The following is a 54,053-nucleotide window of genomic DNA, read 5'->3' as shown; positions in this document are numbered from 1 at the left end:
AACCTGAAACCTGAAACCTGAAACCTGAAACCTGAAACCTGAAACCTGAAACCTGAAACCTGAAACCTGAAACCTGAAACCTGAAACCTGAAACCTGAAACCTGAAACCTGAAACCTGAAACCCGTTCATCCTCTATTATTTTCCTTTCCTGTACTTTTATTTGTTCAATCTCTAATAGAGAAATACCTTTACTACAGCACCAACAACTTTTATATTGAAAACAATTATAAGAATATCGACCTATTGGCAAATTCAGTTTATAGGATGGGTTACTGCTTCTCTCTATTGGGGATTATCTGCTTTTTTTAGTGGTAATTTTATCTGGAAAATAGGGATAGCAGATTTAATACTGGACGTTACTATTGGTATTGCGCTGACACATCTTTATCGAAATTTTGCGTTAAAAAGAGGATGGACTAAATTGAACCTAAAACAGTTAGTGCCAAAAATGCTGTTTGGTATTTTGGTACTTGCTACGGTATATATGTTTTTAATTGTGGGCAAGCTTTATTTAGTACGCTTGTTTATTTTGAAAAGCAATCCGCTTTCATTTATGGTTTTTTTTCAATCGGTACAATTGCAAATTTTTATCACAGGTACCAGACTAATGTCTATTTGGATATTGGCGTATCATCTTTATCATTATTCGCGACTTGAATTACAAACAGTGAAGGAAAATGCCCGATTATCAGTGATCATAAAAGAGGCACAACTCAATAATCTGAGTGCACAGCTTAATCCGCATTTCTTTTTTAATGCATTGAATAATATAAAATTCCTCGTATTGGAGAATCCAAATTCGGCCAGAAGAGCTATTGACCTTTTGTCAGAACTGCTAAGAAATTCTTTAAACAGTAATATTGGAAGATTAGTACCATTAAATGATGAAATTAATCTGGTAAGAGATTACCTGGAATTAGAAAAAATACGATTTGAAGAACGTTTGGAGATAAAAATTGAAATAACTGCAGATGTTTCAAAACATTTAATCCTCCCCTTTAGTATTCAGTCACTGGTTGAGAATGCTATCAAACATGGAATTGAAAAAAGAAAAATTGGTGGATGTATTACTGTAAAAGTAGAAGAGGAGTACAATGTTATGAAAATCAGTGTGCAAAATTCGGGTAAGCTAAGTAACGAGATTAAAGGCTCAGGTATTGGGTTAAATAATCTTAAAGAAAGACTATTATTGCAATATAATGGAAATGCCTCTTTTGAAATCAAAGAGATAGATAATGAAACGGTTGTGGCAACTCTTTTACTACCATCAAGATGAAAAAGATAAAAGTTATAATAGTGGATGATGAGCGTTTATCAAGAGAAGAACTGAAAATGGCATTAAAATCATACGAAGACTTTGTTGTTATAGGTGAGGCTGAAAATGCCGATGATGCTAAAGATTTGATTGAGACGAAAATGCCTGATTTGATTTTTTTAGATATCCAGATGCCTGAAAAATCCGGTTTCGATTTATTAGAATCTTTAAATCTTTTACCGGCGGTACTCTTTATTACAGCTTATGATCAATATGCCGTGCAGGCATTTGAAGTAAATGCTTTAGATTATCTTATGAAACCCATAAGAGAAGAACGGTTTTCGAAAGCCATTGAAAAAATAAGAACTACGTTTGAATCTAAATCTTCTTTAAATAATGCTCCGGCACAAGACCGAAAGATTTTCATTAAAGATGGGGAGAAACGATTTTTTATTCAATTAGATGAAATTTATTTAATCGAATCACTTGAAAATTACACCAGACTTTTTTTTCAGGACAAAAAAGCATTACAACGAAGATCTCTCCGCCAATGGGAAGAAATGCTGGACGGGAATGTTTTTTTTAGAATAAACAGAACCGAAATTATAAATATAAAATACATCCGGGAAGTAAACACAACAGTTAGCGGTAGATTAGAAGTAAAACTAAAAACCGGAGAACTACTAGAAGTATCAAACCGTCAATCAGTTAAGTTCAAAAACAGGAACGGGATTTAATTCATCAATTCAATATTATTTTTATTGCATACAGCTAATTCTATTAGTTGCAGACCGGTATGCTTGATATTTAATGAAACATGCTTATTATCAACAACAAAGCTTTAAATAAAGCTTCTTATAAAACTATTCAATGAAAACCATTTTAAATTTTGTATTTCTTATCTCAATGATATCAAATACATTTTCTCAGCAAACACGTATAGCAAAATCAGAAGACTTAAAAAGTGCTTATGATATTCAGGATAGTGTAATGATTAAAACACGGGATGGTGCTTTTATATCGGCAATGGTGGTGCGAAAAAAAGGAATCTCGATTCTAAAACCGGTCATATTACAATATACTATTTATGTGAGAGATAAAGGAAGAGATATCAAATCCTTAAAAGAAGCAGCGGATCAAGATTATATTGGTGTCATAGCCTATTCGCGAGGCAAACGATTTAGTACAGATGAAATATTTCCTTATGAAAATGAAGCCAGTGATGCTTACGATGTCATTGACTGGGTCAGTAAACAAGAATGGTGTAACGGAAGTGTAGCGATGTATGGCGGCAGTTATAATGGATTTACACAATGGGCAGCCTGCAAAAAAATGCATCCGGCACTTAAAACGATTGTTCCTTATGTAGCCAACAGGCCCGGAATGGGCTTGCCAATGGAAAATAACGTTTTTGTAAATCCCAATTATGAATGGTCGTTTTATGTTGGAAATAATAAATACCTGGATACAGTTTCCGGAAATGACAGGCAACGATTTAGAAAAATGCAATTTAAATGGTGGGAAACCGGAGTAGCCTATAAGAAAATGGACAGCATTGATGGCAGCCCGAACAGACTTTTTCAAAGATGGATCAGGCATCCTGCATTTGATGAGTATTGGCAGAAAATGGCGCCATACAAAAAAGAGTTTACTAAGATAAAGATCCCTGTATTAGCTTTTGACGGCTATTATAACGATTCTCAAAATTCAGGTTTGTATTATGTAAGAGAAATGCAAAAATACAATCCACAAACTCCGGTATATGTTATTATTGGTCCGTACGGACATTTTGGAACTCAGGTGGGCGGCGAACTTAATTTGTATGACTATAAAGTTGATTCAACTGCCATAATCAATATTAAAAAAATAACGTATCAATGGTTTGATTATGTCCTAAAAAACGGACAGAAACCAGCAATGCTAAAAGATAAAATTAATTACGAGGTAATGGGAGCCAATGAGTGGAGAAGTGCGCCATCTATTGATAAAATGAATAACGGTTTTCTAAAGTTTTATCTAACAGATAAAAAATCAGGAAAATATTATTCCTTAAATCCTAAAAAGCCAATTAAAAAAAGCTATCTGTCACAAGATATCGATTTTGTTAACAGACAATTGCAAAATAACGATTACTATCCTGATCCTATTATCAGAAAAGAAATTGATACAACGAATGGCTATGTTTTTATAAGTGATCCGCTGAAAGAGCCGATATTGGTTAACGGATCATTTTTAGGTGAAATAAAAGCAGGCATCAATAAAAAAGATTTGGATATAGGCATTACTTTATATGAAGTAATGCCCAATGGAGAATACTTTCATCTGTCTTATTTTGTAGGCCGTGCGAGTTATGCCAAAGACATTACAAAAAGAAATCTACTGAAACCTAATCAAATAGAATCGATTCCTTTTTCGAATACACATTTGGTCAGTAAACAATTAAGTAAAGGAAGCCGATTAGTTGTTGTAATAAATGTAAATAAAAATCCTTTTTCAGAACTGAATTACGGAACGGGAAAAGAAGTCATCGAAGAAACGATCAAAGATGCCAAAGAACCATTAAAAGTAAAATGGTACAATGACAGTTTTATAAAAATTCCAATTTGGAAATAAAACGACAATAAAAAAGCCGAATCTTAATGAAAAGATTCGGCTTTTTGTATTGATATAGTTTCTAACCTGAAACAGTATTATCCTAAAAACGGATATCTGTAATCTTCCGGAGTTACAAAAGTTTCTTTAATCGTTCTCGGAGAAGCCCAACGTAATAAGTTCAATGCAGAACCTGCTTTATCGTTGGTTCCTGAAGCTCTTGCCCCACCAAAAGGCTGCATTCCTACAACGGCCCCTGTTGGTTTATCGTTGATGTAGAAGTTACCGGCAGCATTTTGTAATTTCGTAGTTGCTACTTCAATAGCATAACGATCCTGGCTAAATACAGCACCTGTCAAAGCATATTCAGAAGTAGTATCTACTAATTCTAAAGTCTCTTCCCATTTTGCGTCTTCGTACACATAAATAGTGATTACCGGTCCGAATAATTCGGTTTCCATGGTAGTATATTTAGGGTTTGTAGTTACGATAATTGTTGGCTCAATAAAATATCCAACAGATTTATCGTAGTTTCCACCTGCTATAATTTCAGCGTCAGCATCTTTTTTCGCCTGATCAATAAAACCAGCCAATTTATCAAATGAACCTTCGTGGATAACTGCCGTAATAAAGTTTCCAAAATCTTCCGGAGAACCCATTTTCATCGATTTTACATCAGCAATTAATTGTTCTTTTACAGCTGGCCATAAACTTTGCGGAACATAAGCTCTTGAAGCTGCAGAACATTTTTGACCCTGGAATTCAAATGCACCACGGGTAATTCCTGTAGCCACTTGTTTTACATTAGCGCTTGGGTGTGCAATGATAAAATCTTTACCACCAGTTTCTCCAACGATTCTTGGGTAAGTTTTGTAGTGGTGGATGTTTGCACCAATTTTAGCCCAGATATCTTTAAATACATGAGTTGATCCTGTAAAGTGAACTCCTGCGAAATCGCGGCTTGCCAAAACAGTATCTGTAATCATTAAAGCATCTCCAAAAACAACGTTAATAACGCCATCAGGAACACCTGCTTCTTTGAAAACATCGATAATGATTTTTGCAGAGAAAACCTGGCTGTCGCTTGGTTTCCAAACCACAACATTCCCCATCATAGCAGCACTTGCAGGAAGATTGGCAGCAATAGCAGTAAAGTTAAAAGGAGTGATCGCATAAATAAAACCTTCAAGAGGCCTGTACTCTAAACGATTCCATGTTGTAGAATCAGACTTTGGCTGATCTCCGTAAATTTGAGTCATAAATTCTACGTTGTAGCGTAAAAAGTCGATTAATTCACAAGAAGCATCAATTTCTGCCTGATGAATATTTTTAGATTGTCCAATCATAGTAGCAGCGTTGATACGTGCTCTGTATGGTCCGGCAATTAATTCAGCAGCTTTTAAGAAAATAGCAGCACGTTGTTCCCATGCCATATTAGCCCATGCTTTTCTTGATTCAAGAGCATTGGCAATTGCCTTTTCGATATGTTGTTTTTCAGCTAAATGATACTTTCCAACGATGTGTTTGTGATCGTGCGGAGCTGATATTGTTTTGGTGTTTCCAGTTCTGATTTCTTCGCTTCCAATATATAACGGAACGTCAATTTGAGAATTCCACAATGTGGTATACGCTGCCTGAACAGCTGCTTTTTCTGGCGAGTTCGGTGCGTAGCTTTTTACAGGCTCGTTTACCGCTTTTGGTACATGAAAGAATCCTTTTAACATGGGATAAAATATTTTAAAATTACGAATTGTTTAATTTTATACAAAAGTACAAATGATAATTTGATTAAATCACAATACATTATTAAAAAGTTGTAATTTAATAAACTAATCCTGTCAGGTTGTAAAATAACTATCGGTGTAAATATTTAAATTTGAGGTTATTCTGAAAAGAAGGGTTTAAATGTAATATTATGAAAATACCACTCTTAGCTTTTAATGATAAAGGAATTTACTGCCGGCAGGCCGATGTATATCTCGATCCCTGGAAGCCGGTAAAGAATGCGATTATTACCCACGGCCACGCCGATCATTCGCGCTGGGGACATCAAAATTATATTACACATTTTACCAATATTCCAATCATCAGACATCGGTTAGGAGAAATAAATGTGACCGGAAAAGAGTGGGGAGAAACCTTTGTGATCAACAATGTAAAATTTTCACTGCATCCCGCCGGACATATTATCGGAAGCTCGCAAATCAGGGTAGAACATAAAGGAGAAGTCTGGGTTTTTACAGGAGATTATAAAACCGAAGATGACGGAATTTCAACCCCGTATGAAGTAGTAAAATGCAACACTTTTATAACCGAATGTACTTTTGGATTGCCAGCTTTTAACTGGACACCACAAGCCGAAGTCATTTCTGAAATCAACAATTGGTGGGCAGAAAACAAAGCCGAAGGCAGAACTTCAATTCTTTTTGGCTATTCGTTAGGAAAAGCACAACGGCTTTTAAAATATCTGGATACTGATATTGGTAAAATTTACACCCACGGTGCAATCGAAAACATGACGAATGTTTTACGGCCCATGGTGTATTTTCCTCCAACAGAATTAATTACAAGAGAAACAAAAAGAGAAGCACTTTTAGGCAATATAGTTCTTGCACCGCCCAGCGCACACGGAAGTATTTGGATCAGAAAAATGACACCATTTGTAACGGGCGCAGCGAGCGGTTGGATGGCTTTTCGGGGGGCAAGACGCAGACGGGCCATCGATAAAGGATTTGTTTTAAGCGATCATTGCGACTGGCATTCTTTATTAGAAAGCGTTAAAGCCACAGGGGCCGAAAGAATAATCTGTACACACGGCTATACGGATATTTTTGCCAAGTACTTAAGAGAATTAGGTTACGATGCCAGAACCGAAAAAACACAATACGAAGGCGAAACTGCCGAAATGGAGAAAGAAGAAAAAGAAACCGAAGCGGATCAAAATGAAACTTCGATTGTTGCTGAAAATTAAGCCATTTGGAAAATCAGCAAAAAAATGTGTAACATATACAAACACCTTAATAAGAGAGATAAGCTATGTATTTGTGTGTTTGATAATTATGCCCAACGAGTTTAAAATTAGCAGATGTAGATGAAAAATTTCGCCCAACTCATAAAAACGCTTGACAGCTCTAATAAAACCAACGTAAAAGTCGATGCGCTAACGACGTATTTTAAAAATGCTTCGCCGGAAGATAAAGTGTGGACGATTGCGATTCTTTCGCACCGACGTCCGTCAAGACCTGTCAATACTACTTTACTGCGTATTTGGGCAAATGAACTGGCTAATATTCCGCTATGGCTGTTTGAAGAAAGTTATCATATTGTGGGTGATTTAGCAGAAACTATCGCCTTGATTATTCCCACTACAAAAGAACATTCTGATAAAAGCTTAACTGAGTTTCTACAGGAAATCATCGCTTTAAAAAAGAAAACCGATGCGGAGAAAAAAGAATACTTGCATGAAAACTGGGTGGCCTTAAATTATTACGAACGTTTTGTTTTTACCAAATTAATTACCGGAAGCTTTAGAATCGGCGTAAGCCAAAAATTAATGACAAGGGCTTTATCAAAGGCAGAAAATGTCGATGAAGATGCCTTAGCCTATAAATTAATGGGAAACTGGGATCCGAATACGATCACGTTTCAGGAATTGATTCTGGATGAAAAAAGCAGTGATTATTTATCAAAACCCTATCCGTTTTATCTGGCGTACCCAATTGAAGGAGAAGTAGAAGATTTAGGAAATCCCGAAGACTGGTCAATCGAACATAAATGGGACGGCATTCGCTCACAAACCATTATCCGCGATGATGAAATTTATGTCTGGTCCAGAGGCGAGGAGCTGGTGACGGATAAATATCCAGAGTTTAAATCCTTTGTTGGACTTATTCCGGACGGAACTGTTATAGATGCGGAGATTTTAGCTTTTCCCGAAAATGAAATCGGAACGTTTAATGATTTACAAGCCCGAATTGGACGCAAAACGATATCGGCAAATTTGCTGGAAAAAGTTCCTGTGATCTTAAAAGCTTACGATATTTTAGAATGGGAAGGAAAAGATATTCGGAATTTACCTTATAGTGAAAGAAGGATATTACTGGAAGCTTTATACAATCAGATTAAAGATCAAACAACTTCTTTTCAGCTTTCAGAAAGGGTTTCATTACATTCCTGGGAAGAGGTGGCAAACGAAAGAATGCGTGCCCGCGAAATGAAAAGTGAAGGCCTGATGTTAAAAAGAAATACTTCACCTTATCAGGTAGGAAGAAAAAAAGGCGATTGGTGGAAATGGAAAATAGAACCTTTGGTAATTGATGCTGTTTTAACTTATGCCATGCGCGGACACGGAAGACGCTCGAATTTATTTACCGATTATACTTTTGCGCTCTGGCAAAATAATGAAAAAGGAGAAAGAGAGCTTGTTACGTTTGCAAAAGCCTATTCCGGTTTAACGGATGCTGAATTCAGAAAAGTAGATGATTTTATAAAAAAGAATACTTTAGAACGTTTTGGTCCCGTGCGAAGCGTCACGCCGCAATTGGTTTTTGAAATTGGGTTTGAAGGAATTTCACTTTCAAAAAGACATAAAAGCGGAATTGCAACCCGATTTCCGAGAATTTTGAGATGGCGACAGGATAAAAAAATAGACGAAGCCAATTCGATTGAAGATTTAAAAAGTATGATTGTATGAGGCTGGTAATGTATAAAGGATTTATTTAATGCATAGAAAAACAGTTTGTCAGGCAGGAAATCTATACTTCTATGTGTTAGAATTAATTATCGAACATAAGTCAAAATTATAAAATGAACAGAGACGAACTATACACCATTGCAGAAAGCTGGTTTCAGGATCAGGGCTGGAAAGCTTTTCCGTTTCAGACCCAGACCTGGACGGCATTTCTGCAAGGCAAAAACGGTTTATTAAACGCCCCGACAGGAAGCGGAAAAACCTATGCTTTATGGTTTCCGATAGTTCTCGACTACATCAAAAAAAATCCGGATTATAAAACGAAACATAAACCCGGATTAAAAGCCATCTGGATCACGCCGTTACGGGCACTTTCTGTAGAAATAAAACAGGCTGCGGAGAGAATCGTCGAAGATTTAGATTTACAAATGACAGTAGGAATCCGTTCCGGAGATACTTCGCAAAGCGAAAGAACCAAGCAGAAAACCAAAATGCCAGATTTGCTGGTTACAACGCCCGAAAGTTTACAATTGCTTTTGGCATCAAAAGATTATGCCAAAACTTTTGCCAATTGTACAGCCATTGTGGTCGACGAATGGCACGAATTACTAGGGACAAAACGAGGGGTTCAAATGGAACTCGCACTTTCACGATTAAAAACAATCGCGCCAAAAATGAGAATTTGGGGCATTTCTGCGACCATAGGAAATCTCGAACTGGCACAGCAAGTATTGTTGGGATTGAATTCAGAAGCCTATCAGAATTCTGTTCTGATCAAAGCCAACATCAACAAAAAGATCAAAGTAATTTCGATATTACCCGAAAAAATGGACAGTTATCCGTGGCGCGGGCACATGGGCTTACACTTAATCGATGAGGTGGCTAAAATTATCCGAAAAAGTAAAACGACATTAATTTTTACCAATGTGCGATCAGCCTGCGAAATGTGGTATCAGGCAATTTTAGAAAAATATCCTGAATTCGCCGGAGATATGGCAATGCATCACGGAAGCATTAGCAGAGAATCCCGGCAATGGGTCGAAAATGCAATTCGGAATGAAGAATTAAAAGTCGTCGTTTGTACTTCGAGCCTGGATCTGGGCGTAGATTTTGCACCCGTTGAATCGATTGTTCAAATTGGTGGCCCAAAAGGTGTTGCGCGATTTATGCAAAGGGCAGGAAGGAGCGGTCATCAGCCCGGAAAAGAAAGTGTTATTTATTTTTTAGCAACACACGCCATAGAATTAATAGAAGCCTCGGCATTGAAAAAAGCAGTGGCGGGAACTGTTGTCGAAGACCGGATTCCGTATTTAAACAGTTGGGATGTGCTGGTACAATATTTAAATACCTTAGCCGTTTCGGATGGTTTTTTTCCGGATGAAATTTTCGAAGAAGTGAGAAAAACATTCTGTTACCAAAACATTACCAAAGAAAACTGGAACTGGATTTTAAATTTCATCACAAACGGAAGCCAGAGCTTGCAAGCCTATGACGAATTTAAGAAAGTAGAAGTAGAAGAAGACGGACTTTTTAAGATCAACAGTCGCTTTATTGCCATGCACCACAGAATGCAAATAGGAACTATCGTGGGCGATGCGGCACTTAATGTTAAATTTTTAAGCGGAGGTTATATAGGGACAATCGAAGAATGGTTTGCCTCAAAACTGCAACCCGGCGATGTATTTACATTTGCCGGAAAAAGACTCGAGCTTTTTCGTGTAAAAAATATGCAGGTATTAGTGCGAAAAGCCGATCCTAAAAAAGCTTCCCGGACCGTAAGCTGGATGGGAGGACGTATGGCGCTGTCTGTACAAATGAGCGAATTACTGAGAGAAGAATTATATGCCGCAAATACCGATCATTTAACGCCCGAATTAAAAGCTTTGCGTCCTATTTTTGAAAGACAGCGAAAAGAAAGTATTGTGCCTGACACCAACGAGTTTTTAATTGAAACCTTTAAAACAAGAGAAGGTTTTCATGCTGTTTTTTATCCGTTCGAAGGACGATTTGTACATGAAGCTTTGGCAAGTATGCTTTCGTATCGAATCAGTTTATTGTCTCCCATCACTTTTTCACTGGCTTATAATGATTACGGATTCGAATTGCTTTCGGATCAGGAAATTGACATGGAAGCTGTTTTTGATAACGATTTGTTTTCTACCGAATATGTGCATCACGATTTGCAAAAAAGTCTTAATTCTACAGAAATGGCAAGAAGGAAATTTAGGGATATTGCCGTAATTGCCGGTTTAGTTTTTACCGGTATGCCCGGACGACCGGTTAAAACCAAACATTTGCAAAGTGGTTCGCAATTGCTTTTTGAAGTTTTTAGGGATTATGAACCGGATAATTTATTATTGCAGCAGGCTTTTACCGAAACATTCGAGCATCAGTTAGAAGAAGGACGTCTGATTCAGGCACTGGAAAGGATTAACAGCCAGACAATTGTTTGGAAACAATGTAAGAAACCAACCCCATTTAGCTTTCCTATAATTACCGACCGGCTTCGGGAAAAACTTTCAAGCGAAACATTGCAGGAAAGAATACGCAAAATGACCGCCAGTTATTTAAAATAATTTTGATTTTATAAAAAAGGGTTTTAGATTTAAAGATGAAAATAGTAATACACAACCAAAACTTTATATTGCATCAATCCGGTGCTGCTTTTTGGCAGGAAAAAAAGATACTTTTAATTTCGGATGTCCATTTAGGAAAAGTGGCGCATTTCAGGAAACACGGAATAGGAATTCCTAAAGATGCTATTTTTGAAAACTTTATTAGATTAGATACGGTGTTGGATGTATTCACACCGGAAACTATTGTTTTTTTGGGTGATTTGTTTCATAGTAAAATGAATAAAGAATGGGATTTTTTTGTGGAATGGAGCCAACAACATACACAGAAAATAATTTTGGTAGAAGGCAATCACGATATTATCTCCAAAGAATATTATGCAGATTTGAATGTAGAAATCTATAGCGAATTGGTAATTGATAATTTTTTATTGACACATCATCCAACAGAAGAAGAAGGTTATTTTAATTTTTGCGGACACCTTCATCCGGGAATACAATTAAGAGGAATGGGCAGGCAGTTTTTAAGTTTAGCTTGTTTCTTTCGAAAGCCAAATCAATTGATCTTTCCCGCTTTTGGAGAATTTACCGGTAACTCGTATGTAATCCCAACAGAAAATGACAAAGTATATGTGATTACAAAAGAAGAAGTAATGGAAGTTGCCGTGAATTAATTTAAAGCAAAAGGAGCACACATTCTAAAAGTAGGAACAATTACTTTGAATGTTTTGGTCGTGGTAAAATTGATCATGTTAAAATAACCTTTCATCGCACCATAAGGAGACGAAAGCAAACAGCCTGAACTGTAAGTGTGATTTTCACCGGGTTTTAAAACCGGTTTTTTACCAATTACGCCTTCTCCGTCTACAACTTCTAAATCATTTAAAGAATCAAAAATATCCCAGTGACGTGAAGTCAATTGTACAGAATCTTTGCTGTGATTTTCGATTGTAACTACATAACTAAAAGCAAAGTGGATCTTGTAGTTCTTGAAGTAAGTACCTTCAAAACTAGTCAAAACAGATATTTTTATGCCTCTTGTAATCTGAGAAACCATACTAAAGTAGTATATATGTGTGCGTTATAGCGGCAAATCTACAAAAAAAAATGATTGAATCTAAAACCTTAACAATGTTTTAATTTATGATGTTTATGGAGTTTGCATTTCCTTTTCCTATTACTCTCTGGTAACGATCCGTACTTTCTTTGTAATAAACCAGAATGGTGTATTCATTTTCAGTTTGATAAAAGTTTCCGTCAATAGCATTTTCGTAATCAATAACCCCTTTTTTATCAGCGATAGTATATTGAAAATTAGTAAAACCTTGCTTGATCATTACTGCTTTTTCAAAGACACCTTTATCCGTATTATAATCCATTTTATATTCAGGCGATAAACTATAATTGTTAAACATTCCGGTAACGTAAATGTCCTGAGAGGATGATCTGAAAGTAGGGGCAGACAAACTAAAATAAACCCAGGCATAATCAGCTTCAATTTCGTTGTTTGAAGCATTGATGTTTTTCACGACGAAATTTCCGTTTACATCCTGATTATTGGTATAAATTTGATTGGCTCTTGCCCGGTTTGTGAACAAATAGGCATTGTAAATATCATTATTTGAACCTACCCTTCCTACATTGTTGCTTGCGGCACGAATGTCTTTGTTTTCAAAATATAAGAATTCATTTCCGCCCCAAAACTGAGTTTCCTTATCGTATTTGTAAACGAGCTGGTTTCCGATTGTATATTGCGGAGGAATGTTTTTAATGGCAGTATTAAAATTACCGTTTTGCAATAAAAGCACTTTTACATTTTGTAAAGGAGTCTGAAAAGCAATGTCGTTTGAAAGGATCGAAAAATCCAGATTTTGTTTATAATCAATATTGCTGAGGTTGCGGCTGCGTTTTACCTGAGCGCCTACAGTACAATGATTTTCGTATAAAATGAATTTTCTTGAAAAAACAACTTCTTTGTCTTCATTCAGAATTTTTAGGATATAGTTTCCTGAAATCCGTAATTGAGTTGTAAACTGATTTGGAAAAGCAAGTCGGTAATGCGAGTAAACCTGAAGCGTATTAAATGAATTTACATAATCTGTAATTCTTTGATTGTCAAACCCGCGTATATAATCTGTTTTCGGAATATCAGTTGCTTTCCAGTTGTAATCACAATGCGTAATATCAAAATAATAGTTGGCTTCATTGCCAAACAAATCATCAAACTGAAATTCGAAAGTATCACCCAACTCAAATATCGGAACAACATTTCCGCCATTTTGAACAAAAGAAACGGTTTTAATATTATATGGAGGATCTGTTTCGGTTTGTACTTCCTGGGCTGTTGCCGAAGTAAAAATGAAAATCAGCAGAAGATTATAAAACAAAAATTTTGACATCATATTACATTCTAAGATTGTAAATATAACAATTTATATAATGTAACAGGATGCCTGCTTATTGGTTTTGAAAACAATTGGTTAAGAACCCAAAATGTATTCTAAATTAGTTTCGATCTCGTCGTTAATATAACTTTCTTCTAAAAGAGAGTCAGATAACAGCTTTTTGTTCTCCTGTAATTTGATTATTTTTTCTTCTACCGTATTTTTCGAAATAAACCTGATCACGTTTACTTTATTCAATTGACCAATTCGGTGTGCTCTTCCAACTCCTTGTTTTTCAGCAAAAGGATTCCACCACGGATCTAAAAACAAAACATAAGAAGCTTTGGTAATATTTAAACCAACGCCTCCTGCTTTAAGCGAAATAAAAAATAACAAAGGATGCTCTTTTTCCTGAAACTTCTTTACCTGATGTTCTCTTTTTGCGGCAGGAGTTTCACCTGTAATCTCACAGAACTCTATTTTGTTTTCTTTGCACCAGGTCGTGTAAAAACTCAAATTGGTAACAAACGAACTAAAAATGATGGTTTTTTGTTTCCCTTTTACGAGATTTTTCAGGTAATTAGTAACTGCAATATATTTTCCGGAATCTACTTCTGATTCCTGATCGACCATTTTGGGATGATTGCTCAGTTGCCTTAATTTCATCAGCGTATTGATAATGCTAATCTTGTCCGGGCTGGATCCATCTGTTTTCAGTAAAAAATTACGGGCTTTTGATTTTTCTTTTTCATATAGTTTTTCCTGTTCAGGATCCATATTGCAATAATAAATCTGTTCCGTTAATTCGGGTAAATCCTTTAATACCTGTTCTTTGGTTCTTCTTAAAATATAAGGCTGGATGAGGTTTTTTAGTTCTGCTAAACTATTCTCGTCCTGCTTTTTCTCAATTGGGATTTTAAAATTTGCTGCAAAAAAATCGTAAGTGCCCAAAATATCCGGATTTATAAATTGCATTTGCGACCATAAATCGTCCAGTGAATTTTCGATAGGTGTACCGCTCAGGGCAATTTTATGAGCGGTATTAATTTTATTAATCGCTTTAAAAATTTTAGAATTTTTGTTTTTAATGTATTGACTTTCGTCCAGAATTAAATAACGGAAATTGTATTTTTCTAAAATTGAAATATCGCGATGAATGATGCTGTAGCTGGTAAAAATCAGATCTGATGATTCTAATCTGCCTGCTAATAATTTTCGGTCGTTACCCACATATTGCATTTTTGAAAAATGCGGTGTAAATTTTACAGCTTCATTGTACCAGTTAAAAACCAATGAAGAAGGTAAAACAATCAGCGTATTTAAAGGTTCTCTTTCGACAACAGTTTCGTTTTGAAACAAATCAAAATTGGTGGTTTTAGCCGTATAGCCTAATTGTTCCTGTACCGCAACCAGGACCGCTAAGGTTTGTAAAGTCTTTCCAAGCCCCATGTCATCAGCCAGACAAGCCCCTAAATTAGAATTAAAATGACCTAAAAGCCATTTTACACCTTCAATTTGATAGGGTCTTAAAGTTGCTTTCAAGACATCAGAAGGTGTATATTCGGCCTGATGGATTACATCAATTTTGATTTCCGGAATCACATCCAAAGCAGCAAAATTACTTTTACGTAAAAGCAGATTTCCATGTTCTGTTTTGGCTAGTTTTGCCAGTGAACTATATTTACTAAGCCATTCTAAAGGGATCAGAAAGTAGTTTCCGTCAGGCAGTAAAAACAGCCTTTCTTTGCTTTTTATATTGGGGATAATTTCGCTGAAATTAATCGTATAAGTCCCAATCGAAATGATGATTTTAATGTCGAACCAATCTTCTTTTGTCTCTTCTTTGGAAGCCGCGATAGTATGGTTTTCTGTAATGATTTCTTTGCTTTCCAGTTTCAGGTTCTGAATGGCAAAGCCCAGGTTTTCAAGTTTTTCTTTATGATCAATAACCCATTGAATATTGCTGTAAGGATCAGTGATTTCGGCATCCGGATTCCATCCAAATAATTCATTTTTGATTTTTATTAAACCAATTTCGAGTAATTTATTAGTGTATAATGTTTCATCAGGACTTCGTTTAAACTGAATTATTCGGGGTTCATTGGCAATACTAAAATCAACAAACGAATGTGTTTTTTTAGTTTTACTAACATCAAAAATATATCCGTTATAATCAAAAAAAAGGTTGAGATAGTAACAGTTTTTAAAGAAATCATAAACAGGCTGAATCGTGCACGAAATAATTTGATCCCGAAGTTCAATTTCAAAACCAGTGGCATCAATATCGATTTTTTTGGCTATTTCAGGAATGAAATTCTTAAAATAATCATCCACCAATCTTGACGGTATTTCGATTGATTTTTTCTTTAAAAACGGCTGAAGTTTTTTGGCATTCAGATCTTTTAGCTGCCCTAATTTTTTGTTGGTGATAAGCCAGCCCGGTTCATCCAAAAGAATGTCTACCTTATTGTTCATGGGTAAAAAAACGGTCTCGTTTTCTTTCAGGGATAAAGTATACGTAATGCCTTCAGGATGTTTGTTAAATTGAATTTGAGGCTCAAAATAAAGTGGATTGATATCGACTCTGGAACGATAAAAGTCTTTTTCGGCTCCCATATCAATAGATAACGGAAACTGTTCCTGTACAATCAGACTGTAGAAAGCACCCAGGTTTAATTTTAAATGCTGACGAATAGCAAAATCAATTTTGGAATCTTTTTGTAAATCCGCAATTGTTTTTGCCGACTTGATTTTTGTACTAAATTTTTTAAAAATAAAGTCAGGTTTTAAAGATTCGCAAACGGTCAGTATTTTTTTGGTATTGGAATCTAAATTTTCAGTAACAATTCCAAAACTTTCCAGTACATCAGTGCTTGCTTTTTTATTTAAATATTTAATGTCGTTGGCATCTTCAACGATGTAAGCGGTTGGGATATGAACATTCAGGTTTTTTTCTAAACTGATGTCAAAACAAAATTGAAAGGATTTTGAAGGTTCCAAGAGTAGGGTTTTGGTTGGGTTGTAATTGGGAAAATGTTTTAAAATTAAAAAGTTTTCAAAATAGTACTATTCTGAAAACTTTTTAAAATGAACTTATATCACTTATAGGGTGAAAAAAAACTAATTGTTTTGGTTTTCAGGTTTAAAGCAAAGTGGAATAATTTCTCCTTTTGCCAGACAATATTTTTCTACCATTTCAGGAGCTATTTTATTGGTGTAATCTTCCTCGATTACGATAAAGCCAATGCTTCTAAGTTTGTCAAAATAATCGCGGCCATAAATACGAACGTGATCGTATTGACCAAATATTTTTGCACGTTCTTTCTGGTCTGTAATCGAATCATCAGCAAATGTAACTGCTCTTGATAAATCCTGTGGAATTTGAAGAATCGCCATTCCGCCCGGTTTTAAAACGCGAAATAATTCCTGCATGGCTTTTGTATCGTCCGGAATATGTTCTAAAACGTGATTGCATAAAATCACATCGTATTCATTGTCTTTAAAAGGCAAATTACAAATATCTGCTTTTACATCTGCCAAAGGCGAAAACAAATCTGTTGTCGTGTAGTCAAGATTCTTTTGCTTGCGGAATCTTTTGTAAAAAGCTTGTTCCGGAGCAAAGTGAAGTACTTTTTTAGGAGCTGTAAAAAAATCAGTCTGATCGTTTAGATACAACCAAAGTAAACGATGTCTTTCTAGTGAAAGTGTGCTTGGCGAAAGTACATTGTTGCGTTGTTTTCCATATCCGTAAGGCAAAAATGATTTAAAACTTCTTCCATCAATCGGATCAGTATATTTAGTTCCTTTTAATGAAAGTGCTAAAACTGGTCGGGCCACATAACTCAGGCGAATTAATAATGGACGAGGTATTGTATTAAGTACGAACTTGAATAATTTTTTCACAGGGTTTTATTCGGGATTTTTTATTTTATTATAAAACTAGCGGCACTTTTCTGAATTCATCTTCTTCATTGCTTTCGATTCCTAAAGCTTTGTAGATGTATTGAAAAGTTGATAAGATTTCTGGTTTTCCGTCTATTAATGCCACATCATGTTCAAAATGTGCACTGGCTTTTCCGTCAGCTGTTGTAATCGTCCAGCCGTCTTTGTGTTGTTTGATATTTCTTGTTCCAAGGTTAATCATAGGTTCGATTGCTACGACCATTCCTTCAATGAAAAGTTTTCCGCGACCGCGTTTTCCGTAGTTTGGCATTTCCGGTTCTTCGTGCATTTTTTGCCCTAAACCGTGGCCTACTAATTCACGAACTACTCCGTAACCGTGAGCTTCAGTGTATTTCTGAATCGCATTTCCAACATCTTCAACACGATTTCCGGCTTTAAATTCTCTGATTCCTACGTATAAAGATTCTTTCGTTACCTGTAAAAGTTTTTTAACTTCAGGAGCAACTTCTCCAATTTCAAAACTATAGGCATGATCGCCGTGATATCCATTTTTGAATGCACCACAATCTACCGAGATAACGTCACCACTTTTCAAAGGGGTATTATTCGGAATTCCGTGTACAACTTGCGAATTTGGGCTCATACAAAGTGAATTCGGAAAATCATACAGACCTAAAAAACTTGGAACTGCACCATGATCACGGATAAATTCTTCAGCTAGTTTGTCTAAATATAATGTGGTAACTCCTTCTTTTATTTCAGAAGCAATCATTCCTAATGTTTTAGATACGATCAAAGCACTTTCGCGCATTAATTCGATTTCTTCACGTGATTTTACAATAATCATAATTTCGGATTTTCAGTTCGCAAAAGTACAATTTTAATATTATTTTTTGTCTAAATTTTTTCGCTACGTATTTCATGAATTATATTTTCTTTTGCCCCAGATTAAAATGATTTTATAGATTCTTTAAAATCGGTGAGATTCTTTTTAATCGGTCGCAAAGAAAATTCAGCTTCCCAATGTAAATGCATGACGGGCTAAACCACACCGAATAACCATTGCCTTTCCCTTATTATTTAGCAGAAAAGCCGTAAATTAGTAATAGTTAAAACAAATTTATTATGGAAACGTCTATAGATCAGGAAAATATACTCAAGAAAAAAGCTTTAAATAAAATGAAAGGGAATGCTTTGGCACTTTTGGGTGTTGCGGTATTGCTTTTTATTATTGCCATTTATTTTAAAATCCCAATGTTACAGGCTTTTAGTGAAGCGGCAATGGTGGGCGGAATCGCTGACTGGTTTGCGGTAGTGGCTTTATTTCGCCATCCGATGGGAATTCCGATTTGGCATACTGCGATCATTCCGACGAAAAAAAATGAGATTGGAGAAAATCTGGGGAATTTTGTTTCCGAAGAATTTCTGAATCGTGAAAAACTGGAAATTAAACTGGAAGAATTCAATTTTGCTACAAAAGCGTCAGATTGGCTTTCGCACGAAGAAAATGCAGATAAAATAGCCAATTTAGTAGCGGTGAATATTATTCCCGGAGTTTTAAAGGCCATAAAAGATGAAGACATCAAAAGATTTATTCAGGTTCAGTTTAAAGAAAAACTCGAGGCCATAAATTTTGGAGATTGGGTGGCACTGGCTTTAGAACCTTTGCAAAAAGGAAATGTAAAAGATCAATTGCTGACGAATATTCTGGAAGTGATGAGTACAGAATTGAGTAATAATAAAGAACTGATTCGAAAAAAAGTAAAGCAATCAACACCTTTTTTGAGTTTTGGCCTTGCGGATAAAAGTATTTCAGAAGGTATTTTTAACGGTTTGCAGGAGTTTCTGGACGAAGCGAAAAAACCGCAAAGTGAAATCAGGATTAAAATAGACGAATATGTTTATGATTTTCTGGACAAAGTAAAAAACTCTGAAGAAATGAGAATTAAAATCAACAACATGATTTTAAATTTTGTGGGTAAAAAGGAAGTTCAGGATTACATTAACGGAATTTGGGACGAAATAAAATTGTCGATCACAAATGATTTGAACAAAGGAGATGAATCATCTATTAAAAATAGTATTTCGGGATTGATTCAAACATTTGGGAATGGTATTAAAGAAGATACTATTATGATTGATAAGATCAATAATTTTATTAAAAACGATTTGTTGTCGATGCTTCTGAATAATAAAAAAGTAATTGGGGATTTGATTTCTTCTACCGTAAAAAGCTGGGACGGTAAAGAGGTTTCGGAAAAATTAGAATTGGAAATCGGAAAAGATCTTCAATATATTCGAATCAACGGAACTTTAGTAGGTGGACTTATTGGCCTTGTCATCTACGCTGTTGAATGGACGTATCATTATTTTGTAATGTAGCATATAGTTTAAACCCTGTAAGTGATATAAGTCAATATAAGTTGCCGTTTTTTACGCTCTTATTTAAAGAAACTTATATCACTTAAGGGGTATTCAATCAATCAGGATTGGCCATGATTTTAAAAAGTTCTGAGTTGGAAATGTAGAATCTGTTTTCTAAAGCAATCGATGCCAGTTTAGCACTTACTAAGTTATTCTCTCGGGTGTTAATCAGGAATAAAGAACTTTCTCCAAAAGTGAACAGACGTTCTTCAGAATTTAGCATCGTGAGGTTATTGTCGACCAGATCTTTTGCCAGCTTTTTTTGTTTGATAAGCGAATTGATTTCTATTTTTTGCGCACTTATTTTATTGGTCAATTGTGTTTTTTCAAGAGCCAATGCAAACTGACTTTCCTGAAGCTTGTATTTTGCCAGCTTTAAGCTTCCGCGTTCTTTTCTCAGAAACAAAGGAAAGTAGAATTCTAAGCCTACTTTATAATCTTCAAAACGATATTTGTCAATGTAACTTGGTTCAGCCAGGTAGGAGTATCCTACATTGATTTTAGGCAATAACATGTTTTGTTTGAGGTCCTTTTCTACATTTAGAATCTCTATTTTATTTTGCAGCGCATTTAGTTTTGGATGTGTTTCTAAACTAAAATCACTTTGTAATAAATCGTTTGTTTTTAATGTTTCCTGCAATGTGGTTTCAAGCGCTGCTTCAGGTACTAATTCATCTGAAAGTTCCAGTGGGATATTGTTGTCCAGCCACATAAAATTAGATAATTCCAGTTTTGCTTTGGCCAATTTTAATTTGGAATCCTCCAGGCTCAAAGCCCTGTTTTTTACAATAATTCCGGCTTCAATACTGTCTATCGCAGGTTTATCGCCCTGCGTGATTAAAGATTTGATTCCCTCTAAACGAACTTCAGCATTTTTATTGTATGTTTCATAGAGCTTCATTTCTTCAAAGTTCTTCTTCCAGTTAAAATAAGCCAGAGAGGCGTCATACAAAATGCTGACAGCCTGAAGTTTTCTTTCGGCCTGACTTAATTTGATCTGAATTTTTGCTTTTCGAACATCCGCCATTCTCTGGTTGATGAACAAGCCCTGTCCAACAGGAACACTGATTCCAAACGAAGTTAATCCCTGATTTGGAGTGGTATTTTCAGGATTTAGGTAAACCCCTTCATTATTGTCAAATCCTGCTTTTAATTCAATTCCATACCAGGTTGGTATTTTAAAACTGCTGTTTAGAATAGAATAGTATTCTTTATCCTTAAATTTCTTCTGACTAAAATCGACTTCTATTTTTGGGTCAAAACCTCCTCTTGCCATCATCAGGTTGGCTTGCGCTTTGCTGATTTCCAGATTTGCATTTTTAACTAAGGGATGGTATTTTTTTACATATCCAAGAAACTCATTATACGTAAGTTCCTTAGAAATGGTTTGTTGGCCAAAAGCGGTACAACCCAAAAACAGAAAAGCTATAAGTATCTGTTTCATTATTTTTTCTCTTTAGTTTCTTTTTCTCCGGTTTTGTAATAATTAGGAGGAAATCCGTTTAAGGTTCTCCAGATTTCAAACCAGATTGGTACAGTATCTAGCAAAGCAATGGTTTGCGCACCGGAACCAATACTCAATTGTTTTGGCCAATGTGCTTCATTAGGGTCAGGAGCGATTAAGATTCTGTATTTTCCGTTAGTACTTATAAAATTTTCTATCGCTACAACTTTACCGCCAAAAGTTCCGTATGACATATCAGGCCAGCCTGCAAATACTATAGTTGGCCATCCGTCGAACCATACGCGTACTTCGGCTCCTTTTTTGATCAAAGGCAAATCGATTGGGTTTACATAAGTTTCTACAGCAATATCGTATTGTGATGGCATTATGGTGGCAATTGGGGTTCCTTCTTTTATGGTTTCTCCCAAACCTGCCTGCAATGCCCTGTTGATATAACCGCTTTGTGCTGCTTTAATGTAATACATACCGTTTCTTAAACTGTAATTGGTGTATTGGTTTTCTAATTTGCTAACCTGAGCTTCGGTATCAAATTTATTGCTCAGAGTTGTAAATTGGTCGCTTTTTGCTTTGGCAACTTTTTCGGAGTATTCAGCCGAAATTCGGTTAATTTCAACTTTTGCGTTGATGTATTCGTTTTTGCTGGTCAGGTATTTGTTTTCCTGCGTAATAATTTTGGCATCGACATCTTGTAGTTTTAAACGCTTTTCTTCGACATCAGTAAGTGGTTTCAGGCCTTCTTTATTTAGCTGTACCGAACGATTGTATTGTGTATTGGCAATTCGCAATTGTGTTTTTGCGGCAACCAGATCAATACTGTCACTCTTTATTTTTAAAAGCGATTGTCTTACTTTGTTTTTGGCCTGCTCCAGTTTTAACCTTTTTTCATTTTCTATCGCCTGGATCTGAGTCGAAAGTGTCTGTACTTTGTCATCATACGATTCCAGCGAGTTTTTCTTGGCGTCGACCTGATTTTTGGTATTCTGTACCAAATTAGGATCCATATAATCTTCTTTTATTTCCGAAATAAATAAAATGGTGTCGCCTTTTTTTACAAAATCCCCTTCCTGTACATACCATTTTTCAATTCGCCCAGAAATAACACTCTGAATCGATTGTGGCCTTTGGTTGGGTTTTAAGGTGGTGACAGATCCTGAACCCGAAACATTCTGTGTCCAGGGCAGGAAAAGTGCAATGATTCCTAAAATAGAAGTTGCAATTATAATTTTATTTAAAATCTTATAATGGGGTCTGTTCTCCAGGTTTTTTACCGTCTCATATTGATCAAGAGATTGTAATTTGGTTTTATTGTCAGAGATGTTTAGCATGGCGTATTGGTTTTTTGATCAAGCAGGATTTGGCCGTTTTGCATCGTTATTTTTCGTGTTGATTTGGTTTTCCAATGCGGATTTTTGGAGGAAACAATAATAGTCCAGTCGTTTTTTTCTGAAGTCAGGAAATCGATAATTTCATTCGCAACAGATTCATCCATAATATCAGTTGGATCTTCATAAAAAAGTATTTTTGGTTTGTGAATGATACTTCTTGCTAATAAAATCTTTCGGGCATTTGAAGAGGATAGTTGTCTTCCTTCCGGATAAATATGCGTGTCTAGCCCTTTTGGTAATAATTTGATGAATGAACTTAACTGAACGCCGTCAAGTGCCCATTTTAAATCTTCGGAACTTATTGAGGGATCATTAAAAGTAATGTTTTCTAAAATGGTTCCTTCAAACGGTGTTTCTTTATAAATGATGGTTCCAATCTGAGAACGATACTGTTTGATGTCTATTTTTTTGAAAGTATCGTCGTTAATGTAAAAAGCGCCCGAACTTTGTTTTAACAAACCGGATAATAACCGAATTAAAGTTGTTTTTCCGGATCCGTTTTCGCCATCAATTACGATTTTTTCTCCCTGCTCTATTTTAAGCGTTATAGCATCTAAGGCGTTGGTTGGGGAATCCGGGAATTTAAATTTTAAATTTTCAGTTTCTAAAGTGATGTTGGCATAACGATTATTGCTGTCAGAATCTATATTTTCTTCTAATTCCAGATCTGTTACCTGTCCTATTTTTTCAACCGAAGTTAAAACATCATAGAAGCTTTCCAGTCCCAAAATGATTTTTTCGACAGATGTAATGACTAGTAAGATAATGATTTCTGCGGCAACAAACTGTCCTATATTCATTTCCTGACTCAATACCAAATAACCTCCAATAGATAGTAAGCTGGCAGTGATGATAATTTTGAAAATAATCAGTTGGGCAAATTGTTTTTGAATAACAGTAAAGTGCTTTTCTCTGTAATTCAGATAATTTGTTACGATCGAATTGTTTTTTTTAAGCGCGAAGTCATAGTTTAGGGCATTTCTGAAACTAAAATTATTACGGGCCATTTCTTGTAACCAGCCGGCAACTTTGTATTTAAATTTGGATTCTTTTAAACTCGTTTCTAATCCTGATCTGTACGAGAACCTGAAAATAAAGTACAACAGCAGGAACAATAAAAGACCAAACACGATAAAGTACGGATGATATAAAGACAGCAAAATCAGTCCAAAAATAATTTGGAGTAAAGCCGCCGAAAAGTCCGTTAACAATTTTGAAGTCCCTTTTTGAATGGTTAAAGTATCAAAAAAACGATTCGTTAATTCCGGAGGATAGGTACCATACAATTCCTCCGATTTTATTTTGGGTAACCGTGCCGCAAATTCAAACGAAGCGCGAACAAAAATCTTTTGTTGCAGGTTTTCAGTAATTCGCAATTGCATCAGGGATAAAATCCCAACCAGCGCGACTCCGGCAACAACCAGTATTATTAATACAATCCAGGATGCACTAACTCTTCCGGATTGTATAAAGGCGATAATGGCCTGAATACCTAGCGGAAGTGATAAACTAATTAATCCTGCAAAAATGGCGTAGAAAAAAATTTGGTAAATATCTTTTTTATCCAGGGCAAGTAAGTTGTAAAATCGTTTTAATGGTGTCATATTGATTTTTTTATAATTAGCGTAAAACGTTTTCTGCAAGGTTCAGGTAAAACTCAGTAGTGGTGACGGTTTCATTACAATCTGTGATTGTTTTTAAATGATCCGTTAGAAAATGCTGGTGCAGGCTTCCTTCAACAATTGTTGAAACTAATGATTTGGCAAAAGGATAATCCGGGTTTACTTCGTTTACAATAGCAACAATTCGATTAATAAGCCTTTTGTAGATTAAAAAAAAGCCCTCTTTGTTTTCCTGATCTACTTCTTTCGTATGGAGTGTTTTGGTGAATTCTGCAATTATGATTTTGTTTAAAATTGCCTCGTTAATGTGATCGGTAAAAAGATCGTCTGTTACTTTTTCGGTAACAATGGTAATGGCTTTTTTTAATTTTTCTTTTTTGTCAATGATGTTTGTGGTATTAAACACCAGTTTGTATTCGATCCAACTCCAATACCATGAAGATAAATATACTAATAATTTGTGTTTGTTTTCGAAATAGCGATAAATAGAGCTTTCGTTTGACCCTATTTTTTCTCCCAGTTTTTTAAACGTGAAATTATCAAAACCAATAGCATCAATAAGAAGAATGCTTTGTTCAATTATCTTTTTTCCTAATGCAGAGGTTTCCGGATCTTTTACATAGATCTTTTCATTTACCTGCATTTTTATATTTGATAGTATAATTTCCATAAGAATTATTTTAAATGCAAATATAATAGTATTACTATCAATATTGAAATTTTAGCTTTTATTTATGCAAAAAAAAAAGCTGCTCTTATGGTTAGAGCAGCTTTTGAAGTATTATAAAGAGAGGGTTTACAACAATGAATGACAAGTCATCGCATTAGGTTGCTGAACGCCCATTAATTCTAAAATAGTAGGAGCGATATCTCCTAAAACACCATCCTGGATGTTTTTTAATTGTTTGTCAACTAAAATAATCGGCACCGGATTGGTTGTGTGTGCTGTATTTGGACTTCCGTCAGGATTAATCATCGTTTCGCAATTTCCGTGATCGGCAATTACAATTGTTGTATAATCGTTGGCAAGAGCCGCTTCGATTACTTGTTTTACACAAGCATCAACCGCTTCGCAGGCCAGTATTGCTGCACTCATGATTCCGGTATGTCCTACCATATCTCCGTTAGCAAAATTAAGGCAGACAAAATCAACTTCGCCTTTGTTTAATTCAGGAACAAGGGCTGCTGTAAGTTCGTAAGCGCTCATTTCTGGCTGCAAATCGTAAGTGGCTACTTTTGGCGAATTTCTTAAAATACGCGACTCGCCTTCAAAAGGGGTTTCTCTGCCTCCTGAAAAGAAGAAAGTTACGTGCGGATATTTCTCTGTTTCGGCAATACGAATTTGCTTTTTGCCTGCTTTTTCTAAAACCTCACCAAGCGTTTCGGTAATATTATCTTTATTGTAAACTACTTTTACGTTTTGATACGTTTCGTCGTAGTTGGTAAGCGTAACATAATACAAGTTTAATTTGTGCATGTTTTGCTCGTGAAAATCGTGTTGCGAAAGTGCTTCTGTAAGTTCACGGCCTCTGTCGGTTCTGAAATTAAAGAAGATTACCACATCACCTTCAATAATAGTAGCTAACGGTTTTTCTTGTTCGTCAACCATTACAATTGGTGCAATAAACTCATCTGTAACATCATGTGCATAACTGTCAAGAATACTGGCAACGGCATTTTTGGATGGCGTCCCGATTGCGTTTACAACTAAATCATACGCCAGTTTTACACGTTCCCAGCGTTTGTCCCGGTCCATTGCGTAATAACGGCCAATGATCGAAGCAATTTTTACGGGTGTGTTTTTAATGTGCTCTTCTAAATCATGAATGTATTTTGCTCCTGATTTAGGGTCAACATCACGGCCATCTGTAAAAGCGTGAACATAAACCTGATCTAAACCGTATTCTTGAGAAGCGTCGATTAATCCGCGTAAATGTGAGGTATGAGAGTGAACTCCCCCATCTGAAACTAAACCTAAAAAGTGTACTTTTTTATTGTTTTCTTTAGCATAAGTAAAAGCATCAACCAAAACCTGTTCTTTGGCAAGTGTTTGGTGTGCAACGGCTAAGTTTATTTTGGCTAAATCCTGATATACAATTCTTCCGGCACCAAGATTCATGTGGCCCACTTCACTGTTTCCCATCTGACCTTCGGGTAAACCAACATTTAATCCGTCAGTTCTAAGTTGTGCGCTAGGGTAATTTTTGTAAAGACTGTTTATAAAAGGAACATTTGCGTTGTCTATTGCAGAAACTTTAGGGTCAGGAGATTTTCCCCAACCATCTAAAATCATAAGTATTACTTTTTTGTTCATCATTTTTGTTTTTTACAAAGATAAGCCATTTCTAAAATAAGCAGGAAAAGCAATGTTACATTTATGTTTAATAAAATGAAGCGTATTAAAAAATATTGATTTTGTTGAAGAACACTAAAAATTTTAAAATTAATTCACGCTAGGCTCTTTTTCTAAGCTTATTTTTGACAGCATTATAGTCGATAAAATATTTTACACTTACAGAAAAGACGTGATTTAAAGCATCGTTATTAAGTAAGCCGGTTATATTGTGCTTGAAATCTTTGTTGATGATGCGTTCGAAATTTGAGGCATTGTTTCGGTACAAAGCCGAAAGCTGACTACCGGGAGCAAACCACCAGGAATACGACAAATCTGCGTTCCAGGAGTAAAAGCTGGAATTTTTATTTTTAATGTATTCCGGATATGGGGCCAAAGTACCATCCGGCTCAAGTTCCAGTATATTTTTGTTCTCGGCATAAGACCAGTATTGTCGCACCGCCAAATTAATCGTCATCGTGCTGTTGAGGGCGTATTTTCCGCTCAAAGTGTTGGAATAGGTGATGACATTTCGATTCGCAAAAACAATAGTTTTGGGAGTTGCGGTATTGTTGTCGTCATCTACACTGTCAATGTAGCCTTTATTATTGTTTTTTCTGTTAAAGCTAAAGGTGTAAGTCACTAAGAGTTTATCGCTAAAACGGTATCGTGGTCCTACATCAACACCATACGCCATTCTCCCTTCTTCATCTGTGAAAATGATAGACGGATTTAAATCTAAGGCAAATTTCTTGTTGTAATTCGTTGATATGCTTCCCCAGAGTTCCAGTTTTCTTGGGATTACAACATAGCGATTGTCAGCTCTTGGTTCGTAATAATCATGAGATTCCAACGGAAAAAGGGTAAAACCTAATCCGTAATAATTGTTTTTTATCGTAGAAAGATTAACCTCTGAACTGATTTTGTTTTCTTGTACTTTTCCGGATTCTTTGTTGAACTCGACATACATATCGTAATCAATTTTGAAAGTATTGAATAGCTTGGTGGGATTTAGGATTCTGTAATTTCCGTTTCCGTACAAATTGTAATAATTGGTATAAAAATTAATTCCCAGGTCGTTTGGGTCAAAATCCTTAGAAACAAAATCAGATCCTATGCTATAACGATAATTACCGCTTGTTTCGGCAAAACTTAAAGTGCTAAAAACACCGTTTTTATCTTTAATGTCGTTAATCATGCTGTATTTTACGTTTCCGGACAAGTTGTAGGTATTTGCCTTGGTATTTAAATCCCAGGCTAGACCTGTTACATTGGCATCCCGGTAATGACCATTTCGGATAACGTTTGTGTTGATGAAGGTTACAGATGAATTTTTACGAAAACGCTGATCTAAAACCAATACATTGTAATTCGTTAAAGGTTCTGCTATTTGCTGTCTGGTCTGACCTGAAATCGTATCTTTTATGGTAGCAAAAGTTTTTTCGGTAACAGCATTTAAAATTCCGATTCCCAATCCCTTTTTAGTTCTCCCTGAGACTTTTAAAGCATTAATAAGATTGACATTTTGCACTGTTTCAGTTACTTTTTCATGATCTTTTAAATCGGGATCGATCGAAGGGCTTCCGCCAATTCTTCTCGAATAAAACATATTTCCTTTGTTGAACAAATCGGTTCCTTCGGTAAAAAAGGCCCTGTTTTCATTGAATTGCTGCTCAAACGGACCTAAGTTTAAAATCTGATCATCATATTTTGTCTGTCCAAAATCAGGAATTAAAATAGCATCTAGTGTAAAAGCATCGTTTATGCCGTATTTAATATCCATTCCGCCTTTTATGGTAGCATACGTTTTTTGGCTATCACCTGCATTTAAATAATAGGAGGCATAAGGCATTAAAAACAATCGGGTAGGAGGTTTTATATTTTCTATTCCTTCTAAAAGACCATTTTGTTGTGTAAAAGTTCCAATTTTGGTGTCGATTAAATTCCAGGTATATTTTTTACGTTCCCGTTTTATTTCTCTGAAAAAATTAATTCCCCAGGTTTGTTTTGCATCTGCTGAAAAGCGTAACGCAGCATACGGAATCTTGATTTCTGCCATCCATCCCTTAGCTGTAAGAGAGGCTTTGCTGGTCCAGACAGCATCCCACGAATAATCTTCGCCATTGACATCTGTCATGATGCAATCACTTTGTACGTCTGATGCCGATACAAAAAACTCAAAACTTTGCTGGCCGTCATTAAAACCGTTTATAAAAACTCCAAACATATCAGCAGTTCCAAAATTATCACGTTGCGAAATTTCTTTTAAAATCTTGTTTGGCTCATCATCATACATCACGGCACCAATATAAATGGCGTCATTATTATATAGTACTTTAATTTCGGTTCTTTTGTTCTCAGGAATTGGTTTTCCGTTGTCGGGCTGGTACATTACAAAGTCAGTTGCTATGGCTGCATTTTTCCACGCAGGTTCATCCAGTTTTCCATCAATCGAAATGTTTTCGTTTGTGAATTGGGTTTGTAAAACTTTCTTCTGGCTGTAACACCAAAAAGCCGATAAAAGCAAACTTAGAAAAGCTATTTTTTTCATTTTGTTTTGTGAGAAAAAGGAAGTCTAAAATAATTTAGGGTTTAAATTAATAGACTGCTTTTTACGCTGATAGTTACACTTTTGAGGCTCAAAAGTAGTATTTATTTATATTTTTTTTAAGAAATCCTATGGAAACGTTGAGTTTTTTAGCAGAAGTAAATCTCTTACAGAAATAACAGATTTATGTTAATAATGTTAAAATTTAAGCAAAAAACGCCTGATTTTCAGCATGGTATTTTGAAGACTATCAAAATTTTATATTTTTGCCCTACCCAAATTTTATTATTAACCTAAAGAAATTCAATGATTTACAAAATTTATCCGCTGCTTGTGTTTTTGTTATTATCTTTTGGTAAAGATTCAAAAAACACCTCCGAATTAAAAAATGCAACAACAAAGACCTTTGCAAAGGTTGAAAAGACACTTACTGTTGATGCGAAAATTGAAAACATTTACAGTTCATTAAAATTGAATGCAAACAATTTTAATGTTCCTGAGCTTAGGACTTTTTCTGAAGCATTAAAAGGTTTTTATCTTTTAAAGGAAAGAGGAAAAATTCAAAAAGATATCCTGACGTTAATCGATTTTAGTCTGTCCTCAAATACCAAACGTCTTTGGGTAATTGATTTGACTACCAATACGATTTTGTTTAATTCTTTAGTGGCTCACGGAAGAAATACCGGCGAAGAATTTGCATCTGCATTTTCAAACACAAACTCATCTTTTAAAAGTAGTTTGGGTTTTTATGCAACAGGCGAAATCTATCAGGGAAAACATGGTGCTTCTTTACGTTTAGACGGTTTAGAAAGAGGTTACAATGACAACGCCCGCGAAAGAGGAGTAGTGGTGCATGGAGCCGACTATGTTTCTGAGGCTTTTATAAGAGAGCACAAGAGATTGGGCAGAAGCCAGGGGTGCCCTGCGCTGCCTGTTGAATTAACCGCTGAGATAATTCAAACTATAAAAGACAAATCATGTTTGTATATCTATCATCCATCCAGAACTTTTATTATGGAAGAGAAGCTAATTTCTTAATTTAGCATACAAATCTGCATCAAGATTATAAATATCAGCTCTGAAAAAGAGCTGATTTTTTTTGCTCCATGCCGTCCAGTACCATTGATATAAAGCATATTTTTTGGTGATTTTAATGCTGGTAGTTTTCTTTGAAGCAATGATAGTGTCTATCTTATCTTTAGACCATCTTTCAGAATCATCCAGAATATGTTCTGCCAGTTCCAGCGGATTTTCTACACGGACACATCCGGAACTTAAAGAACGATTGCTTCTCCCAAAATAATTTCGATGATTGGTATCGTGCAAATAAACACTGTGATGGTTTGGAAATAAAATTTTCATTAATCCTAAAGAGTTATTATAACCAGGACTTTGTACATATCTGTAATTTCCAGGTTTATTTTCGTTCCAGGCGTTTGGTTCTACTACATTTCCTGCAGTATCATAAATAGTAATGCTTTTATTGGCTAAATAATTTCGGTTTCGTTTCATGGCCGGAACAACATCTTCCTTTAAAATGGTTGGCGGAACAGTCCATGTTGGATTAAAGACAACGGTTTTTAATACAGATGTAATGATAGGGGTTTTTCTTTTGCTGGTTCCCACCACAATATTTCGGACTAAAGTGGTGTCCTGACTTTCGACTACATTCAGGCTGTAATCCGGAATGTTGATAATGAAATAATTTTCGGCTAAGTCAGTAGTGTACCATCTCCAACGCTCCAGGTTGGCAATAATTTGCTGTTTTCTTCTTTCTTTAGAATAATTTAAGGCACTTATAGTTCCCTGTCCAATTACGCCATCATTTGCTAAGCCGTGCCTTTCCTGGAATTTTTTAACAGACTCGAATGTTTTCTGATCATAAATATTGGTCAGGCTGTCTTTTCCTGACAGGTCTTTCCAGAATAAAAGTCTTTTTTTAATGTTGATCAGGGCAGGATTGGTATCGTGTAAAGTAATTTTATTTAATGATTCAATTTTTGTTAGTTCAGAATCATCCGGAAATTCGTTTATAATTTCTAATGCTTTTAGTAATTGTTTGTAGGTGTTCGATTTTGACTGAACATTTTCTACAATGCTGTCTAATTTATTTTTATTAAAAGCTTTAATCAGGATATTGTTAACGTCAAAAGTTTTTTCTTCCAGGTCCCAATCTGTGTATAATTTTTTAGGATCTAATTTTCCTTTGTACAGATTGTTGAGGTATTTCTCGAAATTATACGTCAGAAGTATGTCATAAGTTGCTAGCTCAGAATCGGTCAGGGTGCTGACTTTGCTTTCGAATTTTTTAAGTTTTGAGGCTTTGTAGTCTTCAGGGTTTAAGCCCAGTTCTTCTGATTTTTCTAATTGAGATAAAACATAGGTTCTCTTTTTGAGATTTCCCCAAACGGTTTTGTTTTCTGATGAATTATAAAATTGTTTTAAGGTTTCGCTTTTAAAAGTTCCCAGAAGAGCAGTGTCTATCTCTACTTTTCTTTCGTCAGTAAGTATAATTGCCGGAACGGGTTTTTTAACCACAGGTGTTATTTTAGGAGTATCCTTTTTGCAGCCAATAAAAATGCATATTACTAAAGAAAAGTAAAGTTTGTTCATTCTGTAATTTTTTAAACATTAAATAATGTTCGCCAACGTCTTTAATGTCAAATAGTTTACTCAGGGGTTGGTAATCTATTTTTTTATAAAAACCCACAGCAGTGGTTCTGGCGTTAAACCAAATCAAATCGACTTTGTTCGCATTGCAGTAGGTTTCACAATGTTTCGCTAAAGTTTGTCCGGATTCTTTTTTCTAATGCGTTTCTAAAACTGCCATCCCAAGAATCTGAGCTTGATTTTGCTCGGCAAATATAGGATTGATTTTGTTGTATAACGAAATAATTCCTGTTAAATTTTCATCATTAAATAAACCAAATGATGGGTAGTTTCTAAATTGCCTTCTTCAAAGATACAACTTTGGCCGTTTTGCCTTTTATCAAAACAGTCCCGCGAACCATATAAGTTTCTTTTGAAGGTATTTCTTTAATAATATTGACGATTTTTGAAAAATAATTGATTCTATAACATTTTAATTTTAAATAGGTTATAGATTATTGTTGATTTTAATTGATTTTTTTTGCGAAAAAGCTTGTTTTGAACTTATCTTTTTTTTTACATTTGCACCAGTAATGCGAAAGTAGCTCAGTTGGTAGAGCTCCAGCCTTCCAAGCTGGTTGTCGCGAGTTCGAGCCTCGTCTTTCGCTCTAAAAAAACCGGAACTTAATTGTTTCGGTTTTTTTAACCAAAGTTAAATAATTATTGATTTTTATTTTTTTAAACGATTTAATTATTTATATTTGCACCCTGTTAATGCGAAAGTAGCTCAGTTGGTAGAGCTCCAGCCTTCCAAGCTGGTTGTCGCGAGTTCGAGCCTCGTCTTTCGCTCTTCAAAAGCCTCAAACATTGTTTGGGGCTTTTTATTGTTTTTTTATAAGCCATATAGGTAATATAGGTTCATTAAAAAGTTTGATAGGGTAAACTTAATTTACTTATATTACTTATATTACTTATAGGTTTGAAAATTATTTTAAGTGGCTTAAGTCGCTTTCTGTTTGTAATTCTTTTGGGGTTTCATTTTGTAAAAACAAACGGGCCTGCAGATTTCCTTTTAAAGTGATTTTGTCTCCTTTAACTTCCAGCCAGCTTCCTTCTCTTAAGCCTAAAACCGGAATAGCATTAAAAGCATGAAACTCCTTGATTCTTGTTTCACGTGTTTCTCCCATGTGTTTTGATTGTGTGTCCGGGTCTAAATAATGCGGGTTTAAGTTAAACGGAATCAATCCTAAAGTTTGAAAACTCGGAGGGTAGATAATAGGCATGTCGTTAGTGGTTTGCATAGACAATCCGCAAATGTTGCTTCCGGCGCTGGTTCCTAGATACGGAGTCCCGTTTTTTACTGTTTCGGCAAGAGTTTGCATGATATTGTGTTTGTACAGCTGGGTTACCAATAAAAAAGTATTTCCTCCGCCGGTAAATATACCTTCAGCATTTTTGATGGCACTTTCGGCGTTCTCAAATTCATGAATTCCTTTTACTGCAATATTCAGCGTTAAAAAAGCGTCTGAAACTTTTTTGGTGTATTCGTCATGCGAAATGCCGCCCGGGCGTGCAAAAGGAATAAATAAAATGCTTTTGCAATTTGTAAAATGAGATTGTAAAGTAGGTAATAAATACTCTAAATAGCTGCCTTCGTGTAGCGTAGAAGTGCTGGCAATAATGATGCTTTTCATAAAAATTAAACTCAGTTTGTTTCTGTTAAAGATATTAAAAACTCTCTTTTTACCAGTAATTCGTGAGGTTTAATTAACATATTTTTACCAAGTCATTAATATCAAATTTGGAATATATTAAGATATTTTTACAGCTTTAAGGAAATCTCTAAATTTTTGTCATTTTGATTCACAAACTTATATGCGTTTTAATGGTTGTTTTGGGGCAGGTTGCATGGTCTAAGAATCAGGAAAGAACTGTTTTGAACGGTCGGGTAGTTTCTGGTGTTTCTAATTTGGAAGGTATTTATGTGATCAATGCTCAGACGGAGGCTATGACGACAACAAATGGGTCAGGTGATTTTTCAATCGCTGCGAAAGCGGGAGATGAGTTGGTTTTTTCGTCTATACAATTTAAGGAAAACCGAATTTTGCTGACTCCGGAAAATTTTACCGACATTAATTTTACAGTAAGATTAGGCATGATTGTGCATCAATTACAGGAAGTGGTAATAAAGAATTATAGCGGTATTAATGCGGTTTCTCTTGGAATTATTCCTAGTGGGCAAAAATCCTATACAGAAGCAGAAAGGAAATTACATACGGCTACTGCATTAAATCCTACAGCAAGTGCCGGTTTAATGGCTGGAGGTTCGATATCTGCAGATCCTTTATTGAATTTTTTCTCAGGACGAACAGCAATGCTAAAGAAAGAGGTTGCAGTAGAGAAGAAAGAGCTTTGTATGAAACTTTTGGAAAACATGTTTTCTCTTGATCATTTTGTTAACCGGTTAAAAATCCCCTTAGAATATGTAAAAGGGTTTGAATATTATGCAGTCGATAATGATAAATTCACAGTAATATTGAACTCTAAAAATAAAACTTCAACAGAGTTTTTGTTGGGTGAATTGGCTGTTAAATACAAAGAAATAATTGCAAGTGAGAATAAATAATATCACATATATAACCCTTTTGTTTTTGTTTGTTCAGATTAGTTTTGCGCAAAAAGCAGTTCCAAAAGAAATTTCAGGACAGATTTTTGAACAGTCTACCGCGGTCGAAGGTGTAAACATCATAAATAATACCACGCAGGTTACAGCTGTTTCAGATGAAAACGGAATGTTTTCTCTTGTAATAAAAGAAGGGGATGTTTTGGTTTTTTCGGCCGTTAATTTGGAGGCTCTTAAACGCCGCATTACGGCTGAAGATATGAATGCAACTTTGCTTCAGATTAAAATGACGGCTAAAGAAATCGAATTGAAAGAAGTTGTTGTAAATGAAAATGCAAATATTACAGCTGAAAATTTAGGCATAATTCCGTACGGGCAAAAAAAATATACGCCCGCAGAACGCAAAGTGTATACCGCCACGTCAACCTCTGTAGATAAGTTGCTTAATAAAATTTCCGGAAGAACTGCAATGCTTAAAAAAGAGGTAAATGTGGAGAAAAAAGAAATGCTTTTTGCTAAAATGGAATACCTTTTTGATGAGAATTATTATACGGAAAGATTGAAAATTCCGACACAGGATATTAAAGGATTTCAATTATATTGTGTGGATGATGCTGAATTTGCTGTATCTTTGAATACTAAAAACAAAACAATGAGTATGTTTTTAATAACTGATTTAGCCCGAAAATATCTAATAATTCTCGAAAATGAAAAATAAACTAGGAATACTCGTTGTGTGCTTAATTTGTCAGGTAGTACTGGGACAAAATTATTCAAGAAAGCCATTACATGGACAAGTTGTAAATGATTCTATTACGCTGGAAAGTGGGTATGTAATGAATTTAAACGCCAATATCAGAACTTTCATAAGTTCAAACGGATTGTTCGATATTATGGCAAAACCAAAAGACACATTGTTAATTACAAGTGCTGCTTTTCAATCTAAGAAAATTGTACTGACAGAAAAAAATTGTGCTGACAGGCTTTTTTTAGTACAAATGGATTTGGTAAGCAATCAATTGAAAGAAGTAGTCGTTCAAAAAGATCTGAAAGTAAAAGCATTTAATAAAAACAGTCAGGCAATAGTGGATACGCAATATTTTGACGATGAGAAATCTTCGCCAAAAAACAGATTTGTTTATAACGGGACCATCGAGAATGGTGTTGACTTTGTCCGAATATTTAAAGATGCAAAGAAATTATTGAAGAAGAAAGATGTTGAAGATGGAGCACAGGAACAGGAAATAAGCGATGTTGCCTTTACTATTTATGCAAAAGCCAATTTTACACCGGATTTTTACACTGATACTTTAAAGCTTAAAGCAGACGAAGTAGACATGTTTTTATTGTATTGCTCTGTTGATCCGGAATCTAAAAAGCATGTAAAGCAAGAAGAAAAATTTGAATTAATGGATTTTCTGATTACTAAAAGTAAGGAATTCAAAAAAGCGAATGTTGCCGGAAAATGAAAAATAGATTAATCTGTCCTTTACTTGGGATATTGTTTTTATCCGTTTCGGCCTTTTCATTTCATAAATTTTATATGGGTGTTTTTCAGGTCAATTATGCCGCTGAGAAAAAAATGATTCAAATTACATCCCGTATTTTTATTGATGATCTGAATAACGGAATGGAAAAAAAGTACCACCAAAAAACATTTGTTGGTACCGATAAAGAAACTGAGGCAGATGTTGAGCTGTTGAAAAAATACCTTGCTGAAAATTTTACCATAAAAATAAACGGCCAGTCCAAACCTATTACTTTTTTGTCTAAAGAGGTGGAGGCCGGCGATGTTTTAGTTTGTTATTCCCGAATAAAAGACATTGATAAATTTAAGACAATCGAAATCTCTAATACTATTTTGGTCGATTGGAATGCTGAACAGCAAAATATTACACATATTTCAGCATTTGGCACAAAAAAGAGTGTTCTCTTTACGGAATCTTCAAGGAAAGAATTGTTAAAGTACTAAATAATATATAAAATTATTATTTTAATTGCTATTTTCACACCCTGACAAAATTACCATTAAAAATTTATGAAAAAGCTTTCATTATTATTGATTTTTCCTGCAATAGTATTCGCACAGGAAAAAACAGTTACTCCAAAACAACAAGGAAAGTACGATACAAACAAATTCAGCCAGATGTATGATTTGTTGGCCACTCCTAATATGTTTCGTACTGCTTCGGGAGCTCCCGGGCCGGCATATTATCAACAACAGGCAGATTATAAAATTGATATCGAACTGGATGATAAAAATTCTAAATTAAATGGTTCTGAGGTTATTACTTATTCAAACAATTCTCCGGATAGCTTAGAATATTTATGGATTCAGTTGGATCAGAATCAGGCAAAAGCAAAAACGCAAACATCTTTAGCCGAAAGCGAAAAAATTAATCCTGTTTTAGCACTGGATGGTTTTTCAAGTAAATACCTGAAAAAAGATTTAGAGCGCGGTTTTAATATCGAGCAGGTAAAAGATGCTAAAGGAAATCCAATGTCATATACGATCAACGAAACGATGATGCGTATTAATTTGGTAACCCCGCTTAAACCAGGAGAAAAGATTTCACTGGCAATAAAATGGTGGTATAATATTAATAATTACAGAAAAGAAGGCGGACGTTCCGGTTATGAATTGTTCGAAAAAGACGGGAATAAATTGTACGTAATCGCACAGTTTTATCCAAGAATGGCAGTTTACAATGATGTAGAAGGCTGGCAAAATATGCAATTCTGGGGAAGCGGAGAGTTTGCGTTGCCATTTGGGAATTTTGATGTAAATATTACAGTTCCTGCAGATCACGTAATTGATGCGACAGGAGAATTAACCAATAGAAGTGAAGTTTTTACAGCAGAACAGGTAAAACGTTATGAGCAAGCTCAAAAATCGTTTGATAAACCAGTTGTAATTGTAACACAGTCAGAAGCAGAAGCAGCTGAAAAAGGCTTTTCTGAAAAGAAAAAAACATGGAAATTCAGTGCTAAAAACGTCCGTGATTTTGGAATTGCTTCTTCAAGAAAATTCATTTATGATGCAATGGCTGTAAAAATAGGAAACAGAGTTGTAATGGCGGAATCTGTTTATCCAAAAGAAGCAAATCCGCTTTGGGGAGAAACTTCTACAATGGTTGTAGCGCATACTTTAAAAAGTTATTCATCCCATACATTCGATTATCCTTATCCAAAAGCAGTTTCAGTTTCTGCAGAAGATCAGGGAATGGAATATCCAATGATTTGCTGGAACTTTGGCCGTCCTGACGAAAACGGGGTAACGAGCAAAGAAGTTAAAAACGGAATGATTGGCGTTGTGATTCACGAAGTAGGACATACGTTCTTTCCTATGATTGTAAACTCTGATGAACGTCAATGGACCTGGATGGATGAAGGTTTGAACTCCTTCTTAGAGTACCTGGCAGAACAGGAATTAGATCAGAATTTTCCTTCAAGACGCGGGCCTGCAAAAAATATTGTTCCGTATATGAGTGGGGATCAAAAGTTTTTAGAGCCTATTATGTCGAACTCTGAAACCATTCACCAATTTGGTAATAATGCTTATGGAAAACCGGCTACAGGGCTTAATATTTTAAGAGAAGTAGTAATGGGAAGAGAATTGTTTGATTATGCTTTTAAAACATATGCAAACAGATGGAAATTTAAACATCCAACTCCGGAAGATTTCTTTAGGACTATGGAAGATGCTTCAGCAGTAGATTTAGACTGGTTTTTCAGAGGCTGGTTTTATTCAACAGATTTCGTGGATATCGGAATCAAAGAAGTAAAACAATATTATGTTTCTGAAACTCCAACAGCTGATATTAAAGATGTGAAAGTGAGAAAAGGACGTTTTGGATTTGAGAAAGGCCCTTTTGTTTATTTAGTTGCCGGCGATAATACAGAAGTAAGTTCGTCAAGTAAAAAAGCATTAAAAGTAGAAGATGTAAAACCTTTGGCTGATTACGTAGAACAGACTTTTACACCCGAAGAAAAAGCAAGCTTAAAAGCACCTAAGTATTTCTATGAAGTTGAGTTTATTAAACCAGGCGGAATGATAATGCCAATTTTGGTTGAGATTACTTATGAAGACGGTACAAAAGATAATTATCAATATCCGGCACAGATCTGGAGAAAAAATAATGATACTGCGAAAAAAGTATATGCAACGGATAAAGCAATTAAAAGTATTCAGATCGATCCGAAATTAATGACGGCTGATATTGATGTAACAAATAATTCCTGGCCAAAAGTGCAGGAAAAATCAAAATTTGATTAATAAAAAAAATAAGAGACTCTGGAAAGAGTCTTTTTTTTTAAGTAAATTTTAAAACTGTCGGCTACAAAATTTAATATCTTTGTGGCACACAAAAATAAAAGATATGTTTGGTATAGGAGGAGGTGAATTAGTTTTTATACTGTTTATAGTACTAATGCTTTTTGGTGCAGACAAAGTGCCGGAAATTGCCCGTACAATGGGAAAAGCTATGGCGCAATTGAAAAACGCAACAAATGATATTAAAAGTGAAATTCAAAAAGGGGCGGAGGCTAATGGTCTTGACACAAAATCCCTGACAGATATAACCGGCAATATCAATGCCCAAATTAACGATGCAAAATCTAATTTGTTAGGCGATAGCACCACTGTGTCTGGTAATTTACTAGGAGATACTGCAACAGAAATAGATAAAGTAAAAGAAGATATAGAGTCAATCTCAGGACCTGTAAAACGCCAAATATAAAATATGCTTGAAAAAATACAAGAATTAGATACCCGTTTACTGGTGTATCTAAACGGTTTAGGTTCTGAAAAATATGATAATTTATGGCTTATTATTACTAATCAGTTGTATTGGACGCCATTTTTTTTATTTCTTTTTTATCTTATTTATAAAAAGCTTGGAGGTAAACAAACCTTGTATTTGCTGCTTTTTATAGCAGTTCTGATTACTTTTACAGATCAGGTTACCAACTTGTTCAAATACACTTTTCAGCGTTTGCGACCATGTAATAATCCCGATATCAATACCATTATTCGTGTCGTACAAAGTAGAAAATCATACAGTTTTTTCTCTGGTCATGCAGCCAATACAATGGCAGTAGCAACGTTTTTATATCTTATTTTAAAACGTCATTTTAAGTACTTGGGATTCTTGTTTTTATGGCCTTTAGTTTTTGCTTACAGCCGGATTTATTTAGGATTACATTATCCGGGTGATATTCTGACAGGATATTTCTTTGGGGCAATTTTTGGTTCTTTGCTGTTTTTAGTTTATCGAAAACTAAAACCACAATATTTTCCGGGATAAATTTATACAAAGGTTCTGAGTGGCTAAGAGACTAATATTCTATTTTTTTATAAAATATCTTAGTCTCTTTACAACTTGAATCTTAATTGTTTTGCAGGATAGTTTTCTCACTCCATTCTAAATCTTCCGGAAGCTCTTGCCTGCTAAACTCAATATGAATAACCCTTCTTCTTTCGTTATTCGTAGTTTTATTTGAAGCATGAAATAATAAAGGCTTCATAATCATAATGCCGCCTTTGTCTACTTCACAAATGGTTTCTTTTTCATTATCAAAATCCAGTTTTTCAATTCTTAAAATTCCTTTGGAATGTGAATTGTTGATGACTTTCAAAGCCCCATTGTCCTTTGTTGTTTTGTCAATATGAATCCTGATTGTGAAATTGCTCTCTAAAATCTCTTTTGGAGGCTGAACAGCAAACTGATTTTGTTTTACAGTCCAGTTTTCAAAATCGTCAATTTCCATTTTTTTATTGACTGAAATCGTCAGGTCCTGATGATAACTGACAAACCAATTTGATTTTTGAGGTTTGTCAAAATAAATAGATTTGGTGATAAAATAACCTTTTCCAAAAATATCCTCAATAATGTCTTTTAGGTTTTGATTAAAAATAGAATCTAAAGTTTCGGGAATTTCTTTATGGAACTGCCTAATCGCAAATAAATCTTCAGACTTTCTAAAAGTAGTATTGCCAGCTTTATTTTCGGTAACATTCTCTATAAGTGAGATTAGTTTTTCGATTTCATTTTCGTCATAAACATTGTTTATGATGGTAAAACCTTCAGAATTTATTTCGTTTCTATAACTCATTATAATGTATTTGAATAATGTCTCATTTAGCCTTAGGCTATTCCCTTTTTCTACAGTACCCTGCTAACTGTTAAGCCATCACGAATAGGTAATAAAACCGTTTCTACACGGGGATCATTTTTCAAAAGCAAATTGTATTCTAAAAGTACTTTTGTGCTAATGTCATTTGGATGAACCGGTTCCAGTATTTTTCCGCTCCATAAAACATTGTCAGACAGGATAACGCCGCCTTTGTTCATTTTCGGAACAATCATTTCCCAGTACTTAAGGTAATTTTCTTTATCTGCATCAATAAAAACCAAATCAAATTTCACATCTAATGTTGGAATAATAGTTACGGCTTCACCTAAATGCTGAAAAATTTGTTTGCCCCATGGCGAAGCATCGAAATATTTTCTTTGAAAATCAACCAGTTCTTCTTTAATATCAATAGTATGTAATTGCCCATTTTCCTGCATGCCTTCACACAGGCATAAAGCAGCATAACCTGTATAAGTGCCAATTTCCAGAATGTTTACCGGACGAATTAATTTAGAAAGCATGCTCAAAACACGACCCTGAAAATGCCCGCTTAACATTCGTGGCAAAAGTATTTTCTGGTACGTTTCTTTGTTTAGTTTTGCTAATAATTCCGGTTCGTTTTCAGAATGTTGCTCGATATAATCTTCTAAGTCTTGTGATATAAAATGCATCTTGTAGTTTGTTGTAATTTAAAGCAAAAATACAAAAAATATTGGCCAACTATTGGGCATAAAAAAACCATCCGTTTGAACGAATGGTTTTAGTTTGATAGAAAATGAAAGCTATTTTTTTAAAGCCTCATTTACCTCTTTAGCGGTTTTTACAGTTCCGTCTTTTGCAGCTTTTGCAGCATTTTCTACTTTTTGAGCGCCTTTTTTAGTGGCGTCTTTTACGTCAGTAGCTGTTTTTTTAGCTGCATTTTCAACATCATCAGCGGCTTTTTTAGTGGCATCTTTTACGTCTTGTGCCGCATTTTCGGTTGCATCTTTCGCTTTTGTAGCAGCATTTTCAGCTTTAGTAACAGCGCTGTCTTTTACTTCCTTAATATCTGTAGTGAGTGAGTCAACTTTGTTTCCAAGAGTTAATTCTTCATCCGTAGGTTTAGGTTCTTTCTTCTCGCAAGATTGAACAGCAAATGCTAATAGCGCAACAACAGCTAAGCTTAAAATTTGTTTTTTCATAATAAAATGTCTTTTTAGGTTGTAAAATTTAAAGGTTATAAAGTAGAATAATAAAAATACAAATTTTAAAATGATTGCGCGCTTTGTAAGGTTACTTTTCTTTTGAGAGCAAGACAATTCTTATGCCAAAATTTATTTTTTTTTCGATCTGATCAATAATTTTTTTTAGCAGTTTACAATTAAGCCTATAGATGCTAAAATCTGTTGTGTTTTGATCTTTTACTGTTATTAGTTTTTAAATGCCCAAAATATGAATCAGTTAGTGTTTAAAATACTATTTAATAACCAGGATGTTATCATTTTTGCTGTAATCATTTAAAGTAATGTTGAACATTAAAGTCAGTTCTTTACCAGCTCTGACAACCCCCAGAGCTGCTGTTGGAGGAGACATCCCAAAATCAGCAAAAGTGATTTGGTTAGATCCTTTTAGAATAAAAGATCCGTTACCGGCTGTTACATTTACCTGGGTTTTGTAATCTTTGCTGGTTCCTGCAATGGTATACGTTCCTATTAGATTCCAGGTAGTTTCGTTTAATTTATTTGCAGATTTTAAAACATACTTAATGTTTTTGTATGTTTTTGTGTCAAGGGTTTCATAAGCCACATCATCCATGCTTGTTTTACTGCTTTTTATGCTTTCTGCTAATAGTGTAATAGTCAGGTTATTTATATCAATTAGTTTAGCATCTGCAACGGTTAAATTCGCAGTGCAGTTTCCTTCTGTAGATTTCATTACCCAATCGTGTATATTTGAAGTTCCGGCAACTTCAAATGTTGATTTGGTCATAGTATAGTTTCTTTGTGCGTTTGTCTGTAATGACAATGTTATAAAAGTCACTGTCAATAAAATTGATTTAATTGTTTTCATCTTGATCGGTGTATTTGTTGTTTTTGGAATAAGGAAAACGATGATTCAATTGGGTTTTTATAGAATTAAAAGTCTGCCTTTGTTTCTTGGATCAAATTTATTGTGAACTCCTGACAAAGAAGATGACAAAAGTCATTGTTGAGGATTTATTAAACAACTATAATTGATTTAGATTATGCTCTGAAGAAAAAAGGTTAGGTTTTAAAATAGAAAAAAAGGAGTATTGGCGAGGTGTTAAGCTTAAGAGCATCATCAGAAGTTTTACGGAAAAAATCAGTAACTTTGCGCCATGCAAATCGAGAAAAAAGACATACGAGCCTTATCAAAAGATCAGTTGCGGGATTTTTTTGTCGCAAATAATGACAAAGCTTTTCGTGGCAATCAGGTTTATGAATGGTTGTGGAGCAAAGGAGCACACAGTTTTGAGGATATGACGAATGTTGCAAAAACAACACGTTCTATGCTGGAGAATAATTTTGTGATCAATCATATTAAAGTTGATACCATGCAACGAAGCAGCGACGGAACAGTAAAAAATGCTGTTCGGCTGCATGACGGACTAGTCGTAGAATCAGTTTTAATTCCAACAGAAACCAGAACCACTGCTTGTGTTTCCAGTCAGGTAGGGTGTAGTTTAGATTGTAATTTTTGCGCTACTGCAAGATTAAAACGAATGCGAAATCTGGAGCCCGGAGAGATCTATGATCAAATTATGGCCATTGATAAAGAAAGCCGCCTGTATCATAATCATCCTCTTTCGAATATTGTTTTTATGGGAATGGGGGAGCCTTTAATGAATTATAATAATGTTATTAAAGCAATTGATATGGTTACATCTCCTGAAGGTTTAGGAATGTCGCCAAAACGTATTATGCTTTCAACATCGGGAATTCCAAAAATGATCAGGAAAATGGCCGATGATGATGTGAAATTCAAACTGGCGGTTTCCTTGCATTCTGCAATAGATGAAATTCGCGCTAAGATTATGCCTTTCAGCAAGAATTTTCCTTTGAAAGATTTACGTGAAGCATTAGAATACTGGTACAGAAAGACCAAAAGTAAAATTTCATACGAGTATGTGGTTTGGAAAGGAATCAACGACGACAAAGCTTCGATTGACGCTTTGGTGAAGTTTTGTAAATATGTACCCTGTAAAGTAAATCTGATCGAATATAACCCAATTGATGACGGAGAATTTCAGCAGGCTTCAGAAGAATCTATTTTGGCTTATATAAAAGCTTTAGAGTCAATTGGAGTCGTATGCAAGGTTCGTCGCAGCCGCGGAAAAGATATTGATGCCGCTTGTGGACAATTAGCGAACAAAGAAGGATAGATTTTAATTTCAAAATAAATAAAAAGCATTAAAAACAAGAGCTATTCTTGTTCTTAATGCTTTTTTTGGGCAAAAAGGATTCTAACTTGTTCAGATCAATTTGCTTTCATAATAAATGATTTTACTTTTAATTGCTGAATTCAAATTATTCTTTTAAAAAGAGACAATTTGGGGTATGTTTTCTTAATTATTCTATAAATTATTGATATACTAACCTAAAATACACAACGTTTTTTTATTTAAAATAGTATATTTGGAATCGAAATGAATATTACTTCTCAAATAAAACAGCCCATCTTTAACGAGATGGAACTTTTTGAAAAAAAGTTCCATGAGTCGATGACCTCAAAGGTGGCTTTGCTGAATCGCATTACTTATTATATCGTAAACCGAAAAGGAAAACAAATGCGTCCGATGTTTGTTTTTCTGACCGCAAAAATGGTTTCAGGAGGTGCCGTAAATGAGAGAACCTATAGAGGGGCATCGGTTATTGAACTTATTCATACCGCAACTTTGGTGCATGATGATGTGGTGGATGATAGTAATCGCCGCCGTGGATTTTTCTCTATCAATGCCCTTTGGAAAAATAAAATTGCCGTTTTGGTTGGGGATTATTTATTATCAAAAGGATTGTTGCTTTCTATAGACAATGGTGATTTTGATTTACTCCGAATCATTTCTGTTGCCGTTCGTGAAATGAGTGAAGGTGAATTGCTCCAAATAGAAAAAGCCCGAAGACTTGATATTACCGAAGACGTGTATTATGAAATCATTCGCAAAAAAACAGCGACACTTATTGCGGCTTGTTGTGCGCTTGGTGCCAAATCCGTAATTGAAGATGATATTCAGGTTGAGAATATGCGAAAGTTTGGAGAGCTTATCGGAATGGCTTTTCAAATCAAAGATGACTTATTCGATTATAGTGAAGAAGCTATTGGTAAACCAACCGGAATTGATATTAAGGAACAAAAAATGACTTTGCCTTTAATTCACGTTTTAAACACCTGTACTCCGCAGGAAAAAAAGTGGCTGATCAACTCCATCAAAAACCACAACAAAGACAAAAAACGCGTCAAAGAGGTGATTGCCTTTGTGAAAAATAATAATGGTTTGGCTTACGCCGAAAACAAAATGGTAGAATTCCAGCAGGAAGCACTTTCACTATTAGAAAATTACGCCGATTCTGAGTTCAAAGCAGCCCTTACTTTAATGGTAAACTACGTTATTGAAAGAAAAAAATAATTTTAAATTGAATCCACTATTAAGATATTGGTATTAATTTCTTCTAGGTTTTTTTATTCTTATGCAATTTTCAAAAAATGAATCAGCACAAATAACAGTAGCATAATCAGGATTTCTTGAATTATAGTTTTCTTCTGCATCCTCTTTTTCTTTTTCAACAAAGAAGTTTTCTATTAATGAAATAGATTCTTCCTCGTTTTATCTGCTCCGATTTATAAAACGCTGTTGTTCTTCCCATTCTTTCTGGATTTTTATCTTTAAACTCTTAATCAAATATAATTGGTACAAGTTTATCTTGCAACTCGTATTCTCCTTAAGTTTACATCGAATAAAAAAAATAATTAAGAAAATGTCAATTATGTAATCGTCTTTATTTCTTTGATAGTAAAGGGTTTGCTGCGTTTATTTGAGGTTTTGATTTTTTTTTATTGATTTTTTTTTATTCCCATGCAACTATTTCGAAACAACAATCGTCTATGCTAATAGAAGACTGTTACTAAACCAAAAACCAAAAGCTTATAAATGAAAATTATTCATTTACATCACGAAGAAACTGAACTTATAAAGTTGGCTGTCGAAAATAATCGACAAGCACAACAGCAAATATACAGTCGGTTTTCTTCAAAAATGCTGAGTGTTTGTCGACAATATATAAAAGACATTCAACTGGCAGAAGATGTAATGATCACGGCTTTTATGAAAGTGTTTACCAACTTAAATAAATTTGAGCATAAAGGAAGTTTTGAAGGTTGGGTTCGCCGAATCATGGTTAACGAATGTATCTCTTATTTAAGGGTTCAGAAAAAAGTAAAATTTGCCGAAGATGAAATTTATACCGAAGAAAGTTTCAACGCTATCGACAGTCAGTTTTCGATAGAGCAGATTCAGTTTTTAATAGATGCTCTGCCAGATGGATATAGGATGATTTTTAATTTATATGCCATCGAGGGATACAAACATAATGAGATTGCGAAGATGCTAGGAATTAATGAAGGAACATCGAAATCGCAATTATCGCACGCGAGAAAAATGCTGCAAACACAAATTAATACTTTAAAAAAACAAGATAATGGAACCGAATAATTTTGAAAAGGATTTCCGTGAAAAGCTAAATCATCGTAAAATAGAACCTAGTGAAAAAGCCTGGGATCGATTAGATGCGATGCTGAGTGTTGCTGAAAAGAAAAAACCGAAAAAAGACAGAAAGTGGCTTTATATAGCAGCAAGTGTTGTGGGGTTTTTATTGGTTGGGACTTTCTTTTTCAATCAGAAGAAAGATATAGAAAAAGCACCAAAAAATACGGTTGTTATCGAAGAAAACACCAGGAAAGACTCTGTTGTAAAACCAACAGTAAAGAGTACAGGACCGGTTAAAACTGAAATTGCAGTATCCGAAAAAACAGCGACAGAGCATTCCATACAAAAAGAAACGAACCTTAACCCGAAATCAAATAAAACCCTTAAAAATGAATCACAACAACTAGCGGAGTCTTCAATCATCATCAAAAACAATCAGGAGAAACAATCAATCAACAATAAAACCTCAGTTGCTGAAATCTCTAAAAAAGAAACTGTGGATCAGTTATTAGAATCGGCTGAAAAAACTGTTGTGGCTGAAAATGCAGTCAAACCGAAAGCAAAACTAAAAGTCAATGCCAATGATTTACTCAATCAGGTCGATGGCGAATTAGAACTTTCGTTTAGAGAAAAAATGATTACCAAAGTCAATAAAAACTACCAGACGGTGAAAGTGGCATTGGCGAATCGAAATCAGCAGGAATAAAGAATAAAGAATAAAGAATAAAGAATAAAGAATTCACAATTAAATCATCAATCAACAATCAAATTTAAAAAAAATCAATCATGAAAAATTTTACCATTTATCTCGTCATCTTAATCTTTTTATTTGTGAGTAAAGTTCTCGGACAGGCAACATTTGAATCTAGGGCAAAACAAATTGCTAATAAAATAGAAAAGATCACTAAAGAGGAAAAAGCAACTCTGAAAGAAGAAGTTGAAGCTGTCAATGTTCAGCTATCTGAAGGGAAAATCACGCAGGAACAAGCGGACAAACGCAAGAAAGAACTGGCAGAAGCGAGAGCAGTAATCATTGAAGAAAAAGTGACCTTGGCGCAAAATGAACTTAATGATTTAGTACAGGAAAAAGTCGACGGAAAAATAAAAGAAGATTCGGTAGGCAAAAAATATAGTATTGTGTTTCATGTAAGAGATAAAGACCGGGATAAAGATTCTATCCATGGTGAAAAAAGAACAACTTCTCAATTCGTGTTTGCAATGGGATTAAATAATATGATGGTCGATGGCAAGCTTCAGGATTCAAATTACAGTTTTATAGGTTCGCATTTTTACGAGTGGGGTTTTACCTATAATTCAAGGTTAATGAAAAATGACAATTTATTACATGCTAAATACGGGCTTTCGTTAATGTATAATAACATTCGGCCAACAGAAAACAGGAATTTTGTAGTAAATGGCAATCAAACGGTTTTGCAAACAAATGCGATCAATTTAGATGAATCCCGTTTTAGGAACGTTTATATTGTAGCGCCGGTACATTTAGAATTCGATTTTTCAAGACCAAAAGTAAATAACGGAAAAACGTATTTCAGAACACATGAGAGCTTTCGTTTCGGAATTGGAGGTTATGCGGGAATCAATGTAAAATCAAAACAAATCATAAAATACGACCAGGATGATTTAGATTATAAAACAACCATAAAAGGAGATTATAATGTAAATAATTTTATTTATGGCTTAAGTTCCTATATAGGTTATAAAGCTTTTAGTTTGTATGCAAAGTATGATTTAAACCCTTTGTTTCAGGACAATTTAGTAAAAGAAAATAATATTTCATTAGGATTAAGACTTGATTTGAATTAAGAATACAGTTGAGGTTAGTTAGTAGAAAAAGCGCTTTGAAAGAAGCGCTTTTTTTATTTGAAATTGTCAAATTTCAGGATAGATTGTGTACTTTTGCAGGCTCTCAACTTTTAAAATATTTTACGTTTTGATTTCACAAAATACAATTGATACTGTTTTTGAAACTGCTCGTGTAGAGGAGGTTATTGGTGATTTTGTCAATTTAAAGCGCGCCGGAAGTAACTTTAAAGGCTTAAGCCCGTTCTCTGATGAGCGCTCTCCGTCGTTTATGGTATCCCCGGCAAAAGGCATCTGGAAAGATTTTAGTACAGGAAAAGGAGGGAATTCTGTCAAGTTCCTGATGGAGCACTCACAGTTTACCTATCCGGAAGCTATTCGCTATTTAGCCAGAAAGTACAATATTGAGATTGAGGAAACAGAACAAACAGATGCTGAAAAAGCGATGACGGATGTTCGTGAAAGTATGTATCTGGTTTCAGAATTTGCAAAAGAATATTTTCATAAAACTCTTTTACATTCAGAAGAAGGAAAAGCAATAGGGCTTTCGTATTTTAAGGAAAGAGGTTTTACCGATGAAACAATCAAAAAATTTGGTTTAGGATATTCGCCTGAAACCTGGGATGCCCTTACCAAAGAAGCTTTGGGAAAAGGCTACAAGCTGGAGTTTCTGGAAGGTACCGGTTTAACAATTGCCAGAGAAGACCGCCCTTTTGACCGTTTTAAAGGTCGTGTCATGTTTCCCATAGAAAGTATGTCCGGGCGTGTTTTGGGTTTTGGAGGACGTATTCTGACGAATGATAAAAAAGCGGCAAAATACTTAAACTCACCGGAAAGTGATATTTACCATAAAAGCAAAGTGCTTTACGGGATTTTTCAGGCCAAACAATCTATAGCCAAGCTAAATAATTGTTATCTGGTTGAAGGATATACAGATGTTATTCAGTTCAATCAGGCCGGGATTGAGAATGTTGTGGCTTCATCAGGTACTGCTTTGACGCCGGATCAGATTCGTTTGGTAAATAGATTAACGAGAAATATAACCGTACTTTTTGATGGTGATGCTGCAGGGTTACGTGCCTCTGTTCGTGGAATCGATTTGATTCTGGAAGAAGGAATGAATGTAAGGGTATGTGCTTTTCCTGACGGAGAAGATCCGGATAGTTTTGCACGAAAAAATTCTCATGACGATTTGGTTGCCTATCTGGAAGAAAACAGTAAAGATTTTATACAGTTTAAAGCATCGCTCTTAATGAAAGAGGCTAAAAACGATCCTATAAAAAAAGCCGATTTGATTCGCGATATGGTTGTTAGTATTTCGAAAATCCCGGATCGTATTCAGCGCGAAATTTATACTCAGGAATGTGCCAGAATTATGGATATTTCTGAACAGGTACTCGTGAGTACTTTGGCTCAGCTAATTCAAAAAGATATTGCAGAGGTTAATAAAAAGCAAAAGCAGGAACAAAAACCTTTTGAAGTTTTTAGGAACCAAAACCCAAAACAAACCGGATATTCAGGAGGAGATCCGGAAGATCCTAGATTTGGACCACCGGAGGATTATCCCGGAGAGCCCTCATACCCGCAAGAGCCAACAGAAAAAGTAGATATTTTAAATCGTTTAGAACGTAAAGTAATTGAAATTTTATTGCTTTATGGAGATAAAACAGAAGAATTTGAAGATGTACTTTTAAAAAATAATGATGAAGGTGAAGTTGTAATGGTCTCTGAAATGAGGGCATATAAAGTATACGAACGTATTTATTTGAGTTTGCAGGAAGATGAGGTAGAACTTTCTAATCATTTGTTCCGTGATATTTTTACAGACTTAATTGGGTTTTATAATCAAAATGAAAAGTTTAGTCTGGAGCAGTATTTAATGCGTCTACAGCCTGATTTTGCTCAGGAAGTTACGGATATTTTAATGGAAGATGAAAGATTGTCTCTTCATGATTGGGAAGGACAGAATATTTTTACAAAAGGCAAACACGAAACTATAGCGCAATATGTAACCGAAACGGTTATGTCTATGCGTTGGTTTTTAGTTGGTAAAATCATTGAGGAATTAAAAAGCTCTATACAACCTGATAATTCAGATAATACAGAGCTTTTGTCTATGGTAGTGGATTACTCAAGTTTAGTTAATTCGTTTTCGAAAAAACTAGGAAGAGTAATGTCTAGATACCATTAAATAATTTCTAAAGTCTTAGCCTTATTTACTAAGTCAACTAAATTGGTTACATTTAATTTAGTCAATAATCTTAATTTGTAAGTACTGATCGTTTTCTCGTTCAGATTTAAGATTTTAGAGATTTCATTGTTTTTCTTACCATCGCTTAAATAGCGTAAAACCTCAATTTCACGATTCGAAAGTTTTCTGTACAAACGCTCACTTTTGCTTTGTTTAGCAATAAGGGCCATGTTTTTACGTACAGTTTCGTTGATGATAATTTTTCCTTCGTGTACTTTAATAATAGAAAGACCTAAAGTTTCAAGTTTTTCTGTTTTGTGTACATACCCGGAAACCCCTGCTTTAATCGCGTTTGGAGCGTACATTTGTTCAGCGAGGTCACTAAAAATTACAATTTTTGTTTTTGGGAAATTTTTCAGGATAGATTTCACTTCGAAGATACTTGAAAGACCTTCCAGTTCTAAATCGAGAATTAGGATGTCAATCTCCTTCGTCTGAAGAATATCTCTAACCATTGAAAAATTGCCTACGTTGGCAACAATTGAAATTTGGTCGTGATCTTTAAAATAAGATTTAACGCCAAAGTGAGTCACAGGATGATTGTCTGCAAGACATACTTTAATCATAATTTTTACCTTTTTTAGAATTGTTCATGTTTTTGGAACTGTAAAATTAATAAATAAATTCTGTAATTAATTGCAGACAAATGTTAAAAAAATTATTTTAACGTTTTTGGGATCTCACAAACGGGTATTGGAGCCATTTTATGCTTGTTGTTGGTGTTTAAACGTTTATAAATTTCAAAGACAGATTTTTCTCTCCCAGTGAAGTCAGATACCGTATTTCCTGATTCCGCGGCTAACATAGCCCACTCCAGTTCGTCATAACTTGCCCCTAATTGATCTTCATCGGTGCGATTGTCTCCAAATAATCCATCTGTTGGAGCAGCTGTTAAAATTGATTCCGGAATTGTTAAAAACTGTCCCAAAGCATAAACATCTGATTTCATAAGGTCGGCAATCGGACTTAAATCGACTCCTCCGTCTCCATATTTGGTGTAAAAACCTACGCCAAAATCTTCTACTTTATTTCCTGTACCGGCAACTAATAGCCCGTGAATTCCGGCTAAATAGTATAATGACGTCATTCTCAGGCGTGCACGGGTGTTGGCTAACGATAAATTAACTTTTGTTGAATCTTTTGATGTCGGTACAGCGCTCTTAAAAGCTTCAAAAGTGCTTGTCAGATCAGTTTCTACATTCGAAACGTTAGGAAAACGTTTCTTTAATTGTTCAATATGTTCTCTTCCTCTTGAAACCTGATTTGCAGCTTGGTGAATTGGCATTTCGACACATAAAACGATCAAACCTGTTTGGGCGCATAATGTAGAAGTAACAGCAGAATCAACTCCGCCTGAAATTCCAATTACAAATCCGTTTGCTTTTGCATTGTTAGCATAATCTTTTAGCCACTCTACAATGTGGGTATTTACTTTTTCTGTCTGAATAGTACTTTTTTTAGCCATAATAGTTCAAGTTTTAAGATACAGGGATGTATATTTGCACAAATATTTTTAAGTGCATGTTTGCTTAAATTAGTGCAACACAAATCTAATTAAAATAAAATGAAAATTTATCGCTTTGCAGTGGTTCTGTGCTTGTTTTTTTTGTCTTGTGATCAAAAAACTAAAGTAGAAAAAGAAGTCGAAGAAATTCCGGTTGATGTTAAAGTTGAACGCTTTGATAAGGTGTTTTTCGAAACCAGGCCAGAAGATCTGGATAAGGTAAAAAAGCAATATCCTTTCTTTTTTCCGGCAGGAAATGATGATAATATCTGGCTGAAGAAAATGCAGGACCCGCTTTGGAGAGAGGTGTATAGTGAAGTGCAAAAAAAGTATAGTAATTTTGAACCGGTTCGTCAGGAGTTCAATACCCTTTTTCAGCACGTAAAATATTATTTTCCCAAAACCAAAACGCCTAAAGTAATTACAGTTATTGGAGAAATGGATTATAATGCTAAAGCAATTTACGCAGATAGTCTGGTAATAGTAGCATTAGAGTTGTATTTAGGAAAGGACCATAAGTTTTATGAGTTTCCAAATTACCTGAAACAGAATTTCGAAGAAAAACAGATTATGCCTGATGTGGTTTCTAGTTTTACTTATAGAAACATTCCGGTTTCTCCGGATAAAAATTTGGTTTCTCAAATGGTTTTTGCAGGGAAACAATTGTATGCAAAAGATCTCCTTATACCCGGATATACAGATGCAGAAAAAATAGGGTATACACCGGAGCAAATAAAATGGTGTGAAGAGAATGAAGCGTATATGTGGCGTTTTTTCATTGAAAATGAATTGCTGTACAATGAAGATCCTAAGCTTACTACCCGTTTTATGACACCGGCACCGTTTTCTAAATTCTATTTAGAGATCGATAATGATACGCCGGGCAGAGTTGGAGCCTGGATTGGCTGGCAGATGGTACGGGCGTACATGAAAAATAATAATGTAACTTTGCCGGAATTATTAAAAACAGATGCAAAGGAAATCTTTGAAAAATCAAAATATAAACCTAAGAAATAATGTCAGATACAATAAAATCAGAAATTAAATTCAATATAGAATTAGACGAAAATCGCGTTCCGGAAAAATTATCATGGACAGCTAAAGATGGTGGAGTAGAAGCCGAAGAAGCAAAAGCGATCATGTTGTCTATTTGGGATAGCAAAGCAAAAGAAAGCATGCGTATTGACCTGTGGACAAAAGATATGCCGGTAGACGAGATGAAAATTTTCTTTCACCAGACTTTAGTGGCAATGTCCGATACTTTTAAACGTGCTACAGATGATGAGAAAATGGCGGACACTATGAAAGATTTTTGCGATTATTTTGCAGAAAAACTAGAGCTTACTAAGCAGTAAAAAATTACAATCCCAATAAAGAGGTCTCATAAAAAATCCCAAATCCGGGTTAAAACCTGAATTTGGGATTTTTTTATTTTTGACATTTCATTCTATTGTCTAGAATTCGCTATTGTTTTTAAAAACTTCCTGATTTACTTCGTCTATATATTTTAAAACTTCGTCTTTTCCAGTCTGTTCTGTAGCTGAGGTTACGAAATAATGAGGCATTTCTTCCCAGTTATTGGCAAACATTTGTTTTTTGTATGCTGCAATATGTGAGTCAATTTTCGTTTTACTTATTTTATCTGCTTTGGTGAAGATAATGCAAAACGGGATCTCGCTTTCGCCCATATACGACATAAATTCGATGTCTATATTTTGAGCTTCATGGCGAATATCAATCAAAACAAAAGCACAAACCAGTTGTTCTCGGGTTTCAAAGTAATCTGTAATAAATTGCTGAAAAACCGATTTTGTTTTTTTTGATACTTTAGCATAACCATACCCCGGTAAATCGACTAAGAACCAATTGTTGTTAATCTTAAAATGATTAATTAATTGTGTTTTTCCCGGTCTTCCTGAAGTCTTGGCTAAGTTTTTATGATTGGTAAGCATGTTGATCAATGATGACTTGCCTACGTTTGATCTTCCGATAAAAGCATATTCAGGCAAAAAATCTTTCGGGCATTTTGCAACTTCAGAATTGCTGATAATGAATTCGGCAGTAGTAATTTTCATGTTTTTTGATTTTAAAACCTTCTTAAAAGTCGAAAGTTTAGTGCTATAAATTCTTTTTAACGAGCCATTCTTCAAGAATTACATTAAATTCCTGAGGGTGCTCCATCATAGCAGCGTGTCCACATTTGTCAATCCAATACAAGGTTGAATTAGGCAATAATTTATCAAATTCTTCAGCAA

At 34.9% G+C, this 54,053-nt stretch carries 46 protein-coding genes and 2 tRNA genes (1 of these 48 only partly in view); 26 read left to right on the top strand and 22 right to left on the bottom strand.

Annotation, left to right across the window (positions count from 1 at the left end; genetic code table 11):
- Window positions 1-215 precede the first annotated feature (215 nt).
- The 3 genes from ACHRWY_RS15105 to ACHRWY_RS15095 all read left to right on the top strand — a co-directional run bounded on the left by ACHRWY_RS15105 (window position 216) and on the right by ACHRWY_RS15095 (window position 3,869).
- The gene (locus ACHRWY_RS15105) at window positions 216-1,277 is read left to right on the top strand and encodes a sensor histidine kinase (protein WP_395355746.1); all 1,062 of its coding nucleotides are present in this window, start codon (window positions 216-218) and stop codon (window positions 1,275-1,277) included.
- Complete coding sequence (locus ACHRWY_RS15100; protein ID WP_395355744.1) at window positions 1,274-1,993, top strand: LytR/AlgR family response regulator transcription factor; 720 nt, start codon at window positions 1,274-1,276, stop codon at window positions 1,991-1,993. Before ACHRWY_RS15105 ends, ACHRWY_RS15100 begins: the two co-directional genes overlap by 4 nt.
- Window positions 1,994-2,126: 133 nt before the next feature.
- Window positions 2,127-3,869, top strand: coding sequence for a CocE/NonD family hydrolase (locus ACHRWY_RS15095; RefSeq protein ID WP_395355742.1), 1,743 nt, complete (start codon window positions 2,127-2,129; stop codon window positions 3,867-3,869).
- Between the two features lie 77 nt (window positions 3,870-3,946).
- Here the strand turns inward: ACHRWY_RS15095 and pruA are convergent, their stop codons facing one another.
- Window positions 3,947-5,572, bottom strand: coding sequence for an L-glutamate gamma-semialdehyde dehydrogenase (gene pruA / locus ACHRWY_RS15090; protein WP_395355741.1), 1,626 nt, complete (start codon window positions 5,570-5,572; stop codon window positions 3,947-3,949).
- A gap of 191 nt (window positions 5,573-5,763) precedes the next feature.
- On the opposite strand from pruA, the gene ACHRWY_RS15085 reads away from it, so the two are divergent.
- The 4 genes from ACHRWY_RS15085 to pdeM all read left to right on the top strand — a co-directional run bounded on the left by ACHRWY_RS15085 (window position 5,764) and on the right by pdeM (window position 11,785).
- Entirely contained in the window at window positions 5,764-6,819 is a 1,056-nt protein-coding gene (locus ACHRWY_RS15085) for a ligase-associated DNA damage response exonuclease (protein WP_395355740.1), read from the top strand.
- Between the two features lie 120 nt (window positions 6,820-6,939).
- Complete coding sequence (locus tag ACHRWY_RS15080) at window positions 6,940-8,541, top strand: ATP-dependent DNA ligase (RefSeq protein WP_395355739.1); 1,602 nt, start codon at window positions 6,940-6,942, stop codon at window positions 8,539-8,541.
- A gap of 113 nt (window positions 8,542-8,654) precedes the next feature.
- The gene (locus ACHRWY_RS15075; protein ID WP_395355738.1) at window positions 8,655-11,114 is read left to right on the top strand and encodes a ligase-associated DNA damage response DEXH box helicase; all 2,460 of its coding nucleotides are present in this window, start codon (window positions 8,655-8,657) and stop codon (window positions 11,112-11,114) included.
- 35 nt (window positions 11,115-11,149) lie between these two features.
- Window positions 11,150-11,785, top strand: coding sequence for a ligase-associated DNA damage response endonuclease PdeM (pdeM, locus tag ACHRWY_RS15070; RefSeq protein WP_395355737.1), 636 nt, complete (start codon window positions 11,150-11,152; stop codon window positions 11,783-11,785).
- Here the strand turns inward: pdeM and apaG are convergent.
- From apaG to map, 5 genes are all read right to left on the bottom strand, one after another.
- The gene (apaG, locus tag ACHRWY_RS15065; protein ID WP_199001751.1) at window positions 11,782-12,168 is read right to left on the bottom strand and encodes a Co2+/Mg2+ efflux protein ApaG; all 387 of its coding nucleotides are present in this window, start codon (window positions 12,166-12,168) and stop codon (window positions 11,782-11,784) included. The genes pdeM and apaG overlap by 4 nt on opposite strands.
- A 79-nt stretch (window positions 12,169-12,247) precedes the next feature.
- Window positions 12,248-13,510: a DUF5103 domain-containing protein gene (locus ACHRWY_RS15060; protein WP_395355754.1), complete on the bottom strand. Its 1,263-nt coding sequence runs from the start codon at window positions 13,508-13,510 to the stop codon at window positions 12,248-12,250.
- Between the two features lie 81 nt (window positions 13,511-13,591).
- Window positions 13,592-16,495 (bottom strand): SNF2-related protein, encoded by a 2,904-nt coding sequence (locus ACHRWY_RS15055; RefSeq protein ID WP_395355735.1) that lies wholly within the window; start codon window positions 16,493-16,495, stop codon window positions 13,592-13,594.
- A gap of 120 nt (window positions 16,496-16,615) precedes the next feature.
- Window positions 16,616-17,398 (bottom strand): class I SAM-dependent methyltransferase, encoded by a 783-nt coding sequence (locus ACHRWY_RS15050; protein WP_395355733.1) that lies wholly within the window; start codon window positions 17,396-17,398, stop codon window positions 16,616-16,618.
- Window positions 17,399-17,426: 28 nt separating this feature from the next.
- Window positions 17,427-18,245, bottom strand: coding sequence for a type I methionyl aminopeptidase (map, locus tag ACHRWY_RS15045; protein ID WP_395355731.1), 819 nt, complete (start codon window positions 18,243-18,245; stop codon window positions 17,427-17,429).
- A 278-nt stretch (window positions 18,246-18,523) separates the two neighbouring features.
- On the opposite strand from map, the gene ACHRWY_RS15040 reads away from it, so the two are divergent.
- Window positions 18,524-19,780: a DUF445 domain-containing protein gene (locus tag ACHRWY_RS15040; RefSeq protein ID WP_395355729.1), complete on the top strand. Its 1,257-nt coding sequence runs from the start codon at window positions 18,524-18,526 to the stop codon at window positions 19,778-19,780.
- Window positions 19,781-19,877: 97 nt separating this feature from the next.
- On the opposite strand, the gene ACHRWY_RS15035 is transcribed toward ACHRWY_RS15040, so the two are convergent.
- The 6 genes from ACHRWY_RS15035 to ACHRWY_RS15010 all read right to left on the bottom strand — a co-directional run bounded on the left by ACHRWY_RS15035 (window position 19,878) and on the right by ACHRWY_RS15010 (window position 29,177).
- Window positions 19,878-21,266 carry a TolC family protein gene (locus ACHRWY_RS15035; RefSeq protein ID WP_395355727.1) on the bottom strand — a complete coding sequence of 463 codons (1,389 nt, stop codon included), beginning with the start codon at window positions 21,264-21,266 and terminating at the stop codon, window positions 19,878-19,880.
- Window positions 21,266-22,612: an HlyD family secretion protein gene (locus tag ACHRWY_RS15030; protein WP_395355726.1), complete on the bottom strand. Its 1,347-nt coding sequence runs from the start codon at window positions 22,610-22,612 to the stop codon at window positions 21,266-21,268. The genes ACHRWY_RS15035 and ACHRWY_RS15030 overlap by 1 nt, the downstream gene beginning before the upstream one ends.
- Complete coding sequence (locus ACHRWY_RS15025) at window positions 22,606-24,276, bottom strand: peptidase domain-containing ABC transporter (RefSeq protein WP_395355724.1); 1,671 nt, start codon at window positions 24,274-24,276, stop codon at window positions 22,606-22,608. Before ACHRWY_RS15025 ends, ACHRWY_RS15030 begins: the two co-directional genes overlap by 7 nt.
- 16 nt (window positions 24,277-24,292) lie before the next feature.
- Complete coding sequence (locus ACHRWY_RS15020) at window positions 24,293-24,964, bottom strand: TetR/AcrR family transcriptional regulator (RefSeq protein ID WP_395355722.1); 672 nt, start codon at window positions 24,962-24,964, stop codon at window positions 24,293-24,295.
- 126 nt (window positions 24,965-25,090) lie between these two features.
- Window positions 25,091-26,608 (bottom strand): 2,3-bisphosphoglycerate-independent phosphoglycerate mutase, encoded by a 1,518-nt coding sequence (gene gpmI, locus ACHRWY_RS15015; RefSeq protein WP_395355753.1) that lies wholly within the window; start codon window positions 26,606-26,608, stop codon window positions 25,091-25,093.
- A gap of 139 nt (window positions 26,609-26,747) precedes the next feature.
- Complete coding sequence (locus ACHRWY_RS15010) at window positions 26,748-29,177, bottom strand: DUF5916 domain-containing protein (protein ID WP_395355720.1); 2,430 nt, start codon at window positions 29,175-29,177, stop codon at window positions 26,748-26,750.
- A gap of 303 nt (window positions 29,178-29,480) precedes the next feature.
- Between ACHRWY_RS15010 and ACHRWY_RS15005 the strand changes: the two genes are divergently transcribed.
- Window positions 29,481-30,212 (top strand): murein L,D-transpeptidase catalytic domain family protein, encoded by a 732-nt coding sequence (locus ACHRWY_RS15005; protein ID WP_395355719.1) that lies wholly within the window; start codon window positions 29,481-29,483, stop codon window positions 30,210-30,212.
- Here the strand turns inward: ACHRWY_RS15005 and ACHRWY_RS15000 are convergent.
- A complete protein-coding gene (locus ACHRWY_RS15000) occupies window positions 30,201-31,787 on the bottom strand; it encodes a murein L,D-transpeptidase (RefSeq protein WP_395355717.1) in 1,587 nt (528 codons plus the stop codon). The two genes, ACHRWY_RS15005 and ACHRWY_RS15000, sit on opposite strands and share 12 nt — an antisense overlap.
- Before the next feature lie 571 nt (window positions 31,788-32,358).
- Here ACHRWY_RS15000 and ACHRWY_RS14995 point away from each other — a divergent pair.
- Window positions 32,359-32,431, top strand: a tRNA-Gly gene (locus tag ACHRWY_RS14995).
- 108 nt (window positions 32,432-32,539) lie between these two features.
- Window positions 32,540-32,612 (top strand) — tRNA-Gly (locus ACHRWY_RS14990).
- A gap of 137 nt (window positions 32,613-32,749) precedes the next feature.
- On the opposite strand, the gene pepE is transcribed toward ACHRWY_RS14990, so the two are convergent.
- The gene (pepE, locus tag ACHRWY_RS14985; protein ID WP_395355715.1) at window positions 32,750-33,457 is read right to left on the bottom strand and encodes a dipeptidase PepE; all 708 of its coding nucleotides are present in this window, start codon (window positions 33,455-33,457) and stop codon (window positions 32,750-32,752) included.
- Between the two features lie 164 nt (window positions 33,458-33,621).
- On the opposite strand from pepE, the gene ACHRWY_RS14980 reads away from it, so the two are divergent.
- The 7 genes from ACHRWY_RS14980 to ACHRWY_RS14950 all read left to right on the top strand — a co-directional run bounded on the left by ACHRWY_RS14980 (window position 33,622) and on the right by ACHRWY_RS14950 (window position 39,692).
- Window positions 33,622-34,389 (top strand): carboxypeptidase-like regulatory domain-containing protein, encoded by a 768-nt coding sequence (locus tag ACHRWY_RS14980; protein ID WP_395355713.1) that lies wholly within the window; start codon window positions 33,622-33,624, stop codon window positions 34,387-34,389.
- Window positions 34,376-35,104, top strand: coding sequence for a carboxypeptidase-like regulatory domain-containing protein (locus tag ACHRWY_RS14975; RefSeq protein ID WP_395355711.1), 729 nt, complete (start codon window positions 34,376-34,378; stop codon window positions 35,102-35,104). Before ACHRWY_RS14980 ends, ACHRWY_RS14975 begins: the two co-directional genes overlap by 14 nt.
- Window positions 35,094-35,855 (top strand): hypothetical protein, encoded by a 762-nt coding sequence (locus ACHRWY_RS14970; RefSeq protein WP_395355709.1) that lies wholly within the window; start codon window positions 35,094-35,096, stop codon window positions 35,853-35,855. The genes ACHRWY_RS14975 and ACHRWY_RS14970 overlap by 11 nt, the downstream gene beginning before the upstream one ends.
- Window positions 35,852-36,358 (top strand): DUF6702 family protein, encoded by a 507-nt coding sequence (locus tag ACHRWY_RS14965; RefSeq protein WP_395355707.1) that lies wholly within the window; start codon window positions 35,852-35,854, stop codon window positions 36,356-36,358. The genes ACHRWY_RS14970 and ACHRWY_RS14965 overlap by 4 nt, the downstream gene beginning before the upstream one ends.
- A 66-nt stretch (window positions 36,359-36,424) precedes the next feature.
- Window positions 36,425-38,662: a M1 family metallopeptidase gene (locus ACHRWY_RS14960; protein ID WP_395355706.1), complete on the top strand. Its 2,238-nt coding sequence runs from the start codon at window positions 36,425-36,427 to the stop codon at window positions 38,660-38,662.
- Between the two features lie 103 nt (window positions 38,663-38,765).
- The gene (locus ACHRWY_RS14955; protein WP_395355704.1) at window positions 38,766-39,125 is read left to right on the top strand and encodes a twin-arginine translocase TatA/TatE family subunit; all 360 of its coding nucleotides are present in this window, start codon (window positions 38,766-38,768) and stop codon (window positions 39,123-39,125) included.
- A 3-nt stretch (window positions 39,126-39,128) separates the two neighbouring features.
- Window positions 39,129-39,692: a phosphatase PAP2 family protein gene (locus tag ACHRWY_RS14950; protein WP_395355703.1), complete on the top strand. Its 564-nt coding sequence runs from the start codon at window positions 39,129-39,131 to the stop codon at window positions 39,690-39,692.
- A gap of 82 nt (window positions 39,693-39,774) precedes the next feature.
- Here ACHRWY_RS14950 and ACHRWY_RS14945 read toward each other — a convergent pair whose 3' ends face one another.
- The 4 genes from ACHRWY_RS14945 to ACHRWY_RS14930 form a co-directional block, all read right to left on the bottom strand.
- A complete protein-coding gene (locus tag ACHRWY_RS14945) occupies window positions 39,775-40,500 on the bottom strand; it encodes a phytanoyl-CoA dioxygenase family protein (protein WP_395355702.1) in 726 nt (241 codons plus the stop codon).
- A 50-nt stretch (window positions 40,501-40,550) separates the two neighbouring features.
- Window positions 40,551-41,192, bottom strand: coding sequence for an O-methyltransferase (locus ACHRWY_RS14940; RefSeq protein WP_395355700.1), 642 nt, complete (start codon window positions 41,190-41,192; stop codon window positions 40,551-40,553).
- A 111-nt stretch (window positions 41,193-41,303) separates the two neighbouring features.
- Window positions 41,304-41,702, bottom strand: a complete 399-nt coding sequence (locus ACHRWY_RS14935; protein WP_395355699.1) for a hypothetical protein — start codon at window positions 41,700-41,702, stop codon at window positions 41,304-41,306.
- Window positions 41,703-41,976: 274 nt separating this feature from the next.
- Window positions 41,977-42,570 (bottom strand): YceI family protein, encoded by a 594-nt coding sequence (locus ACHRWY_RS14930; RefSeq protein WP_395355697.1) that lies wholly within the window; start codon window positions 42,568-42,570, stop codon window positions 41,977-41,979.
- A gap of 289 nt (window positions 42,571-42,859) precedes the next feature.
- Here ACHRWY_RS14930 and rlmN point away from each other — a divergent pair, with 289 nt between their 5' ends.
- The 6 genes from rlmN (at window position 42,860) to dnaG (ending at window position 50,234) form a co-directional block, all read left to right on the top strand.
- On the top strand, window positions 42,860-43,903 hold the full coding sequence (gene rlmN / locus ACHRWY_RS14925) for a 23S rRNA (adenine(2503)-C(2))-methyltransferase RlmN (protein WP_395355695.1): 1,044 nt from the start codon (window positions 42,860-42,862) through the stop codon (window positions 43,901-43,903).
- Between the two features lie 264 nt (window positions 43,904-44,167).
- On the top strand, window positions 44,168-45,145 hold the full coding sequence (locus tag ACHRWY_RS14920) for a polyprenyl synthetase family protein (protein ID WP_395355693.1): 978 nt from the start codon (window positions 44,168-44,170) through the stop codon (window positions 45,143-45,145).
- Window positions 45,146-45,667: 522 nt separating this feature from the next.
- A complete protein-coding gene (locus ACHRWY_RS14915; RefSeq protein WP_395355691.1) occupies window positions 45,668-46,228 on the top strand; it encodes an RNA polymerase sigma factor in 561 nt (186 codons plus the stop codon).
- A complete protein-coding gene (locus ACHRWY_RS14910) occupies window positions 46,215-46,928 on the top strand; it encodes a hypothetical protein (protein ID WP_395355690.1) in 714 nt (237 codons plus the stop codon). The genes ACHRWY_RS14915 and ACHRWY_RS14910 overlap by 14 nt, the downstream gene beginning before the upstream one ends.
- Before the next feature lie 80 nt (window positions 46,929-47,008).
- Window positions 47,009-48,046: a hypothetical protein gene (locus tag ACHRWY_RS14905; protein ID WP_395355688.1), complete on the top strand. Its 1,038-nt coding sequence runs from the start codon at window positions 47,009-47,011 to the stop codon at window positions 48,044-48,046.
- A gap of 127 nt (window positions 48,047-48,173) precedes the next feature.
- The gene (gene dnaG, locus ACHRWY_RS14900) at window positions 48,174-50,234 is read left to right on the top strand and encodes a DNA primase (protein WP_395355686.1); all 2,061 of its coding nucleotides are present in this window, start codon (window positions 48,174-48,176) and stop codon (window positions 50,232-50,234) included.
- Here the strand turns inward: dnaG and ACHRWY_RS14895 are convergent.
- Together ACHRWY_RS14895 and nadE are read right to left on the bottom strand one after the other, a co-directional pair.
- On the bottom strand, window positions 50,231-50,860 hold the full coding sequence (locus tag ACHRWY_RS14895) for a response regulator transcription factor (protein ID WP_026730588.1): 630 nt from the start codon (window positions 50,858-50,860) through the stop codon (window positions 50,231-50,233). The genes dnaG and ACHRWY_RS14895 overlap by 4 nt on opposite strands.
- A gap of 92 nt (window positions 50,861-50,952) precedes the next feature.
- Window positions 50,953-51,759: an NAD(+) synthase gene (nadE, locus tag ACHRWY_RS14890; protein WP_395355685.1), complete on the bottom strand. Its 807-nt coding sequence runs from the start codon at window positions 51,757-51,759 to the stop codon at window positions 50,953-50,955.
- Window positions 51,760-51,858: 99 nt separating this feature from the next.
- On the opposite strand from nadE, the gene gldB reads away from it, so the two are divergent.
- Window positions 51,859-52,815, top strand: a complete 957-nt coding sequence (gene gldB, locus ACHRWY_RS14885) for a gliding motility lipoprotein GldB (RefSeq protein WP_395355684.1) — start codon at window positions 51,859-51,861, stop codon at window positions 52,813-52,815.
- A complete protein-coding gene (gene gldC / locus ACHRWY_RS14880; protein WP_395355682.1) occupies window positions 52,815-53,153 on the top strand; it encodes a gliding motility protein GldC in 339 nt (112 codons plus the stop codon). Before gldB ends, gldC begins: the two co-directional genes overlap by 1 nt.
- Before the next feature lie 99 nt (window positions 53,154-53,252).
- On the opposite strand, the gene yihA is transcribed toward gldC, so the two are convergent.
- Both yihA and ACHRWY_RS14870 read right to left on the bottom strand, forming a co-directional pair.
- Complete coding sequence (yihA, locus tag ACHRWY_RS14875) at window positions 53,253-53,873, bottom strand: ribosome biogenesis GTP-binding protein YihA/YsxC (protein WP_395355681.1); 621 nt, start codon at window positions 53,871-53,873, stop codon at window positions 53,253-53,255.
- 43 nt (window positions 53,874-53,916) lie between these two features.
- On the bottom strand, window positions 53,917-54,053 hold the final stretch of the coding sequence (locus ACHRWY_RS14870; RefSeq protein WP_395355679.1) for an alpha/beta fold hydrolase. Its footprint extends 628 nt past the window's final position; 137 of the gene's 765 nt are visible here — the last part of the coding sequence; the start codon falls outside the window, past its right edge; the stop codon is at window positions 53,917-53,919.

The sequence above is a fragment of the Flavobacterium sp. FlaQc-48 genome, from assembly GCF_044007335.1.
Classification (GTDB): Bacteria; Bacteroidota; Bacteroidia; order Flavobacteriales; family Flavobacteriaceae; genus Flavobacterium.
Note: the sequence above shows the minus strand (reverse complement) of the source record. Positions and strands in the feature narration are given on the sequence as shown.

Bases quoted from the DNA above. Each gene is read 5' to 3' on its own strand.
- ACHRWY_RS14910 (WP_395355690.1), top strand. From the start codon at position 46,215: ATGGAACCGAATAATTTTGAAAAGGATTTCCGTGAAAAGCTAAATCAT.
- ACHRWY_RS14895 (WP_026730588.1), bottom strand. From the start codon at position 50,860: ATGATTAAAGTATGTCTTGCAGACAATCATCCTGTGACTCACTTTGGC.
- ACHRWY_RS14940 (WP_395355700.1), bottom strand. From the start codon at position 41,192: ATGCATTTTATATCACAAGACTTAGAAGATTATATCGAGCAACATTCT.
- pepE (WP_395355715.1), bottom strand. From the start codon at position 33,457: ATGAAAAGCATCATTATTGCCAGCACTTCTACGCTACACGAAGGCAGC.
- ACHRWY_RS14965 (WP_395355707.1), top strand. From the start codon at position 35,852: ATGAAAAATAGATTAATCTGTCCTTTACTTGGGATATTGTTTTTATCC.
- pdeM (WP_395355737.1), top strand. From the start codon at position 11,150: ATGAAAATAGTAATACACAACCAAAACTTTATATTGCATCAATCCGGT.
- gldC (WP_395355682.1), top strand. From the start codon at position 52,815: ATGTCAGATACAATAAAATCAGAAATTAAATTCAATATAGAATTAGAC.
- ACHRWY_RS14950 (WP_395355703.1), top strand. From the start codon at position 39,129: ATGCTTGAAAAAATACAAGAATTAGATACCCGTTTACTGGTGTATCTA.
- ACHRWY_RS15035 (WP_395355727.1), bottom strand. From the start codon at position 21,266: ATGAAACAGATACTTATAGCTTTTCTGTTTTTGGGTTGTACCGCTTTT.
- ACHRWY_RS15095 (WP_395355742.1), top strand. From the start codon at position 2,127: ATGAAAACCATTTTAAATTTTGTATTTCTTATCTCAATGATATCAAAT.
- ACHRWY_RS15040 (WP_395355729.1), top strand. From the start codon at position 18,524: ATGGAAACGTCTATAGATCAGGAAAATATACTCAAGAAAAAAGCTTTA.
- ACHRWY_RS14930 (WP_395355697.1), bottom strand. From the start codon at position 42,570: ATGAAAACAATTAAATCAATTTTATTGACAGTGACTTTTATAACATTG.
- yihA (WP_395355681.1), bottom strand. From the start codon at position 53,873: ATGAAAATTACTACTGCCGAATTCATTATCAGCAATTCTGAAGTTGCA.
- ACHRWY_RS14945 (WP_395355702.1), bottom strand. From the start codon at position 40,500: ATGAGTTATAGAAACGAAATAAATTCTGAAGGTTTTACCATCATAAAC.
- ACHRWY_RS15000 (WP_395355717.1), bottom strand. From the start codon at position 31,787: ATGAACAAACTTTACTTTTCTTTAGTAATATGCATTTTTATTGGCTGC.
- ACHRWY_RS14920 (WP_395355693.1), top strand. From the start codon at position 44,168: ATGAATATTACTTCTCAAATAAAACAGCCCATCTTTAACGAGATGGAA.
- ACHRWY_RS14960 (WP_395355706.1), top strand. From the start codon at position 36,425: ATGAAAAAGCTTTCATTATTATTGATTTTTCCTGCAATAGTATTCGCA.
- gldB (WP_395355684.1), top strand. From the start codon at position 51,859: ATGAAAATTTATCGCTTTGCAGTGGTTCTGTGCTTGTTTTTTTTGTCT.
- ACHRWY_RS15085 (WP_395355740.1), top strand. From the start codon at position 5,764: ATGAAAATACCACTCTTAGCTTTTAATGATAAAGGAATTTACTGCCGG.
- ACHRWY_RS14970 (WP_395355709.1), top strand. From the start codon at position 35,094: ATGAAAAATAAACTAGGAATACTCGTTGTGTGCTTAATTTGTCAGGTA.
- ACHRWY_RS14915 (WP_395355691.1), top strand. From the start codon at position 45,668: ATGAAAATTATTCATTTACATCACGAAGAAACTGAACTTATAAAGTTG.
- ACHRWY_RS15060 (WP_395355754.1), bottom strand. From the start codon at position 13,510: ATGTCAAAATTTTTGTTTTATAATCTTCTGCTGATTTTCATTTTTACT.
- ACHRWY_RS15005 (WP_395355719.1), top strand. From the start codon at position 29,481: ATGATTTACAAAATTTATCCGCTGCTTGTGTTTTTGTTATTATCTTTT.
- rlmN (WP_395355695.1), top strand. From the start codon at position 42,860: ATGCAAATCGAGAAAAAAGACATACGAGCCTTATCAAAAGATCAGTTG.
- ACHRWY_RS14955 (WP_395355704.1), top strand. From the start codon at position 38,766: ATGTTTGGTATAGGAGGAGGTGAATTAGTTTTTATACTGTTTATAGTA.
- ACHRWY_RS15100 (WP_395355744.1), top strand. From the start codon at position 1,274: ATGAAAAAGATAAAAGTTATAATAGTGGATGATGAGCGTTTATCAAGA.
- map (WP_395355731.1), bottom strand. From the start codon at position 18,245: ATGATTATTGTAAAATCACGTGAAGAAATCGAATTAATGCGCGAAAGT.
- ACHRWY_RS15010 (WP_395355720.1), bottom strand. From the start codon at position 29,177: ATGAAAAAAATAGCTTTTCTAAGTTTGCTTTTATCGGCTTTTTGGTGT.
- nadE (WP_395355685.1), bottom strand. From the start codon at position 51,759: ATGGCTAAAAAAAGTACTATTCAGACAGAAAAAGTAAATACCCACATT.
- ACHRWY_RS15030 (WP_395355726.1), bottom strand. From the start codon at position 22,612: ATGCTAAACATCTCTGACAATAAAACCAAATTACAATCTCTTGATCAA.
- gpmI (WP_395355753.1), bottom strand. From the start codon at position 26,608: ATGAACAAAAAAGTAATACTTATGATTTTAGATGGTTGGGGAAAATCT.
- ACHRWY_RS14905 (WP_395355688.1), top strand. From the start codon at position 47,009: ATGAAAAATTTTACCATTTATCTCGTCATCTTAATCTTTTTATTTGTG.
- ACHRWY_RS15025 (WP_395355724.1), bottom strand. From the start codon at position 24,276: ATGACACCATTAAAACGATTTTACAACTTACTTGCCCTGGATAAAAAA.
- ACHRWY_RS15080 (WP_395355739.1), top strand. From the start codon at position 6,940: ATGAAAAATTTCGCCCAACTCATAAAAACGCTTGACAGCTCTAATAAA.
- pruA (WP_395355741.1), bottom strand. From the start codon at position 5,572: ATGTTAAAAGGATTCTTTCATGTACCAAAAGCGGTAAACGAGCCTGTA.
- ACHRWY_RS15075 (WP_395355738.1), top strand. From the start codon at position 8,655: ATGAACAGAGACGAACTATACACCATTGCAGAAAGCTGGTTTCAGGAT.
- ACHRWY_RS14935 (WP_395355699.1), bottom strand. From the start codon at position 41,702: ATGAAAAAACAAATTTTAAGCTTAGCTGTTGTTGCGCTATTAGCATTT.
- apaG (WP_199001751.1), bottom strand. From the start codon at position 12,168: ATGGTTTCTCAGATTACAAGAGGCATAAAAATATCTGTTTTGACTAGT.
- ACHRWY_RS15020 (WP_395355722.1), bottom strand. From the start codon at position 24,964: ATGGAAATTATACTATCAAATATAAAAATGCAGGTAAATGAAAAGATC.